The sequence below is a fragment of the Paracoccus gahaiensis genome, assembly GCF_005048225.1.
Classification (GTDB): Bacteria; Pseudomonadota; Alphaproteobacteria; order Rhodobacterales; family Rhodobacteraceae; genus Paracoccus; species Paracoccus gahaiensis.
In genome coordinates this window covers 332,628-388,067 of the sequence record NZ_SUNI01000001.1, presented here as the reverse complement: position 1 = coordinate 388,067, position 55,440 = coordinate 332,628, and the positions used below count along the sequence as shown (strand labels likewise).

Genomic DNA, 55,440 nt, shown 5'->3' with positions numbered 1-55,440 from the left:
ATGCTGGAAGAGCGGCTGGCGCCGGCCTGCGGCAGCTACATCCTGCGCGAAAGCCGTAAAGGCCGTGACTTGCCGGCGCTGGCCCGGCAGGTGGCGGGCGAGGATTTCGATCTGGTCATCGCGGCGGGCGGCGACGGCACGCAATCGGCGGTGGCCGATGCGCTGACGGGCAGCGAGACCATCATGGGCGTGTTGCCGGGCGGCACCTTCAACTATTTCGCCCGGGATCTGGGGGTGGGCGAGATCGTCGAGGACGCGCTGGACACGATCCTGGATGCGCGGGTCGAAGCCGTCGATGTGGGCAATGTCAACGGTCTCATCTTTCTCAACAATCTCAGCTTCGGCGCCTATCCGCAGATCCTGAAGACCCGCGAGGGGATCTACAAGCGTTGGGGCCGGTCGCGGTTGGCGGCCTATTGGTCGGTGCTGGTGGCGCTGCGGCGGCTGCGCAATCCGATGCAGCTGGTGGCCCGGGTGGAGGGCGAATCCCGCCGCTATACCAGCGCCTTGGTCTTCGTCGCGCGCAGCGCCTATCAGCTGGACAGCTTCGGGCTGGAAGGTGCGGCCGAGATCCGGCGCGGCGAGTTCGCGGTGCTGATCGCCAAGGCGAAGCGACCGCTGCCGCTGATGCGCTCGGCCCTGCGGATGGCCGTGGGGCGCAGCGCCAAGGACGACGATTTCGACCTGATCCTGACCGACGAGCTGCAGATCGAGACGCCCAAGCGCCGCCAGCTTGTCGCCCATGATGGGGAAAAGACCACGCTGGACAGTCCCTTCCGCCTGCAGGTGCGCCATGAGGGCCTGCGCGTCCTGCTGCCGCGCGACGGCGTCAGCAAGACCGCCCGCGACGAGGCCTGACCCCGTGACGCGCATCCTGCATCTGACCGACCTGCATTTCGGTTTTCACCGCGAGGCGCTGGAGGCACCGCTGCTGGAGCGGATCGCCGCGCTGCAGCCCGATCTGGTGGCCGTGGGCGGCGATCTGACCCATCGCGGCTTGCCGGCGCAGCTGGCGCGGGCCCGGACCTTTCTGGACCGGATCGAGGCGCCGCTGATCTGCCTGCCCGGAAATCACGATGTTCCGCTGTGGAACCTGCTGGCGCGGACCTTCTGGCCCTTCCGGGCCTATCGCAAGGCCTTCGGCCCCTCGCTGACGCCACGCGCTCACGCGGGCGATGTGCGGGTGATGGCCATCAACAGCGCCGATCCCTATTCCTGGCAGCGCGGCAAGATCCGCGCCGGAGAGGTCGGCCGCGTCATCGCCCATGTCGATCCTCTGGGCACCAACATCGCCGTGCTGCACCATCCGCTGCAGCAGCTGCCCCGGGTGGACAAGGCCTTGGCGCGGCAGGCGACCCGGGCTCTGCGCCGGATGGAGGCGGCGGGGGTGAACATCGTGCTGTCGGGGCATCTGCACCGCTGGGCGGTGGACGACCTGCTGGCCACGGGGCACGCGCCCCGGGTGCTGCAGATCCAGACGGGCACCGCGCTCTGCGCCCGCATCACCGACATCCAGAACGAATTCGCGCTGCTGGAGATCGAGGGCACCGAGCTGCGCTTGGAACGCCACATGGCGCCGATGGGCGGCAAGGGCTTTGATGCGCCGCAGATTGCAGGCTATAGTCGCGCCTCGGGCGTGTGGCGGCGCGTTTAGCCGTTGAATTTTGCCCCGATCGCGGGTAAGGGAACCGCAGTCAAACGGGCGACATGGCCAGAACAGGCCGCTTTCCACCGGGTCGGGCACCATGCCGCGACCCTTTGGCGTTGCCCCAAAGGCACCATAAAGACCGGCGGAGCCAACCGTCAGGCCGGAAAACAGACACAAAGGAAACTGCATACGCATGTGCGCTAAAGCGACTATGGAGGAGTTCGAGGCCCTTCTGAATGAAAGCCTCGAAATTGACACCCCCGATGAGGGCAGCGTTGTCAAAGGCCGTGTGATCGCCATCGAGGCGGGCCAGGCCATCATCGACGTCGGCTACAAGATGGAAGGCCGCGTCGATCTGAAGGAATTCGCAAATCCGGGCGAAGAATCGACCATCAAGGTCGGTGACGAGGTCGAGGTCTATCTGGACCGCGTCGAGAACGCCCGTGGTGAAGCATCGATCAGCCGTGAGAAGGCCCGCCGCGAGGAAGCCTGGGATCGTCTGGAGCGCGCCTATGGCGACGAAGAGCGTGTCGAAGGCGCCATCTTCGGTCGCGTCAAGGGCGGCTTCACGGTCGATCTGGGCGGCGCTGTCGCGTTCCTGCCCGGTAGCCAGGTCGACGTGCGCCCCGTGCGCGATGCCGGCCCGCTGATGGGTCTGAAGCAGCCCTTCCAGATCCTGAAAATGGACCGTCGCCGCGGCAATATCGTCGTGTCGCGTCGCGCCATCCTGGAAGAGAGCCGCGCCGAGCAGCGCGCCGAAGTCATCGCCAACCTGACCGAAGGCCAGTCGATCGACGGCGTCGTGAAGAACATCACCGAATACGGTGCGTTCGTGGATTTGGGCGGCGTCGACGGCCTGCTGCATGTCACCGACATGGCCTGGCGCCGGGTCAACCACCCCTCCGAGATCCTGGCGATCGGCGAGACCGTCAAGGTTCAGGTCATCAAGATCAACAAGGACAGCCACCGCATCAGCCTGGGCATGAAGCAGCTTCAGGCCGATCCGTGGGATACGGTCGCGGACAAGTTCCCGATCGAATCGGTCCATCAGGGTCGCGTCACCAACATCACCGACTATGGCGCCTTCGTGGAGCTGGAAGCCGGTGTCGAGGGTCTGGTCCATGTCAGCGAAATGAGCTGGACCAAAAAGAACGTGCATCCGGGCAAGATCGTCTCGACCTCGCAGGAAGTCGAAGTGATGGTGTTGGAGATCGACGAGGCCAAGCGCCGCGTGTCGCTGGGTCTGAAGCAGACCATGCGCAACCCGTGGGAAGTCTTCGCCGAGACGCATCCGACCGGCACCGTCATCGAGGGCGAGGTCAAGAACATCACCGAATTCGGTCTGTTCGTGGGTCTGGACGGCGACATCGACGGCATGGTTCACCTGTCGGACATCTCTTGGGATGCCCGGGGCGAGGATGCGATCCAGGACTTCCGCAAGGGCGACACCGTCAAGGCGGTCGTGCAGGACGTGGATGTCGAGAAAGAGCGTATCAGCCTGTCGATCAAGTCGCTCGAGAACGAGCACATGGCCGAAGCCGTTGACGGTGTGAAGCGTGGCTCGATCGTGACCGCCGAGGTCACCGCGATCGAGGAAGGCGGGATCGAGGTCGAGTTCAACAGCGTGAAGTCGTTCATCCGCCGTTCGGATCTGGCCCGCGACCGTGCCGACCAGCGTCCCGAGCGCTTCACCGTCGGCGACAAGGTCGATGCCCGCGTGACCAACGTGGACACCAAGACCCGCCGTCTGGGCCTGTCCATCAAGGCCCGCGAGATCGCCGAGGAAAAAGAAGCGATCGACACCTATGGCAGCTCGGATTCGGGCGCGTCGCTGGGTGACATCCTGGGTGCGGCTCTGAACCGCAACGGCTGATCGGGTCCTCCCGTCCGGCTTGGCCCGCCCCGGTGCATCCGGGGCGGGCTTTTTCATGCCTGCGGCGCGGGCTGGGGCGGGGTCGCGCTTGCACGCCGCGCTCAAAGCTGGCAACGCTATGAAACCAGTGACTTCTGTCCGGCGTTACCGGTTCACAAGGACGGTGCCACGCTGTCCGCGCGCCACGGCGCTTTCCGTTCTCGTGGCAGGAAGACCCGTCCATTTGGGGGATAGCATGATCCGGTCAGAACTGATCCAGAAGATTTCCGATGAAAATCCCCACCTGTTCCGACGCGATGTCGAGCGGATCGTGAACACGGTCTTCGAGGAGGTCATCGACGCGATGGCGCGCGGTGACCGGGTGGAGTTGCGCGGCTTCGGCGCCTTCTCGGTCAAGAAGCGCGATTCGCGCACGGGGCGGAACCCGCGCACCGGCGAGTCGGTCGAGGTCGATGAAAAGCATGTGCCGTTCTTCAAGACCGGCAAGCTGCTGCGCGACCGCTTGAACGGCGATGCCTGAGCGGCGTAGAACAGGGTGGCCGCTGCGCCATCCGCAACTCGAGGAATTCTCATGCGCTTCATCCGTCTGATCTTTGTCGCGCTGCTGGCGCTTGTGCTGGTCGGCGTGGCCTTGGCCAACCGCGAGATCGTGACCCTGTCGGCCTTTCCGGCGAATTTCGGCCAGTATCTGGGCGGTACCTGGACGATCGCGCTGCCGCTGTTCCTGGTGATCTTCGTGGCCTTCGCCCTGGGAATGTTGGCAGGGCTAGTCTGGGAGTGGATGCGCGAGGCGCATTTCCGGCGCGAGGCCAAGCTGCGCAGCGCCGAGGTCACCCGGCTGGAGGGCGAGGTCGGTCATCTGCGCGACCGCCATGCCGCGCCGCGCGACGAGGTGCTGGCGATCCTGGACGAGCCCGCCAACAAGCCGCGGCCCGGTGTCAACCGCTCCAGCCTGCCCGTGGCGCGCTGAGGCGTGGCCGAGGTCAAGATCTGCGGGCTGCGCGAGCCTGCCCATGTGACGGCCGCTGTCGCGGCCGGAGCGCGTTATCTGGGCTTCGTGTTCTTTCCGAAGTCTCCGCGTGCAGTGAGTGGTTCCGAGGCGGCCGCGCTGACGACCGATCTGCCGGTGGGGGTGGCCAAGGTGGGGTTGTTCGTGGATCCCTCGGATGCGTTGCTGACCAAGGTGTTGGATGCGGTGGCGCTGGATATCGTGCAGCTGCACGGCCATGAAAGCCCCGCGCGGGTGGCCGAGGTCAAGGCGCTGACCGGTCTGCCGGTGATGAAGGCGGTGGGGATCTCGGGGCCCGAGGATCTGGTCCTGCTGACCGAATATGGCGTGGCGGCCGATCTGCTGCTGGTGGATGCGAAGCCGCCGAAGGGGGCCGATCTGCCGGGAGGCAACGGGCTGGCCTTCGACTGGCGGCTGCTGGTCGGGCGGCGCTGGCTTCGGCCCTGGATGCTGGCCGGGGGCCTGACGGCGGACAATGTGGCCGAGGCCGTGCGGTTGACGGGCGCACCGGCGGTGGATGTCAGCTCGGGCGTGGAATCGGCGCCTGGGGTCAAGGATTCGGCGCGGATCGGGGCCTTCTGCAGGGCGGCGCGGGGGTGAGTCGCACCCCGTGTTGCGCGGCGCGCGCAGGGAGTGTTGCATGGATCAAGGCGTTGTCTTCACAGTGTTTTCCTGCGCTGTTCTGCAACTCTGGGTTTATGGATTGACTTTGCGAACGCTCTGACGTAGAACTTGGACATGCTGGAAGAGATGGGCAAGCGGCCGGGGGAAACCCTTGGTCGCTTTTTCGTTTCTGGGCTCGTGCGGACAGGACACGAGGCGGGGCAGAGTGCATGAACGATATGGAAATGGGCAAGGTCGGGACAACCGAAGGACCTTTCGTGGCCGGGACTCAGCCTGCGAAGGCGGCGTTCCGCATCCCCGAGATTGCCGAGGGCGAGGACGAGATCGACGTCCTGCGCTGGCTATTCTGGGATTACGTCAGGGATCTGCGGGGCCATCAGGCCGAGCTCGAGGCGCTGACATCGGGGGAACTTGACCCCTCCAAGCTGAAAAAGGCCATCGAGACGGCGAAGACGGTCCGCGAGGCCGTGCAGCTGCTGATGGCGGAAAGGATCAAGGTTGACAAACTTCGCAAGGATATCGCGGGCGGGGTCGGAGGAGGCAGCCTCGACCTTGACGCCGCACGAGACGAGATCGGGCGCCGCCTGGCTTGCCTGCGCCGAGCCTCGGGAGGTTGAGGACTTTCTGGGCGGGCTGTCCGAGAACGCGCTGACCAGCCTGCCCTGGCTGTTCGAGTTCTGGGCCCTGCCGCATCAGCTGCCGCCCGAGGGGGACTGGAAGTCCTGGGTGATCATGGGCGGGCGCGGGGCGGGCAAGACCCGCGCCGGGTCCGAATGGGTGCGCCGCATGGTCGAGGGGCCGACCCCCGACGCGCCGGGGCGGTGCCATCGGGTGGCGCTGGTGGGCGAGACTTTCGATCAGGTGCGCGAGGTGATGGTGTTCGGCGAAAGCGGCATCCTGGCCTGTTCGCCCCCCGACCGGCGCCCGGATTGGGAGGCGGGGCGCAAGCGGCTGGTCTGGGCCAATGGCGCGACCGCCACGGTCTATTCGGCGCATGAGCCCGAGGCGTTGCGCGGCCCCCAGTTCGATGCGGCCTGGGTGGACGAGCTGGCCAAGTGGAAGAAGGCCGAGGATGTCTGGGACATGCTGCAATTCGCGTTGCGCTTGGGCGAGCATCCCCAGCAGGTGGTGACGACCACGCCGCGCAATGTGGGCGTGCTGAAGCGCATCCTGGGCAATGCCAGCACGGTGGTGACCCATGCGCCCACCGATGCCAACCGCGCCTATCTGGCCGAGAGCTTTCTGGCCGAGGTCGAGAGCCGCTATGGGGGCACCCGGATGGGGCGGCAGGAGCTGGAGGGCGTGCTGCTGGACGATGTGGAGGGTGCGCTGTGGACCACGGCGATGCTGGAGGCCGCGCGCGTCGACGCGGTGCCGAAGCTGGACCGGATCGTGGTGGCGGTCGATCCTTCGGTGACGGGTAGCCGGGCCAGCGACGAATGCGGGATCGTGGTTGCGGGCGTCGTCGCGCAGGGTGAGCCTGCAGACTGGCGGGCCTATGTGCTGGAGGATGCCAGCGTGCGGGGCGGTCCGGTGGATTGGGCGCGCGCCGCGATCGCCGGCATGGACCGGCACGGGGCCGAGAAGCTGGTGGCCGAGGTGAACCAGGGCGGCGATCTGGTCGAGAGCGTGGTGCGCCAGATCGACGCCCTGGTGCCCTTCAAGGCGCTGCGGGCGTCGCGCGGCAAGGGCCTGCGGGCCGAGCCGGTGGCGGCGCTCTACGAGCAGGGGCGCGTGAAGCATCTGCGCGGCGCCCTGGGCGCGCTGGAGGACCAGATGTGCCAGATGACTGTGCGCGGCTTCGAGGGGCGCGGCAGCCCGGACCGGCTGGATGCGCTGGTCTGGGCGATCCACGAGCTGATGATCGAGCCCGCGACGGGCTGGCGGCGACCGCAGATGCGGCGCCTGTGAGCAGCCGGGGGGCAGTCTGCCCCCCGGACCCCCCTGAGGATATTTGGGCCAAGATGAAGGTGCCGTCCCTTTGGGGCGGCCCTTTCGCATGGCGCTGAGATGGAGGCGAGCATGGTGTTTCGATTGTTTTCGCGGGAGGCGGCCGGGGCGCCGGAGCGGGCCGTGCCCGAGAGGAAGGCCAGCGCCGTGGGCCGCGTGGTGGCCTTTGCCAGCGGCCTGGGGCGCGGCGGGGCCGTCTGGTCGGCGCGCGACACGGGCAGTCTGACGCGCGGCGGCTTCGTGGGCAATCCGGTGGGCTTTCGCTGCGTGAAGCTGATCGCCGAGGCGGCGGCTGCCGTGCCTCTGGTCTGCGCGGACCGGGTCAGCCGCTATGAGGTACATCCGGTGCTGGACCTGCTGCGCCGGCCCAATCCGGGGCAGGGCCGGGCCGAGCTGTTCGAGGCGCTGTTCGGGCAGATCCTGCTGTCGGGCAACGGCTATCTTGAAGCGGTGGGGGCCGGGGCCTCGGGCCTGCCGGAGGAGCTGCATGTGCTGCGCTCGGACCGGATGAGCGTGGTGCCGGGGACGGATGGCTGGCCGGTGGGCTACGAGTATGCTGTCGGGGGGCGCAAGCATCGCTTCGACATGACGGGCAGCCCCGATCCGGTCTGCCATGTGAAGGCCTTCCATCCGCAGGACGACCATTACGGGTTGTCGCCCATGCAGGCGGCCGCCGTGGCGCTGGATGTGCATAACAGCGCCAGTGCCTGGTCCAAGGCGCTTCTGGACAATGCGGCGCGTCCCTCTGGCGCGATCGTCTACAAGGGGGTGGACGGGCAGGGGGTGCTGAGCCCCGAGCAATATGACCGGCTGGTGGGCGAGATCGAGATGAACCATCAGGGCGCGCGCAATGCGGGGCGTCCGATGCTGCTGGAGGGGGGGCTGGACTGGCGCCCCATGGGGTTCAGCCCCGCCGACATGGAGTTCCACGAGACCAAGCTGTCGGCGGCGCGCGAGATCGCCCTGGCCTTCGGGGTGCCGCCCATGCTGATGGGCATCCCCGGCGATGCGACCTATGCCAATTACGCCGAGGCGCACCGGGCCTTCTATCGGCTGACGGTGCTGCCTCTGGTGGCGCGGGTCACGGCCTCGGTCGCGTGGTGGCTGTCCGAGCATCTGGGGGCGGAGGTGGAACTGCGGCCCGATCCGGACCAGATCCCGGCCTTGGCCGAGGAGCGCAACCAGCAATGGGCGCGGATCAGCGCGGCGGCGTTCCTGACCGATGCCGAGAAGCGCGCCCTGCTGGGTCTGCCGCCCCTGGAGGGGGCGTGAGGCATGGAGGGGTCGCGTTTCGTCAAGGACGGGCCGTGGCACGATCCGCGCCTGGAGGCGCAGGAGCGCATCACCGCGCTGCAATTCGGTCAGGTCGAGCGTCGGCTGGAGCGGATCGAGGCGATGATCGAGGGGCTGGAGCGGCGCTTGTGGATGACCGTCTACGGGGTCGTGGCGGTGATCCTGACGCAGGCCGTGCAGGGAATTCTGGACTATGCGCCGAAGGGGGGCTGAGGGATGATCGCAGGACTTGAGGTGAAATTCGCGGGCGGGGCGCCGGTGCTGACCGGCGACCGGGTGATCGAGGGCTATGCCAGCCGCTTCGGGCTGACCGACCAGGGGGGCGATGCGGTCCTGCCCGGGGCCTTCGCCGCGTCGCTGGCGCGGTTGGCGGCCAAGGGCTGCAAGGTGCGGATGCTGTGGCAGCACGATCCCACCCGGCCCATCGGAGTCTGGGACGAGGTCCGCGAGGACGCGACCGGCCTGTGGGTCAAGGGGCGCCTTCTGCCCGAGGTGGCGCAGGCCCGCGAGGCTGCGGCGCTGATCGAGGCGGGGGCCATCGACGGGCTGTCCATCGGCTATCGCACGATCCGGGCCGAGCGGGATGCCAAGGGCCGCCGGGCGCTGGCCGAGGTCGAACTGTGGGAGGTGTCGCTGGTGACCTTTCCGATGCTGCCCGAGGCCAAGGTCGGGCGCAAGGAGACCGAGGATCTGCGCGAGATGGCGGCCCTGTTCGCGCAGGCCGCCCGGGCTCTGCGGGGCGCATGAGGTTTCGGGCCGGGCGGGCTTTGCCGCGCGGCCCCTTCACGGGTTCGGACCCGCCGTGCCCCAAGGGGCAGAGGCGGTCCGGCAACAGGGGCGCGGCCCCGTTCATCGCGATGAGGAGACGACCATGACCGAGGTGAAGGCCGCGGCCGGCGGCGACATGCCTGCCGACCTGAAGGGGGCCATGATGGGGTTCGTGAGCGAACTCAAGGGCTTTCGAGACGATATCCAGACCAAGCTCAATGCACAGGAAGAGCGCATGACCATGATCGACCGCAAGACCGCCCTTCGGGGCCGCGCCCCTCTGTCCGCCACCGCCGAGGTGGGCGTCCCGCATCAGAAGGCCTTCGACGCCTATCTGCGCAGCGGCGACGATGACGGCCTTCGCGGGCTGGTCCTGGAGGAGAAGGCCATGACTGTCGCCAGCGACGGCGGCTTCCTGGCGGCGCCCCGGGTGGCGGAGGCGGTGCAGAACGTGCTGCATTCCGGCGCCTCGCTGCGCCGCCTGGCCAATGTGGTGACCATCGAGAGCGCCGTCTATGAGGTGCTGGTCGAGAAGGGCGAGATGGGCGCCGGCTGGGCCACCGAGGCCGCCGCGACCGAAAGCGCCAACGCGGGCATCGAGCGCATCAGCATCCCCGTCCACGAGCTGTCGGCCATGCCCAAGGCCAGCCAGCGCCTGCTGGACGACGCCGCCTTCGACGTGGAGAGCTGGCTGGCCGAGCGGATCGCCGACAAGTTCGCGCGCTCCGAGGCCGAGGCCTTCATCAAGGGCGACGGCGTGGCCAAGCCGCGCGGCATCCTGTCCTATCCGACCGCGCTGAACACGGCCGCCACGGCCAGCCAGATCGGCTTCGTCCTTGCCGGGGGCCTGGGCGAGTTCCCGGCCGCCGCGCCGGCCGATTGCCTGATCGACCTGGTCTATGCGCTGGGGGCGGAATACCGGACCAATGCCAGCTTCGTGATGAACTCGAAGACGGCGGCGCGGGTGCGCAAGATGAAGGACGCCGATGGCCGCTTCCTGTGGACCGATGCGCTGAGCGCGGGGCAGGTGCCGCAGCTGTTGGGCTATGGCGTGCTGATCAGCGAGGACATGCCCGATGTCTCGAACAACGCACTGGCGATCGCCTTCGGGGATTTCCGCGCCGCCTATACCATCGTCGAACGTCCCGACCTGCGGGTGCTGCGCGATCCCTTCAGCGCCAAGCCGCATGTCCTGTTCTACGCCACCAAGCGGGTCGGCGGCGGCGTCACGGATTTCCGGGCGGTCAAGCTGCTGAAGTTCTCCTGATCCCTTCGGGGATCGGGTGAGGGGAAGGGGACGCGTCAGCTGCCGGTCGTTCCGGTCTAGCAACTGTCCGCGCGCGCTGATGGCCGGCGTGGGAGCGCGTTCCCTTCCTTTCTCAAGGCGCGGGAAGGCAGGCCGGCCCCCGGGGCGCGGGGGCCGGCCCCGGTAGACATGCGGACGGATGGCACGGGAGGTTCGCGAGATGATGCTGATAGAGGAAACGGCGCCTGCGGCGGAGGCGCTGCCGGTGGCCGCCCTGCGCGGGCATTTGCGGCTGGCCCAGGGCTTCGAGGGGCCGGAGGACGCTGCCGAGACCGCCGCGCTGGCGGGCTTTCTGCGCGCGGCGATCGCCGCGATCGAGGGGCGCACGGGCAAGGTGCTGCTGAAGCGGCGCTTTCGCATGCAGCTGGACGACTGGCGCGACCGGCTGGGACAGGCCCTGCCGCTGGCGCCGGTCCATGCGGTCGAGCGGATCGAGATCGACGACGGCGCGGGCACCGTGACCGTGCTGCCCCCCGAGGGCTGGCGGCTGGTGCCCGATCTGCAGCGCCCGGTCATCCTGCCCACGGGCGTGGTCCTGCCCCATGTGCCGCGCCGGGGATCGGTGACGGTGACCTTCCTGGCAGGCTTTGGCGACGACTGGGGCGAGGTGCCGCCCGATCTGGCGCAGGCGGTCATCCTGCTGGCGGCGCGCTATTACGACGACCGCAGCCGGGACGAGCGCCATCACGCGCTGCCTTTCGGGGTCAGCTCGCTGATCGAGCGCTGGCGCGCGGTGCGCACCCTGGCCGGGCGCGGCACCCGGGAGTGGCGCTGATGGCCCTGCCGGATCTGACCACGCGGCTGGGGCTGGAGACCTCGGAGCGCATCGCCGACGGGCTGGGCGGGCACGCCACCGTCTGGCGGCATCTGGGCTGGCTCTGGGCGCGGATGGACGCCCGTTCGGGGCGCGAGCGGGGCACCGGGGCGGGCCTGATCAGCGTCGTGCAATGGCGCATCACCCTGCGGGCCGCCCCGGTGGGCGATCCGCGCCGGCCGCGCCCGGGCCAGCGGTTCCGCCTTGGCCCCCGGCTGTTCCTGATCGAGGCGGTCGCGGAACAGGACGGATCGGGGCGGTTCCTGGACTGCTTTTCGCGCGAGGAGGACCTGACATGAGCTATGGGGCGGGGGTCGCCTTGCAGGCGGCCGTCTATCAGCATCTGCGCGCCGATGCCGCGCTGGCGGATCTGGTCGGCGACGCGATCTATGACGCGATGCCGGTCGAGGCGCCGAGCGGGGTCTTCGTGTCCCTGGGCCCCGAGGAGGCGCGCGATGCCAGCGACGCCACGGCCCGCGGGTCGCGGCATGATTTCGTGATCTCGGTCATGGCGGGCAGCGACAGCGGCGCGGGCTTCGGCGCGGTCAAGGCGGCGGCGGTGGCCGTGGCCGACGCGCTGGAGGCGGGCGGGCTGGTCCTGTCGCGGGGCCGGCTGGCCGGGATGTGGTTCCTGCGTGCCTCGGCACGCCGGGTGAAAAGCGGTGCGGCGCGGCAGGTCGACCTGACCTTTCGCGCGCGCATCGATCTGACGTGAGAGGACAGGACAATGGCGGTACAGAGCGGACGCGATCTGCTGATCAAGATGGACATGTCCGGCGACGGCACGTTCGAGACCCTGGCGGGACTGCGCGCGACGCGCCTGTCCTTCAACGCCGAGACGGTCGATGTGACCAGTCTGGAAAGCGAGGGCGGCTGGCGCGAGCTGCTGGGCGGGGCGGGCATCCGCAGCGCGCAGATCGCGGGCTCGGGCGTGTTTCGCGACGCGGACAGCGACGGGCGCGCGCGGCAGGCCTTCTTTGACGGCGAGGTTCCGCGCTTTCAGGTGATCATCCCCGATTTCGGGCGCGTCGAGGGGCCATTCCAGATCACCGGGCTGGACTATGCCGGCAGCCATGACGGCGAGGCCACCTACGAGATGGCGCTGGCCTCGGCCGGGGCGCTGAGCTTCGTGGCGCTGTGATGGCCAATGCGCTGCGCGGCGAGGTCGCCGTGGTACTGGACGGCCAGCCCCATGTCGCCCGGCTGACCCTGGGCGCGCTGGCCGAGCTGGAGGGCCAGCTGCAGATAGACGGGCTGGCCGGGCTGGTGGCCCGGCTGGACGAGGGGCGGTTTTCCAGCGCCGAGATCCTGGCGGTCGTGGTGGCGGGCTTGCGCGGCGCGGGCTGGACCGGCAGCGCGCAGGATCTGCGGGCGGTGCAGATCGAGGGCGGGCCGCTGGAGGCCGCCCGGATCGCGGCCCGGCTGCTGGCGCTGGCCTTCCGGGCGCCGGAATGAGCGGGCGCGGCGGATCCGGGGGCGCGGGTCTGGATTGGGCCGGGCTGATGCGTGCCGGGCTGCGCGACCTGCGGCTGCATCCCGACCAGTTCTGGGCGCTGACGCCCGCCGAACTGGCGCTGATGCTGGGGCTGGGCCCGGCAAGCCTGCCCCGCATGACGCGCGACCGGTTGGCGGGGCTGGCGGCCCGATATCCCGATGCGCCCGGACCCTCGGGCGCGCGGAGGAGCGAACCGAAGGGACAGGACGATGGCGATGGGTGAGGGGGCCGGATCCATGCTGGACCGGCTGGACGACGATCTGGGCGGCACCGCCCGCGAGACGCGCGAGTTCCAGGCCGAACTGGGGCGGCTGCGGCAATCGATGACGCTGACCTCGCGCGAGGTGGGCACGCTGAGTTCGGGCCTGGAACGGGGGCTGGGTCGGGCGATCGATGGGCTGGTGCTGGACGGCGGCACCCTGTCGGAGGCGCTGACGAAGATCGGGCGGTCGCTGGCCGACACGGTCTATGGCATCGCGATGAAGCCGGTCGAGGGGGCCCTGGCGGGCACCCTTGCCAGCGGCCTGGGCGGGCTGGTGGGGGGCAGCCTGACGCCCTTTGCCAAGGGCGGCGCCTTTGCGCAGGGGCGTCAGATCGGCGGCATCGTCTCGGGGCCCACCGCCTTTCCGATGCGAGGCGGGCAGGGCCTGATGGGCGAGGCCGGGCCCGAGGCGATCCTGCCCCTGCGCCGGGGCGCGGATGGCAGGCTGGGCGTGGCCGCCGCCGGAGGGGGCGGGTCGGTCAACGTCACCTTCAACATCCAGACTCCCGATGTGGCGGGCTTCCGGCGCAGCCAGGGGCAGATCGCCGCCCAGATGTCGCGCGTTCTGGCGCGCGGCGACCGCAACAGCTGAAAGGGGGCACGAGATGGCCTTTCACGATGTCAGATTTCCCGCCAGCCTGTCCTTTGGCGCCATCGGCGGCCCCGAGCGGCGGACCGAGATCGTCACCCTGGCCAGCGGCTTCGAGGAGCGCAACTCGCCTTGGAGCCATGCCCTGCGCCGCTTCGATGCGGGGATGGGGTTGCGCTCGCTGGACGACCTGTCGGCGGTGATCGCCTTCTTCGAGGCGCGGGCCGGGCAGCTGCACGCCTTTCGCTGGAAGGACTGGTCCGATCACAAGAGCTGCCTGCCTTCGGTCGCGCCCCAGTTCACCGACCAGATCATCGCGGTGGGCGACGGGCAGCGGCGCAGCTTTGCGCTGAGCAAGGCGTACCGGTCGGGGGCCACGGTCTATCACCGGCCCATCGTCAAGCCGGTGGCAGGCACCGTCCATGCCGGGATCGGCGGCAACGAGGTCTTTGTCGAGCTGAACTATACCGTCGATTACGGGGCCGGGCTGATCCTGTTCCATGAGGCCCCCGAGGTCGGGGCCGAGATCACCGCGGGCTTCGAGTTCGACGTGCCGGTGCGCTTCGACACGGACCGGATCGCGGTGTCGGTCAGCTCGTTCCAGGCGGGGCAGGTGCCCAGCATCCCGGTGGTGGAGGTGCGGGCATGAGCGTGACGACGATAGCCCGCGCCTGGTCCCTGCGACGCGGCGACGGGCTGGTGCTGGGCCTGACCGATCACGACGCACCGCTGGCCTTCGGGGGCATCGCGTTCCGCCCCGACCGGGGCCTGACGGCCCGGGCGCTGGTGCAGGGCACCGGCCTGTCGGTCGACAATTCCGAGGCCATTGGTGCGCTGAGCGACGATGCCATCACCGAACGCGACCTGATGGCGGGTCGGTGGGACGGGGCCGAGCTGCGCCTGTGGGAGGTCGACTGGACCGATGTCGCGCAGCGGCGGCTGGTCTTTCGCGGCTCCCTGGGCGAGGTCTCGCGCAGCAACGGCGCCTTCCGGGCGGAACTGCGGGGCTTGGCCGATCTGCTGAACGCGCCGCAGGGCCGGGTCTATCACCCGCGCTGTTCGGCGCGCTTGGGCGACGGGGCCTGCCAGGTCGATCTGGACGCGCCGGGCCTGTCGGTGGAGCGATCAGTCGAGGGGCTGGAGGAGGGGCGGATCTTCAGCTTTTCCGACTTTCCCGCCTTCGATGCCAACTGGTTCGAGCATGGCCGGCTGGAGGTTCAGAGCGGGGCCGCCGAGGGGCTGCATGCGGCGATCAAGAACGACAGCGCCCGTCCCGGTGGCCGGCGCGTGATCGAGCTGTGGTCGGCGCTTGGCCTTCTGCCGGCGCCGGGCGATCAGCTGCGCCTGACGGCGGGCTGCGACAAGGCGGCCCGGACCTGCCGGCTGAAATTCGGCAATTTCGCCAATTTCCGGGGCTTTCCGCATCTGCCTCCCGAGGATTGGCTGCTGGCGCCGCAGGTGACGCGTCATGGATGAGCGGGTCGTCGCGGTGGCCCGCGGCTGGCTGGGCACGCCCTATGTGCATCAGGCCAGCGCCCGGGGCAGCGGCGCGGATTGCCTGGGCCTGATCCGCGGCGTCTGGCGCGAGATCCACGGGGCCGAGCCCGAGGCGCCCCCCGCCTATACCGCCGATTGGGCCGAATGCGGCGGCGCCGAGGTGCTGCTGGGCGCGGCGATGCGGCATCTGCGGCCCGTGGCCCAGGATGCGGCCTGGGGGCCGGGTCAGGTGCTGCTGTTCCGCATGCGGCCCGGTGCGATCGCAAAGCATCTGGGTATCCTGTCCCAGGTCGGCGACGAGGCGCGATTTCTGCATGCCTATACCTCTCATGGGGTCATCGAAAGTCCGCTGACCCCGCCCTGGCGATCCCGGATCGTGGCGCGGTTCCGGTTTCCCTGAGCATTTCGAACAAAGGAGGCCCTGATGGCCACGATTGTCCTGTCTGCCGTGGGGGCCTCGCTTGGGGCGGGCTTCGGCGGTGCCGTGCTGGGCCTGTCGGGCGCCGTGCTGGGACGCGCGGCAGGCGCGCTGGTCGGTCGGGCCATCGACCAGCGCCTGCTGGGCGGCGGGGCGCGGGCGGTCGAGACCGGGCGCATCGACCGGCTGCGCATCCAGACCGCCGGCGAGGGCATGGCGGTGCCGCGCATCTGGGGCCAGATGCGGGTGCCGGGCCACGTGATCTGGGCCTCGCCCCTGGAGGAGATCACCCGCACCGAGGATGCGGGCGGCGGCAAGGGCGCGCCGCGCACGCAGGTCACGCAGATCAGCTATCGCCTGTCGCTGGCCCTGGCCCTGGCCGAGGGGCCGGTCCTGTCGGTCGGCCGGATCTGGGCGGATGGCGAGGAGGTCGCGCAGCGGGATCTGAACCTGCGCATCTACCTGGGCGAGGAGGCGCAGATGCCCGACCCGGTCATCGCCGCGCTGGAGGGCGACGCGGCGCCCAGCTATCGCGGCATCGCCTATGTGGTGCTGGAGAACCTGAGCCTGGAGCCCTGGGGCAACCGGCTGCCGCAGCTGAGCTTCGAGGTGACCTGCCCGGCCCGCGACGGCAGCGGGCTGTCGCGCGACGTGCGGGCGGTGGCGCTGATCCCCGGGACCGGCGAATATGCCCTGGCCACGACCGCAGTGACCGAAAGCGGCGATCTGGGCGAAAGCCGCAGCTTCAACACCAATACGCCGATGGGCGGCACGGATTTCGCCGCCTCGCTGGACGTGCTGGGGCGCGAGCTGCCCGGGGTCGGCTCGGTCGCGATGGTCGTGTCCTGGTTCGGCAGCGACCTGCGGATCGGCCAGTGCGAGGTCCGCCCCAAGGTCGAGTTCCGCGAGGTCGACGGCGCCGAGATGCCGTGGCGCGCGGGCGGCATCACCCGTGCCGGGGCCGTCGAGGTCGCCCGGCAGGAGGGACGCCCGATCTATGGCGGCACCCCCTCGGACCAGTCGGTGATCGAGGGCCTGCGGGCGCTGGCGTCCTCGGGGCGGAGGGCGATCTTCTATCCGTTCATCCTGATGGAGCAGATGGCGGGCAACGGGCTGCCCGATCCCTATGGGGCCGAGGAACAGCCGGCGCTGCCCTGGCGTGGGCGCATCACCACCAGCGTGGCGCCGGGGCGCCCGGGGACGACGGATGGGACGGAGGCGGCGGTCCAGCAGGTCGCGGCGTTCTTCGGCACCGCCGAGCCCGGGCATTTCATCCGCAGCGGCGACCAGGTCAGCTATGCCGGGCCCGAGGAATGGTCCTATCGCCGCTTCATCCTGCATTACGCGCATCTCTGCGCGGCGGCAGGCGGCTGCGACGCCTTCCTGATCGGGTCCGAGATGGTCGCGATGACCCGGATCCGGGGGCCGCAGAACAGCTATCCGGCCGTGGCCGCCCTGCGCCAGCTGGCGGAGGATGTGCGGTCGATCCTGGGGCCGGGGGTCAAGATCGGCTATGCCGCCGACTGGTCGGAATATTTCGGGCATCATCCGGGCGAGGGGCAGCTGTTCTTCCACCTCGACCCGCTCTGGGCGGACCCGAACATCGATTTCATCGGCATCGACAATTACATGCCGCTGTCGGACTGGCGTGACGGCGACGACCATCTGGACGCGTCCTGGGGGCGGATCGACAATATCGATTATCTACGCGCCAATGTGGCGGGGGGCGAGGGGTTCGACTGGTTCTATGCCAGCGAGGCCGACCGCGATGCGCAGATCCGCACGCCGATCACCGACGGGACCTATGACGAGGCCTGGGTCTGGCGCTACAAGGATCTGAAAAGCTGGTGGCAGAACCTGCATTACGACCGCCCCGGCGGCGTGCGGCAGGCGCAGGCAACCGCATGGGTGCCCGAATCCAAGCCGATCTGGTTCACCGAGTTCGGCTGTGCAGCGCTGGACAAGGCGACCAACCAGCCCAACAAGTTCCTGGACGCGCTGTCCTCGGAAAGCATGCTGCCTTATTATTCGAACGGCACGCGCAATGACGGGCTGCAGGCCGCCTATGTCAAGGCGGTGATGGCGCATTGGCGCGATCCGGACAACAACCCGGTCAGTGCGCAGGGTCTGCGGATGTTGGATCTGGACCGCGCGCATGTCTGGTGCTGGGATGCGCGGCCCTACCCGGCCTTTCCGGGGCGCGAGGATCTGTGGTCGGACGGCCCGGCCTGGGAGCGCGGGCATTGGCTGAACGGACGGGCGGGCGCGGTGACATTGCGTGCGGTGGTCGGCGACATCTGCCGGGCGGCGGGGCTTGAGCGTGTGGACGTGTCGGGCTTGTCCGGGGTGGTCCGCGGCTATGCGCTGCAGGGGTCCGAATCGGCCCGGGCGGCGCTGCAGCCGCTGATGCTGGCTCATGGCTTCGATGCGGTCGAGCGGGACGGCATGCTGCGCTTTGTCATGCGCGACGGGCTGGCCCTGGCCGAGATCGGGCCCGAGGATCTGGCGCTGGCCGACGAGGTCACCGGCTTCGAGACGGTGCGGCAGGTCGAGGCCACGCAGCCGGGCCAGCTGCGGCTGAGCCATGTGGCGGCAGGCGGCGATTACGGGGTGGCCACCGCCGAGGCGAGCTTGGCCGATGCCGACCGCCGCGCCGTGTCCGAGAGCGAGTTCGCGATGGTGCTGACGCGCGCCGAGGGTCGTGCCATCGCCGATCGCTGGATCGCCGAGGCCGAGCTGGCCCGGGACACGGCGCGCTTCGCCCTGCCGCCCTCGCGCGCCGATCTGGGGCCGGGCGATGTGATCACCAGCCGGATGCCGGGGCAGGACAGCCGCCGCTGGCGCATCGACCGGGTCGAGCGGGCGGGCGCCATCACCATCGACGCGGTACGGGTCGATCCCGGCCTCTACACCCCGCGGCTGAGCTTTCAGGAGCAGGGCGGGATGCGCCGCTATGCGCCACCGATGCCGGTCTTCCCGGTGATGCTGGACCTGCCGCTGCTGCGCGGCGACGAGGTGCCGCACGCCCCTTGGCTGGCGGTCGCGGCCCATCCCTGGCCGGGCTCGGTCGCGGCCTATGGCTCGGCCGAACCCGAGGGCGGGTTCGAGCTGAACACCCTGTTGCAGCGCCGGGCGCTGATCGGGCGGACGCTGACCCCGCTGGCCCGCGCCCGGCCCGGGGTGATCGACCGGGGTGCGCCCCTGCGGCTGCGGCTGGTCGGCGATCCGCTGCGATCCGTGACCGAGCGCGCGCTGCTGTCGGGCGCCAATGCGCTGGCCATCGGCGATGGCAGCCTGGAGGGCTGGGAGGTGATGCAGTTCGCCCGCGCCGATCTGGTGGCCCCCAATCTCTGGGAGATCAGCCACCGCCTGCGCGGTCAGGCGGGGACGGATGGGGTCATGCCGCCCGTCTGGCCCGCGGGCAGTCTGGTCGTGCTGCTGGATGCCGCGCCCCGGCAGCTGGACCTGCCGCCCTCGGCCCGGGGGCGGGAGCGGTTCTGGCGCGTCGGCCCGGCACTGCGCGCGCCCGACGATGCCAGCTATCGCAGCCTGACGACCGTGGCCCAGGGGATCGGGCTGCGGCCCTATGCACCCTGCCATCTGCGGATGGAGGGGCGCCAGGTCACCTGGGTGCGGCGCAGCCGGATCGAGGGGGATGGCTGGGAGGGTCCCGACATTCCCCTGGGCGAGGAGAGCGAACGCTATCTGCTGCGCCTGATCCGCGACGGCGCGACTCTTGCCGAGGTGCAGACCTCGAGCCCCGACTGGAGCGTGCCCGAACCCCTCTGGGCGTCGCTGCCGCCCGGCCCGATCACGGTCGCCGTGGCCCAATTGTCGCAGACCTTCGGGCGCGGCCCCTTTGCAAGGAGAGATTTCGATGTCCGGTGAAACGACGCGCCTGCAGATGGCGCTTCTGGCCCCCGCGCAGGCCCAGAAGCATGTCACCGTCAACGAGGCACTGATGCGGCTGGACGGCATGGTGAACCTGGTGCTGCAGAGCGTCTCGGTGGCGGTTCCGCCCGAGGCGGTCTTGGACGGCCAGTGCTGGGGCGTGCCGGCCTCGGGCCAGGGCGTGTGGTCCGGGCAGGGGGGGCGGATCGCGGTGGGGGCGAATGGGGGATGGGTCTTTCTGCCGCCCGCGTCGGGCATGCGGGCCTTCGTGGCCGATCGCGGGCTGCAGGCGATCCACGACGGCACGGACTGGGCCGTGGGTGCCCTGAGCCTGGGTGCGGGCGGATCGGGGCTGATGGCCGGGATGACCGAGGGCGAGGTGATCCTGGGCGGCGGCGCCAGCGTCACGACCGATGTGTTCATCCCGGCGGGGGCACTGGTCATCGGCGCGGTGGGCCGGGTGGCCAGCGGCCTGACCGGCACGCTGGCCAGCTGGCGGCTTGGCACCACGGGGGCGCTGAACCGCTTCGGTCAGGGTCTGGGCAAGGAGGAGGGGTCCTGGGCGCGGGGCCTGTTGGGCAGTCCGACGGCCTATTACCAGACCGAGCCGCTGATCGTGACCGCCGAAGGCGGCACGATGACCGGCGGGCGCATCCGCCTGGCGGTGCATTGGCTGGAGATGCGGCTGCCGACCTAGCGCTGCGGATCGTTTTGGGCCCGCCCGTCTTTAACCGCATCGTCATGTGGTTTATGTAAGGGAACCAAAGGATCGGGTGGGCTTCAGGATGAACATGCAACATGTCGACAAGACCCCGCTGGCGCTGGATCGCGACGCGATCTGGTCGCAGTTGCGCGACGAGGCCTCCGCCGCCGTCGCGGGCGAGCCACTGCTGGGCGCGCTGATCCATGCGGGCCTGCTGCATCACCAGAGCCTGGAGGCCGCGCTGGCCTATCGCTTCTCGCTGAAGCTGGCCTCGGGCGAGATGAGCGAGCAGATCCTGCGCGAGATCGCCGATCAGGCCTATGCCACCACCGCGCAGATGGGCGATGCGGCGCGGGCCGATCTGATGGCCGTCTATGACCGCGACCCGGCCACGCATAGGTTGCTGCAGCCGGTGCTGTTCTTCAAGGGCTTCCAGGCGCTGCAGGCCTATCGCATGGCGCATTGGCTGTGGCAGCAGGGGCGCCGCGACATGGCCTATTTCGTGCAGATGCGCTGCTCGGAATGCTTTGGCGTGGACATCCACCCGGCGGCGAAGATCGGCACCGGGGTGATGATCGACCATGCCCATTCCATCGTCATCGGCGAGACGGCGACGGTCGGCAACGACGTGTCGATGCTGCATTCGGTGACGCTTGGCGGCACCGGCAAGGAGGATGGCGACCGTCATCCCAAGATCGGCGACGGGGTGCTGATCGGCGCGGGAGCGAAGGTGCTGGGCAACATCCATGTCGGCCACCACTCGCGGATCGCGGCAGGATCCGTGGTGCTGCATGACGTGCCGTCCTGCAAGACCGTCGCGGGCGTGCCCGCGCGCGTGATCGGGGATGCGGGTTGTCTCGAGCCGTCCTACAGCATGAACCAGCTGCTGGGGATCGAGGATTACACCTAGATCCAGCGCGCGGCATCGCTGCCGGTCAGTTCGGGCAGGCTGATGCGGTCCCGCGCCAGCCGCTCGTCCAGCGCCAGCGCCAGCCGGGGCGCCACCGACAGGCCCTGATAGATCATCGCCGAATAGACCTGCACCGCGCTTGCCCCGGCAGCAAGCTTGTCCCAGACATCCTGCGGATCCGAGATGCCGCCCACGCCGATCAGCGGAATGCTGCCCTGCGTCTCGCGGTGCAGCAGCGCCAGCACGCGGGTCGACCGCTTGAAAAGCGGGCGGCCGGAGAGGCCGCCGGTCTCGGCCGCATGCGGTCCGGTGATGCCGTCGCGCGACAGGGTCGTGTTGGTGGCGATGATGCCGTCGAGGCGCGCGTTGCGGGCGACGGCGGCGATCTGGGCGATCTCGGGATCGGTCAGGTCCGGGGCGATCTTGACGAAGACCGGCACGCGGACGGGCAGGCTGTCGCGCGCCGCCAGCACCCGGTCCAGAAGGGCTGCCAGCGCGTCAGCGCCCTGCAGGTCGCGCAGCTTCTCGGTATTGGGCGAGGAGACGTTGACGGTCACGAAATCCGCCGAGGCCCCCGCGCGGATCAGGACCTGCGCGAAATCTTCGGCCCGGTCCGTGCTGTCCTTGTTGGCGCCAAGGTTCAGCCCGACCGGGATACCCTTGGGCCGGGCGGCCAGGCGGGGGCCCACTGCCTCGGCGCCCTCGTTGTTGAAGCCGAAGCGGTTGATGATCGCCTGATCCCCGGTCAGCCGGAACAGGCGCGGCTTGGGGTTGCCGGGCTGGGGGCGCGGGGTGGCGGCGCCGACTTCCAGGAACCCGAAGCCCGCGCGCATCAAGGGCGCGATGACGCGGCCGTTCTTGTCATAGCCCGCCGCCAGCCCGATCGGATTGGGCAGATCCAGCCCCGCCAGCGACAGCCGCAGCCGGTCCGAGGTGACCGGCGCCCCATGCAGCGGCGCCAGCCCACGTTCCAGCGCGCGGATCGACAGGTCATGCGCGCGTTCGGGGTCCAGGCGGTGCAGCGCCCTGAGGCCGAGGCTTTCCAACAGGCTCATGTCAGGTCCCCGATCTGGTGGCGGCCATCCTGCAGCGGCAGGGGCCGCGACCACAGGACGTCCGACATCGCCAGCGCACGGTAGAGATGCGGGAACAGCGCCCCGCCGCGCGACGGCTCCCACCGCAGGTCCGCACCCATCCGCTCGGCGGCGCAGGCGAGAAGGACCAGCCCCTCGGCCTTCGCGAAATGCCGCTCCAGCGTCACGGGCAGCTGTTCGGCTGTCGAGAGATGGACATAGCCGTCGGCCAGATCGACGGGGGCCCCGGCGGTCTGCCCGTCGCGTTGCATCTGCGCCCATTCGGGCGCGCGGAGAACCTTGTAGATCTGCATGGGGGCATTTGCCGCGCCTTCGGGCATCGGGTCAAGGCGTCATCGTGATGTCATGCGCGACCCCTAGGACAGGGCCATGACGGTTTGACCCGGTGGCGCGGCTGCGCCAAGCTGCGTCATCCGACCGACAGGCCATCTCAGGGAATCACGCATGACACGACGCCTTCTTGCCGCCGCCTCGGTCCTTGCGCTGTGCGCGGGCACCGCGCAGGCGGAGACCGTTCTGCACATCCTTCACACCAACGATGTGCACAGCCGGATCGAGCCGATCAACGCCTATGACAGCACCTGCAGCGAGGAGGAGCTGGCCGCCGACGAGTGCTTCGGCGGGGTGGCCCGGATCGCCACCAAGATCAACGAGCTGCGCGACCAGATCACCGCCGAGGGCGGCAACGTGATCGTGCTGGATGCGGGCGACCAGTATCAGGGAACGCTGTTCTACACGACCTACAAGGGCGAGGAGGTCGTCGAGTTCATGTCGGCCATCGGCTATGACGCGATGGCGGTGGGCAACCACGAATTCGACGACGGTCCCGACGGGCTGGCCGTGCTGACCGACGGGGTCGAGTTTCCGATCCTGTCCAGCAACCTCGATGTCTCGCAGTCCAATGTGCTGGCCGACAAGGTTGCCAAGCACACGGTGCTGGAGGTCGGTGACACGCGGATCGGCATCGTCTCGGCCCTGGCGATGGACACGCCCGAGACCTCGTCGCCCGGCCCATCGGTGATCTTCCAGGACGATGCCGACAGCCTTGCCGCCGCCGCCGCCGAGCTGGCCGATCAGGGTGTCGACAAGGTCATCGCGCTGACCCATGTGGGCTATGTGCGCGATCTGGAGCTGGCCGCCGAAGTGGCGGGCATCGACGCGATCATCGGCGGGCATTCCCACACGCTGCTGGGCGACATGGAGGGGGCGGTCGATGCCTATCCGACCATGGTGGCCGGGCCTGACGGCACCGAGGTGCCGGTGGCGCAGGCCTATGCCTATGGCAAGTATCTGGGTCACCTGACGCTGACCTTCGACGATGCGGGCGTGCTGGTCAGCGCCGAGGGGCAGCCGGTGCTGCTGGACGCCTCGGTGGCCGAGGACGAGGGGATCGCCGCGCGGGTGGCCGAGATGGCCCAGCCCATCGCTGCGTTGCGCGAGGAGGTCGTGGCCAGCACGACGGCGCCCATCGAGGGCGCGCGCGAGGTCTGCCGGGCGCAGGAATGCGAGATGGGCAACCTGGTGGCAGATGCCATGGTCGACCGCGTGGCCGATCAGGGCGTCACCATCGCCATCCAGAACGGCGGGGGCCTGCGCGCCTCGATCGACGAAGGCGACGTGACGATGGGCGAGGTCTATACGGTCCTGCCGTTCCAGAACACGCTGGCCACCTTCGAGCTGACCGGGGCCGACATCATCGCCGCGCTGGAGAACGGCGCCAGCCAGTACGAGGAACAGGCGGGGCGTTTCGCCCAGGTCGCAGGGTTGAAGTACACGGTCGATCCCGCTGCCGAAGCCGGGGCCCGCATCAGCGAGGTGATGGTTCAGGCCGAGGGCGAATGGGTGGCCATCGACGAGGCGGCGACCTATGGCGTGGCCACCAACAACTACATGCGCGGCGGCGGCGACGGATACGCGGTCTTTGCCAGCAACGGGCAGAATGCCTATGATTTTGGGCCCGACCTGGCCGAGGTCCTGGCCGACTATCTGGGCGCGCAGGAGGGGGGATACACTCCCTATACCGACGGCCGCATCACGGTGAAGTAGGCGCTGTCCCGGTTTTGCAGATGACGCCGCCCAGCTTGTTGGCATGGGCGGCGCGATCGGCTAAGCGGTTGACATGCGGACGGGCTTTCCCCTCGCGCGGCCTGGCCAGCGCATCGGTCTTCTGGGAGGGTCCTTCGATCCCGCCCACTCGGGGCATGTCCAGATCAGCAAGGCGGCGTTGCGGCGGCTGCATCTGGACCGGGTCTGGTGGCTGGTGTCGCCGGGCAATCCGCTGAAGGCGCGCGGGCCAGCGCCTCTGGACCTGAGGCTACAGGCGGCCCGCGACCTGATCCACGATCCCCGCATCGTCGTCACCGATCTGGAGGCCAGGATGGGCCTGCGCATGACCGCCGACACGCTGGCCGCGCTGGCCCGTCTTTATCCCGGGGTGCGCTTCGTCTGGCTGATGGGGTCGGACAACATGGCGCAGTTCCATCACTGGGACCGCTGGCGGCAGATCGCGGGGCAGGTGCCCATCGCGGTGCTGGCCCGCCCCGGAACCCGGCTCTCGGCCCGCCAGTCGGTCGCCGCCGGTGTCCTGCGCGCCGCCCGCCTTCCCGAGACCCGCGCGGGCGAGCTGGCCCTGCGGGCGGCGCCGGCCTGGGTGCTGCTGAACCTGCCGATGTCCCCCCTGTCCTCGACCAGCCTTCGCGGGGCAGGGGCATGAGCCTCGGTCGCCGCGCCTTCCTGGCAGCCCTGGGCGCGACGCTGGTGCCTTCGGTGCCAGGCGCGCAGGGGCAGGACCTGCGCCCGCGCCCCAAGCCCGCCCCCGATCCCCGCGACATCCTGCGCCGCGCCGCCCTGCCGGGGCAGGTGACCTATGCCCTGACCGATGGCACCGAGCCGCTGGCCCTGGCCAAGGCGGCACTCCCTCAGGCGCCGGCCAGCACGATGAAGGCGATCACCGCGCTCTATGCGCTGGACCGGCTTGGCCCGGATCGCCGTTTTGCCACCGAGGTGATCCTGTCGGGCGACATGCTGATCCTGGCGGGGGGCGGCGATCCGGTGCTGAGCACCGACGATCTGGCGGATCTGGCCGACCGGCTGGTGGCCACGGGGCAGCCCGCGCCCGCGCGCTTCGGGGTTTGGGGCGGCGCGCTGCCGCAACTGCCCGAGATCGCCCCCGAGCAGGACGACCACCTGGCCTACAATCCTGCCCTCTCGGGCCTGATGCTGAACTTCAACCGGGTGCATCTGGGCTGGACCCGCAGCACCGCCGAGCCGCGCATCCGGGCCGAGGCCCGCGCCGCCCGCCATTCCCCCCAGGCCTGGACGATCACCGCACGGCTCGGCGACCATCCCGGGCTGTTCACCTATCGCCAGGACGCGGCGCAGGAGCATTGGACCATCGCGCGCGGCGCCCTGGCCGTGCCGGGCAGCCGCTGGATGCCGGTGCGCCTGCCGGAACTGTACGCGGCGGATGTCTTCCAGACCCTCTGCCGGGCGCGGGGTCTGGCGCTGCCCGCCGCCCAGGTGATCGACCGGCTGCCGCAGGGCGAGGTGCTGGCGCGCCATGACAGCCCCCCGGTGGTGGCGCTGGTCCGCGACATGCTGCGCTATTCGACCAACCTGACGGCCGAGGCGCTTGGCCTGCAGGCCAGCGGGGCGGCAGACCCGGGCGCCTCGGCCGAGGCGATGCGGCTCTGGCTGGCGGAACTGGGGCAGGGGATGCGGCTGGCCGATCATTCGGGCCTGTCGCAGGGCAGCCGGATCAGCCCCTTCGCGATGACCCGCATCCTGGCCGGGCCGGGGCGCGATCTGCTGCTGGCGCCGCTGATGCGCGCCGACACGGTCGAGCCGCACCCTTCGGACCGCTTCACCGTCGCGGCCAAGACCGGCACGCTGAATTTCGTCTCGAATCTGGCGGGCTATGTCACCGGCCCGTCCGGGGGGCAGGGCGTCTTCGCGATCTTCTGCGCGGATCCCGACCGGCGGCAGGCGGCCATCGGGCAGGAGATGCCCCCGGGCGTCGCGCCCTGGACCCGGCAGGCCAAGGCATTGCAGGGCGATCTGGTGCGCGCCTTCGCGGGGCGGCTGGACGGCTAGACGGTGACGTGGCGCACGCGCGAGGACAGCTCGATCGCGGCGGCATGCAGGCGGCTGATGTTCAGCTGGTCGCGGATCTCGGCCAGCATCATCACCTCGCCCTCGTAAAGCCGCCCGTCGGCCGCGCCCACGTCGCAGGCCAGCGCATAGGCGGTCTCGTACAGCTTCTCGGGCAGCGCGTCGCGGATCAGGCCGAACAGCGCGTCCACACCGTCCTCCTCCTCGAACAGGGTCATCACCGTCTGGCTGATCGCGCGGATTCGGTCGTCGTCATAGGCGGCGAAGACCGGCGCATGATCGACCATGCGCTGGATCGCCACCAGTTCGGACGTGCGGACCGTGTTGTCGGAGGCAGAGACCGCCACCATCACCGCGACCAGCGCGTCGCAGGGGGACAGGGAAGGCAGGTCGATGGTCATGATGGGCCTCGCATGGGTTCGGCGTCAGAATATTGACGATATGCGACGCTTTCAATAAGCCATGCGGACCTCAACAGGAGATCTGCTCATGACCACCCTGCGCGATGCCGCGATGACATCGAAGGCTTGGCCGTTCGAGGAAGCGCGCCGGGTGCTGAAACGGTACGAGAAGAAGGCCCCCGACAAGGGCCATGTCCTGTTCGAGACCGGCTACGGCCCCTCGGGCCTGCCCCATATCGGCACCTTCGGCGAGGTCGCGCGCACCACCATGATCCGCCGCGCGTTCGAGCTGATCAGCGACATCCCCACGCGGCTGATCTGCTTCTCGGACGACATGGACGGGATGCGCAAGGTTCCCGAGAACGTGCCCCAGCAGGACATGATGCAGGCCCATCTGCAACTGCCGCTGACCGCCGTGCCCGACCCCTTCGGCACGCATGACAGCTTCGGCGACCACAACAACGCCATGCTGCGCCGCTTCCTGGACACATTCGGCTTCGACTACGAATTCGTCAGCGCCACCGAATACTATGCCTCGGGCAGGTTCGACGAGACGCTGCTGCGCGCCGCCGAGAAATACGATCAGATCATGGAGGTGATGCTGGCCAGCCTGCGCGAGGAACGCCAGCAGACCTATTCCTGCTTCCTGCCGATCAGCCCGAAGACGGGCCGGGTGCTGTACGTCCCCATCACCCATGTCGATGCCAAGGCCGGCACCATCACCTTCGTCGAGGACGGCCAGGAAACCACGCTTCCGGTCACCGGCGGTCAGGTCAAGCTGCAATGGAAGCCCGATTTCGGCGCCAGATGGGCCGCGCTCGACGTCGACTTCGAGATGTACGGCAAGGATCACAGCACCAACACGCCCATCTATGACGGCATCTGCAAAATCCTCGGCGGTCGCCCGCCCGAGCATTTCACCTACGAGCTGTTCCTCGATCAGCACGGGCAGAAGATCAGCAAGTCCAAGGGCAACGGGCTGTCGATCGACGAATGGCTGACCTATGCGGCGACCGAAAGCCTGTCCTATTTCATGTATCAGAAGCCGAAATCCGCCAAGCGCATGTATTTCGACGTGATCCCCAAGGCGGTGGACGAATACCATCAGCAGCTGCGCGCCTGGCCCGACCAGACCCCAGACCAGCAGCTGTCCAACCCGGTCTGGCACATCCATGGCGGCAAGGTTCCGGCCTCCGACATGGTCGTCTCGTTCCAGATGCTGCTCAATCTGGCCGCCGTCGCGGGCCAGACCGGCAAGGAGGGTCTTTGGGGCTTCATCCGCCGCTATGCGCCCGACGCCTCGCCCCAGACCCATCCCGATCTGGACGCGGCGGCAGGCTTCGCGCTGCGCTACTTCACCGATTTCGTGGCGCCCACCCGGACCTTCCGCGCGCCCACCGACGTCGAGCGCCGCGCGATGGAGGATCTGGCCGCACGCCTGTCCGCGTGGGACCAGCCCGCCGACCCCGAGGCGCTGCAGTCCATGGTCTTCGCCATCGGCAAGGAGCACGGGTTCGAGCCGCTGCGCGACTGGTTCGCGGCGCTCTATCAGGTCCTGCTGGGCGCCGATCAGGGCCCGCGCTTCGGCGGCTTCATCGCGCTCTACGGCATCGACGAGACCCGCGCCCTGATCGAGACCGCGCTGTCGGGCCAACTGGCCGGCACCCCCGCCTGACGCCCAAAACGGACGGCGCCTTCCCCTTCATCTTGGCGGAAATATCCTCGGGGGGTCCGGGGGGCTGACAGCCCCCCGGCCGGCGCCGCCGTTGCGCGACCGGATCGTGCAACGCGCGCGGCCTTCAGCCGGCATTAACCTTTCTTCCCCATTCCTTGTCCCATCGGAACGGGCCGCGGGTCCGGTCCTCAGGGGGATCAGGAAGGGATAGCCGATGAACATAGCGATCACGAACGGGCTTTTGCTGATGCCGCCCGCCTTCAGGGCGGGCCTGGGCGCCTGGTCGCGCACGGACGGCCGGTCGGGCAGCCCGACCTGGGACCAGGCGGCCAATGCCGCGCTGGTACCCGCCGATCAGGATTTCGGGCCCTGCCTGGAAATCGCCAAGCAGCAGACCACCACCAGCATCCGCTTCATGGGCGAGACGCCGATGATTCCCGGCGTCTACCTGCGCATCTCGGCGCGGGTCAAGGCGGTGGCGGGCGCGCTGGCCGGGGTGCGGATCGCGGGCTGGGCGGGCAACGCCTCGCGCAATCCCGTGTCCGGGCTGGTCACCACCGGCCCCACGGTCGCGCTGCAATCCTATGGCGCGGTGGTCGAGGTCAGCGCCATCGTCGGCATAGGCAAGCGCCCGGGCGTCGACATGCCCTGGGGCACGGCCCCCACCTACGGGCATTTCGGGCTGGATCTGGTCGGCGCCAATGGCGGCGCCTTCCGCATCGAATCGATCCGGATCGAGGACATCACGGCGGCCTTCGTGCCCTCGCTTCTGGACTGGGTCGATGTGCGCGATTACGGCGCGGTGGGCGACGGGGTCACCAATGACCGCGCGGCCTTCCTGGCCGCCGACCGGGCCAGCCGGGGCGGTGCGGTGCTGGTGCCCGAGGGGACGTTCTTTATCTCGGGCGATCTGTCGATCGAAAGCCGCATCCGCTTCCGGGGCCGCATCGTCACCCCTGCCGCGACCCGGGTCTCGCTGCTGCGCAGCTTCGACTTTCCGACCTATGCCGATGCCTTTGGGGACGAGACGCTTGGCCTGCAGAAGGCGATCCAGGCGCTGCTGGGCTATACCGACCACATCTCGCTGGACCTCTGCGGGCGCCGTGTCGATCTGGAGGCGCCGCTGATCGTGACCGAACTGGCGCCCACGACCGATGGCTTCTCGAACCGGCGGGTGATCCAGAACGGCTCGATCCAGGCCAAGCCGGGCCCGGCCTGGGAGATCGGGCGCGCCACCAGCGTGGGCACCTACAGCCCCGCGCAGCCCCTGCTGCTGACGGCGGTGGCCAATGTCGCCGCCATCGAGGTGGGCAGCCGCATCAGCGGCAACGGGGTCGGCCGCGAGGTCTATGTGCGCGAGCGCGACGTGGCGCAGAAGACCCTGACCCTGTCGCAGCCCTTCTACGGCGGCGCCGGCACCCGGACCTATTCCTTCGAGCGCTTCCGCTATCTGATCGACTTCTCGGGGATGCGCGAGGTCAGCCGCCTCAATTTCGCCAAGATCGATTTCAGCAGCGGCCGCGTGGCCAGCGGCGTGATGCTGGCGCCCAAGGGCGAGATGATCCAGTTCACCGACTGCTACTTCACCCGTCCCGTCAATCGCGGCATCACCTCGATCGGGCGGGGCTGTCAGGATCTGCTGGTCGACAACTGCCAGTTCCTGTCCGACGACATGGACCTGCCCGCCCAGCAGCGCACCACCATCGCCATCAACACCAATGCCAATGACATCAAGATCCGCAACAACCGCTTCGTGCGGTTCGCGCATTTCCTGGTGGCCAATGGCGGCGGGCACATCATCAGCGGCAACCACTGGTTCCAGGGCGACGGGTCGGGCGAGGGGCTGCGCTATGCCGGGCTGGTGCTGACCCAGCCCAATGTGCAGACCACGGTGAACGGCAATTACATCGACAATGCCTCGATCGAATGGACGAACGAGCACAGCGCGGTTCCCACCTTCACCGGATCTGAGTTCAGCTTTGGCGGGCTGACCCTGACCGGCAACACCTTCCTGTGTTCCAACACCGCGCCCTGGTTCACCTGGATCACCGTCAAGCCCTACGGCTCCGGCCATTTCATCCAGGGGCTGAACGTGGTGGGCAATGTCTTCAAGGCGCTCTTCGGCAACATCACCCGGATCGACCGGGTCGACAGTTCGATCGCGAATCTTAACTATGGCGCCATGCGCAACCTGCAATTCGAGGCGAACACCTTCAACGGCGTGAACACTTATGTGGCCAACCCGCTGATGGTGCAGCTCACCCAGAACAGCAGTTCGGCGACCTGGACGACGCCCGCGCTGACCGGGCTGCCCTTCCAGGCCTGGGCCCGATCGGTGCAGTCCGTGGTGACCGAGACGCCGCTTCTGAGCGCCTCGGGGGCGCGCGTCGATGCCAGCCCCACCGTCACCCCCGAGATCGGGAGCGCAAAGCGCCAGATCCGCCTGACCTGGGCGCAGCCGCTGCGCGGGCGGGTCAGCCTCTATGCCCGGATGGACCGACCGAACTAGGCGCGGCGCCTCCGACCTTGGCAGGGACGGATCCGAGGGCCCGCCGGTCATCCCGGCGGGCCTTGACGGCTTTGTGAAGACTTTACCGTTCACTTGTAAGTCTGGTCAATTTATTGACAAGAATTCCCTTTATAAAAAACATGTTAACTTTTTGTCCCGACTGTGATTAACATCCTTCCCAACGCAGCCCGGCGCGCGGTTCTGGTCAACCGAACCCGCCCCGGGCCTGGCGCATGGCCGAGACGGAGGGGGATGTCATGAGTACCGAAACCATTCAGAAACACGCGATTCCGGCAGGGACCCGCAAGGCCCATGTCGGACCGGGGGAATATGCCCCCCTGTATGACGAATCGATCCGCGATCCCGAGGGGTTCTGGGGCCGCGAGGGGCACCGGCTGGACTGGATCACGCCCTTCACCAAGGTGAAGAACACGAATTTCACCCTGGGTCAGGTCAGCATCAAGTGGTTCGAGGATGGCGTGCTGAACGCCTCGGTCAACTGCATCGACCGCCATCTGGCCACGCGCGCGAACCATACCGCGATCATCTTCGAGCCCGACGATCCGCAGACCCCCGCCCAGCACATCACCTATGCGCAGCTGTCGGAGAACGTGAACCGCTTCGCCAACGTCCTGCTGAGTCAGGGCGTGATGCGCGGCGACCGGGTGGTGATCTATCTGCCGATGATCCCCGAGGCCGCCTATGCGATGCTGGCCTGCGCGCGGATCGGCGCGATCCATTCCATCGTCTTCGCGGGCTTCTCGCCCGATGCGCTGGCCAACCGGATCAACGATTGCGGCGCCAAGGTGCTGATCACCGCCGACACCGCCCCGCGCGGCGGCCGCCGGACGGCGCTGAAATCCAATGCCGACGCGGCGCTGCTGCATTGCTCGGACAAGGTGCGCTGCCTGGTAGTCAAGCATACCGGCGACCAGACCACCTGGATCGAGGGCCGCGACGTCGACGTGAAGGCGCAGATGGCGCAGGTCGCGCCCGACTGCCCGCCGCGCCCGATGGGGGCCGAGGATCCGCTGTTCATCCTCTATACCTCGGGATCGACCGGCAAGCCGAAGGGGGTCGTGCACACGACCGGCGGCTATCTGGTCTATGCCGCGATGACGCATCAGATGGTCTTCGACTATCACGAGGGCGACGTCTTCTGGTGCACCGCCGATGTGGGCTGGGTCACCGGGCACAGCTATATCGTCTATGGCCCGCTGGCCAACGGCGCCACGACCGTGATGTTCGAGGGCGTGCCGACCTTCCCCGATGCGGGCCGCTTCTGGGAGGTCTGCGCCAAGCACAAGGTCACCCAGTTCTACACCGCCCCCACCGCGATCCGCAGCCTGATGGCCAAGGGCACCGACCCGGTCCAGGCGCATGACCTGTCCTCGCTGCGCATCCTCGGCACGGTCGGCGAACCGATCAACCCCGAGGCGTGGAACTGGTACAACGAGCATGTCGGCAAGGGCCGCTGCCCGATCGTCGACACCTGGTGGCAGACCGAGACCGGCGGCCACCTGATCACGCCGCTGCCGGGCGCGACCGAGACCAAGCCCGGATCGGCCACCGTGCCCTTCTTCGGGGTCACCCCGGTCATCCTGGACGCCGCCACCGCCGAGGTGCAGCAGGGCGATCCGGCCGAGGGCGTGCTGTGCATCGCCGACAGCTGGCCCGGTCAGATGCGCACCCTGTGGGAGGATCACCCCCGCTTCGAGGAGGCGTATTTCCAGCAATATCCGGGATACTACTTCACCGGCGACGGCTGCCGCCGCGACGAGGACGGCTATTACTGGATCACCGGCCGCGTCGATGACGTCATCAATGTCAGCGGCCACCGCATGGGCACCGCCGAGGTCGAATCGGCCCTGGTCGCCCATGAGAAGGTCGCCGAGGCCGCCGTCGTGGGCTATCCCCACGCCATGAAGGGGCAGGGCATCTATGCCTATGTCACCCTGATGAACGGCGTCGATCCCAGTGACGATCTGCGCAAGGACCTGGAGAAATGGGTCCGCACCGAGATCGGCCCGATCGCCAAGCCCGACCTGATCCAGTGGGCGCCGGGCCTGCCCAAGACGCGCTCGGGCAAGATCATGCGCCGCATCCTGCGCAAGATCGCGGAAAACGACCACGGCACCCTGGGCGACATCTCGACCCTGGCCGAGCCCGAGGTCGTGGACGAACTGATCGCCAACCGCATGAACCGCGGCTGACGCTTGGCCGGGGCCCGGCCTTCTTCGGGGCCCCCGCAATGTCGCCCGACCCTCCGCCGGGGCGGGCGCGGACCACCACAAGGCGGATCGACCAGATGTCTGAACAGGGAGGGACCCAAGGACATGAGTGACAGACAATCTTCGAATGCCTATTGGCAGGCAAATCTTCGCATCATCTACGTGAGCATCGCGATCTGGGCGCTGGTGTCCTATGGCTTCGGCATCATCCTGCGGCCGCTGATTTCGTCGATCCCGGTGGGCGGGACGGATCTGGGCTTCTGGTTCGCCCAGCAGGGATCGATCCTGTGCTTCATCGTGCTGATCTTCTTCTACGCTTGGCGCATGAACAAGCTGGATGCCGAACACGGCGTGGACGAGTGAGGACCCAGTCATGAGCCAATTCACCCTGAACCTTCTGTTCATCGGCGCGTCCTTCGCGCTGTATATCGGCATCGCCATCTATTGCCGCGCCAAGTCCACCGCCGAGTTCTATGCTGCCAACCGCGGCGTCAGCCCGGTCATGAACGGCATGGCGACGGCGGCAGACTGGATGTCGGCGGCCTCCTTCATCTCGATGGCCGGCCTCATCGCCTTTACGGGCTATGACAACTCGACCTATCTGATGGGCTGGACGGGCGGCTACGTGCTGCTGGCCCTGCTGCTGGCGCCCTATCTGCGCAAGTTCGGCAAGTTCACCGTGCCGGAATTCATCGGCGACCGCTTCTATTCGCCGACCGCGCGCATCATCGGCGTGATCTGCCTGCTGATCGTCTCGATCACCTATGTGATCGGCCAGATGACCGGCGTGGGCGTGACCTTCTCGCGCTATCTGGAGGTGTCGAACTCGACCGGCCTGTGGATCGGTGCGGCGCTGGTGTTCTGCTATGCCGTTCTTGGCGGCATGAAGGGCATCACCTACACGCAGGTCGCGCAATATGTCGTGCTGATCATCGCCTATACCATCCCGGCGATCTTCATCTCGCTGCAGCTGACCGGCAACTTCCTGCCCCAGCTAGGCCTGTTCGGCACGCATGAGGCCTCGGGCATGGCCTTCCTGTCCAAGCTGGACATGCTGGTCACCGACCTGGGCTTCCGCGAATACACCGCGCATCACAACTCGACCCTGGACATGGTGCTGTTCACCATGGCGCTGATGATCGGCACCGCGGGCCTTCCGCATGTCATCATCCGCTTCTTCACCGTGCCCAAGGTCTCGGATGCGCGCAAGTCGGCAGGCTGGGCGCTGGTCTTCATCGCGCTGCTGTATACGGTCGCCCCGGCTGTCGGCTCGATGGCCCGCTTCAACCTGACCGCCACCATGTGGCCGGGCGCGCTGACCGGCGACACCTACAGCCAGCCCGCCGTCTCGCTGGACGCCATCGAGACCTCGCCCGATCTGGCATGGATGCGGACCTGGCAGGCCACCGGCCTGCTGAACTGGGAAGACAAGAACGGCGACGGCCTGATCCAGTACTACAACGACGCCGCCACCGCAGGCCCCGTGGTCGACATGGCGGCATCGCAGGCCCTGGCCGGGAACGAGCTGACCACCGTGAACAACGACATCATGGTGCTGGCCAACCCCGAAATCGCCAACCTGCCGGGCTGGGTCATCGCCATCGTCGCCGCCGGCGGCCTGGCCGCGGCCCTCTCCACCGCGGCGGGTCTGCTGCTGGCCATCTCGGGCGCCGTGTCCCACGACCTGATCAAGGGCACGCTGATGCCCAATATCAGCGAAAAGGGCGAGCTGAACGCCGCCCGAATCTCGATGGCGGCCTCGATCCTGGTGGCCACGATCCTGGGTCTGAATCCGCCGGGCTTTGCGGCGCAGACCGTGGCCCTGGCCTTCGGGCTGGCCGCCAGCTCGATCTTCCCGGTGCTGATGATGGGCATCTTCTCCAAGCGGGTCGGCAAGGAAGGCGCCATCGCGGGCATGATCGCGGGGATGCTGACGACCATCCTCTACATCTTCGCCTACAAGGGGTTCTTCTTCGTCGCCGGGACCAATATCCTGCCCGACACCCCCGATGCCTGGCTGTTCGGCATCTCGCCGGCCTCCTTCGGCACCATCGGCGCGATGATCAACTTTGCCGTGGCCTTCGGCGTCTCGGCGATCAGCCAGCGTCCTCCGGCCCATGTGCAGGAGCTGGTCGAATCGATCCGCGTCCCGCGCGGTGCCGGCGACGCCGTCGCGCACTGACCATCACCGCCGCGTCCCCCCCATCCCGGGGGGCGCGGCATCCTCCGACCCTCGAAAGATTTCCCCCGGATGTCCGATCGCACTGCAGAGTTCATCTCCACCGTGCATCCCTATGACTGCCTGAAGCGGGACGAGCTGGCGCGGGTCGCCGGTTCCTTCAGCCGCAGGCGCTTTGCCGCCGGCGATCCGGTCTATGACTTCGGCGACCGGCTGCCCGGCCTCTACCTGATCGAGACCGGCCATGTGGCGGTCACCGACCGCAACGGCGACAGCGTCTCGCAGCTGGGGCCGCGCAATTCCTTCGGCGAGCGCGGGCTTCTGCGCGACGGGGTCGCGGTGACCTCGGCCCGGGCGCTGGACGAGGCCCAGATCCTGATGCTGCCCCGGGCCGAGGTGATCCGCCTGATCTCGGAACACCGCGCCATCGCGCGCTTCTTCGACCGGGGCCGGGGGCCGGTGGATCGCGGCAGCGACGTGGCGCGGCTGAAGGTGGGCGAGCTGCTGTCGGGCAAGCCGGTCAGCTGCCCGCCCGAGACGCCGATCATCACCGCCGCCCAGATGATGCGCGAGGCCCGCATCAGCAGCCTCGGCGTGACCGAGGGCGGGCGCCTGATCGGTCTGGTCACCATCCGCGACATGTCCAACCGTGTCGTCGCCGAAGGGCGCGACATGCGCCAGCCGGTAAGCCAGGTGATGACGCCCGACCCGGTGACGCTGGCGCCGACCGCGCTTGGCTATGACGTGCTGAACATCATGCTGGAGCGCAAGATCAGCCACCTGCCGGTGGTCGAGGATGGCCGCTTCACCGGCATGATCAGCCAGACCGACCTGACCCGGGTGCAGGCGATCTCGGCGGCCGGGCTGATCCGCGAGGTGGCGCTGGCGCGCGACACCGAAGGCATGGCGCGCGTGACCGCCCGCATCCCCGAGCTGTTGCTGCAACTGGTCCAGGCGCGCCAGCGCCACGAGATCGTCACCCGGATGATCACCGACATCGCCGATGCGGTCACCCGCCGGCTGCTGGATCTGGCCGTGGCCGATCTGGGGCCGGCCCCCGCGCTGTGGCTGTGGGCGGCCTGTGGCAGCCAGGGCCGGCAGGAACAGACCGGCGTCAGCGATCAGGACAACTGCCTGATTCTGGAACCCGGCGCCGATCCCGCCCATCCGTGGTTCCGCGACCTGGCGGCGCGCGTCTGCGACGGGCTGGATGCCTGCGGCTATGTGCATTGCCCGGGCGACATGATGGCCAGCAACCCGCGCTGGCGCCAGCCGGCCCCGGTCTGGCGGGGCTATTTCCGCGACTGGATCGCCCATCCCAGCCCCGAAGCGCAGATGCTGGCCTCGGTCATGTTCGACCTGCGCGCCATCGGCGGCGAGGGCGCGCTGCTGGACAGCCTGCAGCGCGAGACGCTGGAGGCGGCGTCGAAGAACTCGATCTTCGTGGCGCATATGATCGCCAATTCGCTCAAGCACCGCCCGCCCCTGGGGCTGATCGGCGGCTTCGCCACGATCCGCTCGGGCGAGCATCGCCATCATATCGACATGAAGCACAATGGCGTCGTGCCGGTCACCGATCTGGGCCGCTGCTATGCGCTGCAGGGCCGCATCGGATCGGTCAACACCCGCGCCCGGCTGGAGGATGCCGAGGCGCGGGGCGTCATCTCGGGGACGGGTGCGCGGGACCTGATCGCGGCCTATGACATGATCCAGACCGTGCGTCTGGAAAACCAGGCGCATCTGGTGCGCGCGGGGCGCAAGCCCGACAATTACCTCTCGCCGGCGGATCTGTCGGATTTCGAACGCAGTCATCTGCGCGACGCCTTCGTGGTGGTGCGCGGCATGCAATCGGCGGTGGGACATGGCAAGGGGATGCTGGGATGACGGGGATGGGTGCGGATCTGCTGGGGGTGATCGCGGTCGCGGTCGGCGCGGCGGCGGTGCTGTATGCGGGGATGCATGCGGCGCGCAAGGCGGGGCTGAACCCGCCACCCTGGCTGCTGACCGGAGGGATCGGGCTGGCGATGGTCGCCTATTCGGTGTGGAACGACTATGCGTGGTACGGTCGCGCCGTGGCGACCCTTCCGCAGGGCTCCGAGGTGCTGGTCGTCGGCCGCGACAGCCAGCCCTGGGCGCCCTGGACCTATCTGGCCCCGGTCGAGGTGCGCTTTGCCGCCGTCGATCCCGCCCAGATCACCGGGGCCGAGGGCGGCACCCGCAGCGCGCCGATCATGCTGGTCGAGCGGCGCGGCCAGACCATCATCGTCCCGCAGGATTTCGACTGCGCGGGCGACCGCATCCGGCCCGCGCGCGGCGACTGGACGCCTGCGGGCGACGATGCCGCCTTCGCCGCCGTCTGCCCGAAGGAGCCCACCGATGGCTGACATCCTGATCGTCGAGGACGAGGACAACATCGCCACCGCGCTGGATTTCCTGCTGACCCGCGACGGCCACCGCCACGACCGCATCGCCACCGGCAAGGGCGCGGTGGACCGCATCCGGCAGATGCATCCCGATCTGGTGCTGCTGGACGTGATGCTGCCCGAGGTCTCGGGCTATCAGATCGTGCAGGACGTGCGGGCCGATCCGGCCTTGGCGGATGTGCGGGTGCTGATGATGACGGCGCGCGGCTCGGTGGTGGAGCGTCGCAAGGGCCTGGCCCTTGGTGCCGACGGCTTCATCGCCAAGCCCTTCGAACTGGCCGAGCTGCGCGCCGAGATGGCGCGGCTGCTGGCGCCGGGTCCCGCCGCGCCATGACGGCCCCGGCCCCGGATGCCGGACTGCCCGCACCGGGCGGGGCGGTCCGCGGCTCGCTGCGGGTGCGCATCCTGCTGATGTTTCTGGGCTCGCTTGGCGCGGCGCTGGCGCTGGCGGGGCTGGCGCTGTGGCGCGCGGGGTCGGGCGGGACGGATGCCGCGATCCAGGGCGCGCTGCTGGCGGGCTTCGGGCTGACCGGCATCGTGACCGGGCTGTGGTACCTGTTCGACCAGAACATCGCCCGGCCCATCGAGGCGCTGGCCGGCGCGCTGCGCACTGGGCGGGTGCCCGATCTGGCGCAGTCCCGCTATCTGGCCGATCTGGGCCCCGCCGCGCGGGATGCGGCACTGGCCCGGCAGCGCTCGGATGAGGCGCTGGACGCTGCGCTTGAGGCCCATGCAGCGGAACTGGCGCGCGAGAAGGCCAGCCTCGAATCGATCCTGGCCGATTTCGGGTCGGGCGCGGTCATGGCCGATGCACGGGGGCGGGTGGTTTTCTACAACGCCAGCGCGGCGCGGCTGTTGCCGGGGCTGGCGCTGGACGGGATGCTGGACCGCCTGCTGACCCCCGGCGCGCTGCGCGCCGCACGGGTGCGGCTGGCGGCGGGGGCAGGGGCGACCGACCTGACCTGCCTGACGGCAGCGGGGTTGCGCCTGTCGGGACGGCTGCGCCCCATCGACAGCATGGGCGAGGGGGGCCTGCTTCTGATTCTGCGCGACGCCGCCGTGGACCGCCCCGCGCCGCGCGCCACGCTGGAGGCGCTGCGCCGCCATGCCGCGACGCTTGTGCCGATGCTGGACGCGCTGGACGGCCCGATCCCGCCCGCGCTGGCGCTGGCGATCCGGGCCGAGGGGCAGGGCCTGGCTTCGACCACCCGCACCCTGTCGCAGATCCTGGCCAGCGACGCGCCGGCCCAGATGGCGGGCCTGGACGAGCTGGCCGCCGGGCTGACCCCCGCCGGTCCCCTGCCGCGCCTGGCCTTCCGCGCCGAGGCGGCGGGGCTGAACGCACTGCTGCTGGCGCTGGACGCGCGGCTGCGCGATCTGGGCCATGCGCCGGTGCTGGCCATCCATCCCGATCAGGCCGATCAGATGCGGCTGGCGCTGGAATGGTCCGGCGCCCCCGTGCCCATCGACCTGCTGGAGGCCTGGCTGACCGATGCCCCCGATCCCGGCCAGCCCGACCTGACGGGCACCGAGATCCTCGCCCGCCACGGCACCGGCATCTGGCCCGAGGCGTCGGGCCCCGCCGCCGCGCTGGTCATGCCGCTGCCCCTGGCCGAGGGGACCGTTGACGGGTCCGGCGTGACCTATGATTTCGCGCTGGCGGCGCGGGGCGTGGCCTCGTCGCGGCTGGCGGACCTGACCTGCGTGGTCTTCGACACCGAGACAACGGGATTGAACGACCACGATGCCATCGTGCAGATCGCCGGGCTGCGGCTGGCACGGGGCCGGCTGACGGGGGAACGCTTCGACACGCTGGTCAATCCCGGCCGCCCGATCCCTCCCGGCTCGACCGCGATCCACCACATCACCGACGCGATGGTCGCGGATGCCCCCGACCTGACGGCGGCGCTGACGGCCTTCCGGCATTTCTGCGACGACAGCGTGCTGATCGCCCATAACGCGCCCTTCGACATGGGCTTCCTGCGCCGGGCCCGTGCGCAGACGGGCGCGCATTTCGACAACCGGGTGCTGGACACGGTCGCCCTGTCCGCGATGGTCTGGGGGCAGTCGGCGGTCCATACGCTGGATGCGCTGACGGAACGGCTTGGCATCGAGATCCCGCCCGAGGCCCGCCACACCGCGATGGGCGACACCGTCGCCACGGCCGAGGCCTTCCTCAAGCTGATCCCGGCGCTGGAGGCCAAGGGCATCACCCGCTTCGAGGAGGCCTGGGCCGAGGCCCGGCGCCATCGTAGCCTGATCGCCGACGCGAACCTGCCCGACTAGAGCGCGATCTGCGGCTGGTCGGGATCGGTCAGGTCGGGATCGGCGCCGTCCGGGCCGGCCTCGGGGTCGGGGCGCAGCGTCTCGCCCAGAGGAGGCGGAGGCGGGGCGTCCTCGCGGCGCCGGATCAGGATGTCGCCATTGGGCAGACGCTCGGGCGCCTGATAGTTGCGGATGTCGTCGACCTGCGTCGCCAGATCTCGCAGCGCCGGCCCCATCCGGCGAAGCGCCCCGGCCAGATCGCCGGTCGGATCATTGGTCGGGCCCTCAGCGTCTGGCGCAGGCTCCTTGCCAAAGAACTGCCCGAAGAGGCCGTCGAGGCTGCGATCGAACAGGCCGGGCTCCTCGGGAGCGGGCGCGGGGCCGTCCTGCGCCTGCGCGGGACCGAAGGTCAGCGCCAGAGCGAGGGCAAGGGGGGCGATTGCATGTCTCATGCCCCGAAGATGGGCAGAAACGAGGGGCGCTGCAAGGCTCAGGCGGCGCCCATCTGCGGGGCCGGGCGATCGCGCGTGCGATAGCTGTCCCAAGCCTCGTTCAGGCGGCGTGTGCGGGCCTCGGCCAGACGGATCGCCTCGGGCGGCAACCCGCGTCCGATGGCCTTGTCGGGGTGATTCTCCTGCAGAAGCTGACGCCAGCGGCGCTTGACCTCGGGCAGCGGCGTGTCGGGAGCCACGCCCAGCACCTCGCAGGGGGGGCAGCCCGCACCGCTGTCATGGCGGCGCCGGATCGCGTCGATCTGGGCGGGGGCCAGGCCGAAGATGCGTCCGACCTCATCGAGAAAGGCGATCTCGGTCTCGTGCAGGGGACCGTCGGCGACGGCGATGACGAACAGCCCCTCGATCACGTCCAGCAGCACCGGATCGCCGGGGGTGAACATCGAGGCCATCTTGCGCGCCCAGGCATCGAAGCCCGCCACATCCTGCCGCGCCAGATCGAAGACCCGGGCGGCGTTCTTCTCCTCGGACCGGGGAATGATGAAGACGCGGCGAAAGGCCGCCACCTCGGACCGGGCGACGGTGCCGTCGGCCTTGGCCAGCTTGGCGCCAAGCGCGATCACCGCGATCGTGAAGGCGACCGAGCGTTCGGGCGGCGTCGCGGGGTGGTTCGTCCACAGGAAGGCCACGACACGGTCGGCCATCCGCTGCCAGAAGCTGCGGGGCGGCGGAAGGGTCGGGCAGGGGCCCGTGCAGGCCGAGGGGGTCGCGCAACAATCCATGCAGCCAGTCTAGCCGCTGATCACGCCCGGCGATAGGGGCGGGGTGTCGCGCGTCACGCTCAGATCGCGGCCCATCAGCACAAGATCATGATACTGCCCGAATTTCCATCCCGCTCCCGGAATGCGACCCCATTGGGCATATCCCATCGCCGCGTGAAAGGCGATCGAGCCCAGGTTGGATCCGGTGATCCCGCCGATCAGCAGGCGATGGCCCCGCGCGCGGGCGTGATCCTCCAGCCCGCACAGCAGGGAACGGCCCAGGCCCAGGCCGCGCTGGCCGGGCGCCAGATAGATCGTGTGTTCCTGGCTGTGCGCATAGCCCGCCCCGCCGCGAAACTGGGTATAGGTGCCGAAACCGGCGATCCGGTCCGTCTCGGCCACCAGAAAGGCGTGACCGCCCGCCTGCCGATCGGCGATCAGGGCGGCGATCTCGGGCTCGGACCGCTCGGTCGGCCAGAAGGTGATGGCGGTGTCGCGCACGATGGGGTTCCAGATCGCGGCGATCTGCGGCACATCCGCCAAGGTGGCCGCGCGCAGGATCACAGGGTGACCTCGGTTCCGTCGCGCGTCAGGGTCAGCGTCATGGGCGTGCCCGCCCCGGTCAGCATCAGGCGGCGGTCGGACAGGTCCAGCCGGTCCAGTGGCAGGGTCAGGCGGGCCAGCCGCAGCCCGTGATCGGGCAGGCGGTCGGACGGATGCGGGCCCGTGCCCCAATCGATCCGCATGGGCTGGGCGCCGTCGCGCGGCATCTGCCCGGCCAAGGGCAGGGTGATGCGCCAGGACAGATCGCCCCGGCTGGCGGTGGCGATCTGGGTACCCGGCGGGGCGGTCAGGGGATCCTCGCGCGCCACCCAGCCCGCCACGCAGGGCGCGGCGTCAAAGCTGTCCAGCCCGAACCAGCGCGGGCGGTCGGGACTGTCCGGGTCCGGGGCGATCAGTTCCAGATATTCGCCGGGACCAAGCGACAGCAGCATGTTGTGGGTGCCCAGGCCCGGATGCCGCCCGCCCGGCTGCAAGGCCAGGCCAAGCCGTGCCTGCAGCCAGTCCGCGCCTTCGTCCAGGCTGCGGGCGGCGATCGCCACATGGTCGAAGGTCAGGCTCACCCGCGATGCGCCCCCGCGGCCAGGGCGCGGACGAAGTCCAGGATCTCGGGGACCGGGCGGCCCTCGCCGATCAGCTTGACGATGGCGCTGCCCACCACGCAGCCATCCGCAACCGAGGCGATGGCCTGGGCCGCCTCGGGGGTCGAGATGCCGAAGCCCACCACGACCGGCAGGTTCGCCGCCGCCCGGATGCGCGCGACCTCGGGGGCGACATCGGCGGCATTGGCGGCGGCGGCGCCGGTGATGCCGGTGACGCTGACGTAATAGACGAAGCCGGTGGTGTTCTTGACCACGGCGGGCAGGCGGCGGTCATCGGTGGTGGGCGTCGCCAGCCGGATGAAGTTCAGCCCGGCGGCGGTGGCGGGCACGCACAGCTCGGCATCCTCCTCGGGGGGCAGGTCGACGACGATCAGCCCGTCGACGCCCGCCTCGACCGCATCGGTCAGGAACTGCGTGACGCCACCGGGCCGCGCATAGATCGGGTTGTAGTATCCCATCAGCACGACCGGCGTGGTCGTGTCCTCGCGCCGGAAGGCGCGCAGCATGTCCAGCGTGCGGCTGACGCTGCCACCCTGCGCAAGCGCCCGTTGGCCCGCCGCCTGGATCGTGGCGCCATCCGCCATCGGATCGGTGAAGGGCATGCCCAGCTCGATGATGTCGACGCCCGCCTCGGGCAGGCCGCGCATGATCTGCAGAGCGGTGGCGTCATCGGGGTCCGAGGCCATCATATAGGCCACGAAGGCCTTCTTGCCCTCGGCCTTCAGCGCCGCAAACCTGTCGTCGATTCTGGTCATGTCCGTCCCCGTCCTCTTTGGTGCCAGCACTAGCCCGCATGGGGACGGGGTGCAATCGGGCCCACCGCTGGACTTGGCCGCGCGGGGCGCGTAACAGCAGCCCGGAAATCGTTTTGAAAAGGGTGCAGTCATGGGCTTTCGCATGGGGATCGTCGGGCTGCCGAATGTCGGCAAGTCCACGCTGTTCAACGCACTGACACGGACCGCCGCGGCACAGGCCGCGAACTTTCCCTTCTGCACGATCGAGCCGAATGTGGGCGAGGTCGCCGTTCCCGATGCGCGGCTGGACACGCTGGCGCAGATCGCGGGCAGCAAGCAGATCATCCCGACGCGGATCACCTTCGTGGACATCGCCGGTCTGGTGAAGGGCGCCAGCAAGGGCGAGGGTCTGGGCAACCAGTTCCTGGCCACGATCCGCGAGGTCGATGCCATCGCCCATGTGCTGCGCTGCTTCGAGGATGGCGACATCACCCATGTCGAGGGCCGCGTCGACGCCCTGGCCGATGCCGAGGTGATCGAGACCGAGCTGATGATCTCGGACATGGAATCGATCGAGCGGCGGCTGGCCAATCTGGCGCGCAAGCTGAAGGGCGGCGACAAGGATGCCGCCGACCAGCAGCGGCTGCTGCAACAGGCGCTGGCCGCGCTGAACGAGGGCCGCCCGGCGCGCACGATCACCGTGTCCGACGACGACCGCCGGGCCTGGGACATGCTGCAGCTGCTGACCGCCAAGCCGGTGCTGTTCGTGTGCAACGTGGCCGAGGACGAGGCCGCCCACGGCAACGCGATGTCCGAGAAGGTCCGCGAGATGGCCGAGGCGCAGGGCGCGGGCCATGTGGTGATCTCGGCCCGGATCGAGGAAGAGATCAGCCAGCTGGACGCCGAGGAGGCGCAGATGTTCCTGGGCGAGATGGGGCTGGAGGAGCCGGGCCTGGACCGGCTGATTCGCGCCGGATACCAGCTGCTGGGCCTGCAGACCTATTTCACCGTGGGTCCCAAGGAGGCGCGCGCCTGGACCATCACGCGCGGCACGCTGGCCCCGCAGGCGGCGGGCGTAATCCATGGCGATTTCGAGAAGGGCTTCATCCGGTCGGAAACCATCGCCTATGACGATTACGTTGCCGGCAAGGGCGAGGCCGGGGCCCGCGAGGCGGGCAAGCTGCGCGTCGAGGGCAAGACCTACGAGGTCAAGGACGGCGACGTGCTGCATTTCCTGTTCAGCGGCTGAGGGAGGCCGGACGGCTGCCCTCGGGAAACCCCGGGCGCGCCTGACGTCATCTCGTCCAACCCCGGACCGGTCGCCGCCGGTTCCGGGGTTTTTGCGTTGCGCGCCGCCCCTTCGGACATGACAACGCCCCGCCCCTTTTCAGGGACGGGGCGCGAGTCCGAGACGTCGGGGATCAGTTCCCGACGACGGTGCAGGGGCGCGAGCGGCTGTGCATGCGCTCGCAGGCCAGTTCGGCATGTCCCTTGGATAGGTTGCCGAATCGCGGCTCGAATCCCCGGTTGGTATTGGCCACCTGACGGCTGGCCCGCCCGAAGAGGTTGCCGTCCTGCAGCGCCAGACCCAGCAGCAGCCGGTCCGCCTCGGCCTGCGAGGTGGTCAGGCCAAGCGAGACCCCCCAGTTGCGGCCGCTGTCGGTCGGGCGGCGCACGACCTCCAGCGCCTCGGGGCTGCCCAGATCGCCTTCGCCCATCGCGGCCAGAATCACCGTCTCGGACCGGGGCCGGGGGGCGTTCGAGCTGTCCAGCGACAGGCTGCCCGGGGCCGCCTGCGGCTGCGGGGCGGCAGGCTCGGGCGCTGCGGCGACCTGCCGAGGTTCGGTCACGGCGGCGGTGCTCGCGCTGCGGCGGGGCGAGGGCGCGGGGCGGTTCGAGGCCGCCAGCACCGGGGCCGCAAGGCTGGCCGAGGCTGCCGGCGCCGCATCCGAGGCCACCGCCGTGGCGATCGCCTCTTCGATGGCGGCGGGGCTTGCGGGCGCCGCCGCGCCGGGCCGGGCACGGGGACGCAGGCTGTTGGCCAGCGCGATTCCCGGGGCGGCCGGGGCAGGGGCCGTGGCGCCTGCACGGCGCAGCGCCTCGGTCAGATCCACCGCCGAGGGCGCGGCGGCAGCCACGGCCGCGACAGAAGGCTGGGCCGCCGGGCGGGTCGAGGGCGGCGGCGAGGCCTGCAGCACCATGCGCTGCGGTTCGGGCTGCGTCGCCGCCGGGCTGGCTGCAACCTGGGCGCGACGGGTCGTCGACTGGACCAGCATGCGCGGACGCTGCGGCTTGACCTCGCGGACGCGGTCGGGGATGCGGGGGAAGCTGTTGTCCAGCAGTTCCGCCATCACCTGATTGCGCTGCGCGGTCGAGGTGCCGCCGAAGACCGTGGCGATCAGCCGCTTGTTGCCGCGCTGCGCCGAGGCGGTCAGGTTGAAGCCCGCCGCCCGGGTGTAGCCGGTCTTGATCCCGTCCGCGCCCGGATAGTCGTCCAGGAAGCGACGGTTGGTCGCAGTCACCTGCGCGATGCCCGCATCCGCCGTGCGGCGCGAGAACAGGTTGTAATACTGGGGGAAATCATAGAACAGGTGACGGCCCAGGATGCTCATGTCATGGGCGGTCGAGTAATGCCCCTCCTGCGTCAGCCCGTGGGCGTTGCGGAACTGGGTGTTGTTCATGCCCAGGGCGCGGGCCATCTGGGTCATCTGCTGGGTGAAGGCCTGCTCGGATCCCGCCAGCCCCTCGCCCAGGGCGGTGGCGGCGTCGTTGCCCGACTTGATCGCGGCGGCGCGGATCAGATAGCGCAGCTCGATCTTCTGGCCCGCGCGCAGGCCCAGCTTGGAGGGCGGCTCGTTGGCGGCCTTGCTGGAGATGGTGAAGCGCGAATCCAGCCGGACCTGCCCCCGCTCGATGGCCGAGAAGGCCATGTAGAGCGTCATCATCTTGGTGAGCGACGCGGGATGCAGCCGGGTGTCGGCGTTCTGGCGATAGATGGGCTGTCCTGTCCGGGCATCCATCACATAGGCCGCGAAGGGCGCCGCTGCTGCCGGAAGGGACAGCAGAAGGGTGGCCAGCACGGCCTGACGCAGCACCCGGAAGACTTGGGGAAATCTGTTCACTGTCACTGTCTCTCTGCCTCAAGCGGGCACGTCGTTTGTCGCACGCCCGTCGTTAATCACATGAGAATAGCACGGGAGTTTTTTCCTTGGAACCGTGCATTCCATCTAAATTCATCTTCCGCGCGAACCGGGGTGATCCGCGCGGGGGGCTTTCATCCGGGCCGCTTTGCGCTATATTTCACCCCAGGGGCCGGCACCGGCCGCCCCGCCGCCCGCAGCATTCAGGAACGACCCCCGCCGATGACGCACTGGATGACCGCTCCCGACATGCCCGACGACCAGTCCGATCTGGCCGTCAAGCCGCGCAGCAAGTCGCAACGCCCGCCGATGTACAAGGTCCTGCTGCTGAACGACGACTTCACGCCGATGGAGTTCGTCGTCCATGTGCTGGAACGCCTGTTCAACATGACCCATGCCCAAGCCATCGAGATCATGCTGACCGTGCATCGCCGGGGCGTGGCGGTGGTGGGCGTCTTCTCCCACGAGGTGGCCGAAACGAAGGTCGCCCAGGTGATGGAACTGGCCCGGCGCCAGCAGCATCCCCTGCAATGCACCATGGAAAAAGAGTAACCCTGTGACCCAATCACGACTGGACCTGGCCTTTCCGGATGGCCATCCCGGGGGCGAGGTCCTGTTCATCGGCGCGACCGCCGCCGAGGATCTGTCCCCGCTGGACCCGCAGCACCTGACCATCGTGCAGGGCCATGTCGCCGAGCATGACGGCCTGGCCGCGCGCGGCCTTCGCGTCAGCCCGGCGGTCGATGGCACTTTCGACACCGCCATCGTCCGCCTGCCGCGCGCCAAGGAGGCCGCCCGGGCCCGCTTGGCGCTGGCCGCCGCCCATCTGGCCCCCGGCGCGCCCCTCTGGGTGGATGGGCAGAAGACCGACGGCGCCGATGCGCTCCTCAAGGAACTGCGCGCGCTGGCCCCGGTGACCGAGGTGATCAGCAAGGCCCATGGCAAGATCTTCCGCCTGACCCTGCCGCCGGAAGGCCTGCCCGAGGCGTGGCAGGCCCGCGCCCGCGAGGTCGTGCCCGGCTTCACGACCCTGCCCGGCGTCTTCTCGGCCGATCATGTCGATCCGGGCTCGCGGATGCTGGTCGATCACCTGCCGCCCAAGCTGCCCACGCGGATCGTCGATCTGGGCGCGGGCTGGGGCTGGCTGTCGGCACAGGCCCTGGCCCGCGCCGGCGTCACCGAGCTGCATCTGGTCGAGGCCGACCACGCGGCGCTGACTTCGGCGCGGCAGAACGTCACGGATCCGCGCGCCCGCTTCCACTGGGCCGATGCCCGCGACTTCGCGCTGAAGGAGCCGGTGAACGGCGTGATCATGAACCCGCCCTTCCATGCGGGGCGCGAGGCCGATCCGCGCCTCGGCGCCGCCTTCATCGCCACGGCGGCGCGGCTGCTGACCGGGGCGGGCAAGCTGTGGATGGTCGCCAATCGCCACCTGCCCTACGAGCAGGTGCTGGCCCAGCATTTCGGCCAGGTCCACGAGATCGCCGGCGACACCCGCTTCAAGGTGATCGAGGCCAGCGCCGCCGGCAAGGGCAGCGCCACGACCCGCAAGGCCGCGCGGCGATGACCCTCTCGATCCAGGGCAAGACCGCCATCGTGACCGGGGCGGCGCGCGGCGTGGGCCTGGCCATCGCCCGGCATCTGGCCGAGCGCGGCGCTTCGGTGATGTTCGCCGATGGCGACGAGGCGGCGCTGAATTCGGTCGTCTCGGATTACGAGGATGGCCAGACGCAGGTACGCCGCTTCGTGGGCAACATGTCCGAAAAGCTGGCCATGGCGAACCTGCTCTCGGCCACGCTGGACGCCTTCGACCGGGTCGACATCCTGGTCAATGCGCATCGCTTCGTGCGGGGCAGCGATCCCCTGGACACCGACATGGACGCGCTCGAGGAGATGCTGCGCCAGAACATGCTGGCCGGGCTGCGCCTGTCGCAGATGGTCGCCAAGCGGATGATCCGCCAGGCCGAGGGCGAGGGCACCGCCAGCCAGACCGGCGCGATCGTCAACATCTCGACCCTGGCGGCGCGGCGCCCGGTGCCCTCGATGCTGGGCTATTCCATCGCCTGCGCTGCACAGGAACAGGCCACGCGCGGCTTGGCCCTGGCGCTGGCTCCGCACCGCATCCGCGTCAACGGCGTCAGCTTCAGCAGCGTCATGTCGCACGAGTTGCAATGTGCGCTGAAGGACAATCCCGACACCCGCGCCCTGATCATCGCCGGCACGCCCCTGGGCCGCATCGCCGCCGCCGACGAGCTGGCCGAGACGGTGCATTATCTCTGCAGCGACGGCGCCCGCTTCGTGACCGGCCAGATCATCACCGTCGATGGCGGCCGCAGCCTGGCCGACCCGGTCACCGCCCAGATCCTCTGACGCCAGCTTTCATCTTGGCCGAAATATCCCGGGGGGCATCGCGGCACGCGATGGGGGGCAGCGCCCCCCTGCGGCGCCCCCAGACCGCGCTACGCCTCCTCGGGAAAGGCCTCCCGGCAGGCCGACACGGCAGCCCGCGCGCCCCCCGACAGCGCCGCCTGCCGCGCCTCCAGCCCGTCGCGCTTGCGCGTCTCCGCGGCCGGGTCGATCGGCACCCGGTACCGTTCGCTGTCCACATAGTCGCGCCAGCAGCCATAGGTCGTGACGTGCTGCTGCCCGTCCCGGTCGCGATAGACCCGGCGGCACTGCTCGAAGCGGGTGCGGACCACCTGCCGCTCCTGCCAGGAATAGCCGCGGGCCAGGTTCCCCTCGACCTCGGCCAGAAGCGCGCTGATCGTCCGGTATTCGCTGGTATTGCGGTCGATGCAGCGTTCCTGCGGGGTGCCGCAGGCGGCCAGCGCCAAGGGCAGGGCAAGGCTCAGGGCAAGGGCGGTGTTGCGGCGCATGACGGCTCTCTTTAAGGGGTCGGGCGATGCTAGCGCCGACGCAAGCAGGTTTGCAAATCACGAATGAGGCGGATCACCGATGACCGATGCCATGGACGACCAACGCCACGACGCCGCCGACTGGTTCCACACCCTGCGCGACCGCATCGTGGCGGCCTTCGAGGCGCTGGAGGACCGCGCCGCGGGCCCCACCGCCCCGGGCCGGTTCGAGGTCACCCCCACCACCCGCGAGAATGACGGTGGCGGCGGGCTGATGTCGGTGATGCGCGGCGGCCGGGTCTTCGAGAAGGTCGGCGTGAACTGGTCGCAGGTCCATGGCACGCTGGCGCCCCGCGCGCAGGCGGCGATGGCCGCGCGCGGCGTCGCGGGCATGGACAGCGATCCGCGCTTCTGGGCCTCGGGCATCAGCCTGGTCGCGCATATGCAGAACCCGCATGCCCCGGCGGTCCACATGAACACCCGCATGTTCTGGACGCCCGGCGCCTGGTGGTTCGGCGGCGGCACCGACCTGAACCCCTGCCTCGAATACCCCGAGGACACCGCGCATTTCCACGACACCCTGCGGGAGGCCTGCGCGCCCCACGGCGCCGATTACTACGACCGCTTCAAGGCCTGGGCGGACGAGTATTTCTTCATCCCCCATCGCGGCCGGGCGCGGGGCGTGGGCGGGATCTTCTACGACGACCTGAACACCGACGACTGGCAGGCCGATTTCGCCTTCACCCGCGCCGTGGGCGAGGCCTTCCTGCCCGCCTTCCTGCCTTTGGCCGAGGCGCGCATGGCAGACCCCTTCACCGAGGCCGACCGCGACACGCAGCTGATCCACCGGGGCCTCTATGCCGAATACAACCTCGTCTACGACCGGGGCACCAAGTTCGGGCTGGAGACCGGCCACAACGCAGATGCGGTCCTGATGAGCCTGCCGCCCCTGGCGAAGTGGGTGTGAGCCTGATGAAGCGTCCATGGGAGCGTCTCGACGAATTAAGCGACGCAGAAGCTCTCGAGGCTATCTTTGAATATTGCTGGTTGCACCTTGCTCAGATCATGGAGCAAAAGCGAGCTTATGCTGGTCTGTATGGCGACGTCAGACGTGTCGAGATTATGAATGCTGCGTCGGGTGCTTTGTCGAGAGTTATTCAAGACGCATTATTTGACTCAATTGTCCTCGGACTTTGCCGTTTGTTGGATCCGGCAAAGTCCGGGCGCACGAAGTTCGTGAATTTATCGTTCGACCTCATGATTTCAAAGCTTCCGGCGTCAGAAATAAGCCTGCATTGTCAGGAACGCCGGGAGGATCTTTGCAATCGGGCTTATTCTCTCAGACAACGTCGCGACAAGCACTTGGCACATACCGATCTAGCGTCGCTGAAGCAGGAAGCGCGGGTCGGTTGGGTGAGCCTTACCGAGATTGAGAGCACCTTGAGCGAAATGGGTGATTTGCTCAAGGATATCTACTCAATCCAGTTTGGCATTCACTTGGACGTCTGGCCGCCAAATGATCATCCCGAACTGCCATTTCTTCGATCGCTGTTCTATGGAAAAACTGCCCTCGATGAGCGGATAGAAGCTTTCTTCAAAGACTATATGTCCGCTCCATCAAGCCGAACAAACCGCTTGCCGCATCTGGATTCGATATATCCAGATTTTTTGTGCCGTCCGTTCTCTAAACTGGATTAAACATCTAGCTCTTCCACGAAGCGTGCGTTTTCTTGGATGTATTCGTAGCGCAACTCGGGCTTCTTGCCCATCAGGCGCTCGACCAGGTCGCCGGTCTCGCCGCCCTCGTCATCGTCGATGCTGACCCGGATCAGCTTGCGCGTCTTGGGGTTCATCGTCGTGTCCTTGAGGTCCTTGGCGTCCATCTCGCCCAGGCCCTTGAAGCGCTGCACGTCGATCTTGCCGCGCCCGCCCAGGCCCTTTTCCATCATCCGCTCCTTCTCGACATCGTCCGAGACATAGATGCGGTGCGCCCCCTGCGTCAGGCGGTAGAGCGGCGGGCAGGCCAGGTACAGATGACCCTTGTCGATCATCGGGCGCATCTGGGTGAAGAAGAACGTCATCAGCAGGGACGCGATATGCGCCCCGTCCACATCGGCATCGGTCATGATGATGATCTTGTCATAGCGCAGGTCGTCGACATTGAAGCGCGTGCCCATGCTGACGCCAAGCGCCTGGCAGAGATCGTTGATCTCCTGGTTGGCGCCCATCTTCGAGGAGGCCGCGCCCAGCACGTTCAGGATCTTGCCGCGCAAAGGCAGCAGCGCCTGGTTGGTGCGGTCGCGGGCCATCTTGGCGCTGCCCCCGGCCGAATCGCCCTCGACGATGAACAGCTCGGTCCCCTCGCGGTTGGTGGCGCTGCAATCGACCAGCTTGCCGGGCAGGCGCAGCTTCTTGGTGGCGGTCTTGCGGGCGGTCTCCTTTTCCTGGCGGCGCTTGAGGCGTTCCTCGGCGCGCAGGATCAGGAAGTCCAGGATCGCGCCCGCCGATTTCGTGTCGGCGGCCAGCCAGTTGTCGAAATGGTCGCGCACCGCGCCCTCGACCAGGCGCGCGGCTTCGGTCGTGGCCAGCCGGTCCTTGGTCTGGCCCACGAATTCGGGCTCGCGGATGAAGCAGCTGACCAGCGCGCAGCCGCCCACGCCCAGATCCTCGCGGGTGATCTGCGCGGCCTTCTTGTTGTTCACCCGCTCGCCATAGGCGCGCACGCCCTTGAGGATGGCGGTCCAGAAGCCCAGCTCATGCGTGCCGCCCTCGGGGGTGGGGACGGTGTTGCAATAGGACTGGATGAAGCCGTCGCGGGCGGGGGTCCAGGTGATCGCCCAATCGACCTTGCCCGGCACGCCGAACTTCTCGCGGAAATCGACGCCGCCCGCGAAGGGGCGGTCGGAATAGGTGCTGGCGCCGGCCAGGACCTCGGCCAGATAATCGGCCAGACCGCCGGGAAAGCGGAACGTGGCCTCGCGCGGGGTCTCGCCATCGTCGATCTCGGACTTCCAGCGGATCTCGACGCCCGAGAACAGGTAGGCCTTGGACTTGACCATCTTGATCAGCCGCGCGGGCTTGAAGCGGTGATGGCCGAAGATCTCCTCGTCGGCATGGAAGGTCACGGTGGTGCCGCGCCGGTTCGGCGCCGCGCCGATCCTGGCCACCGGCCCCTGCGGGATGCCGCGCGAGAAGCGCTGTTCATAGAGTTCCTTGTTGCGCGCGACCTGCACGACCATCAGATCCGACAGCGCATTGACCACAGATGCGCCGACCCCGTGCAAGCCGCCCGAGGTCTGGTAGGTGTCGCCCGAGAACTTGCCCCCCGCATGCAGGGTGCACAGGATCACCTCCAGCGCGGACTTGCCGGGGAACTTGGGATGCGGGTCGATGGGGATGCCGCGCCCGTTGTCGCGCACGACGACGCTGTAATCGGCCAGCAACTCGACCTCGATGCGGCTGGCATGGCCGGCCACCGCCTCGTCCATCGAGTTGTCCAGGATCTCGGCCACCAGATGGTGCAGCGCGCGTTCGTCGGTGCCGCCGATATACATGCCGGGGCGCTTGCGGACGGGCTCCAGCCCCTCCAGCACCTCGATCGAGGAGGCGGAATAGGCGTCGCTGGCGGCGTTGCCGGAAAGAAGGTCGTCGGCCATCGGGGGTCGCTCGCTGATAAGGATCGCGGCGCTTATCTCATGGGGCGGGGGCGGGCGGCAAGGGGTTGTGGCCCCCGGGCCCCCAGCCCCCATGGGTGGCGCCCGATCCTTGGGCGCCTAGGCGGGCTCGGCCAGACGCGCGGCCCACATCGCCTGAAAGGCCGGGCGATCCTGGCAGGCCGACAGCCAGGCGCGGATCGCGGGGAAGGGCTCCATCAGCGGGCCGTAGCCCTGGGCATAGCGCACGATCTCGGCCATGTTCAGGTCGGCCACGGTGAACCGCCCGCCGATCAGATAGGCATGGGTGGCCAGATGATCCTCCAGCACCTTCAGGGGCCGGACCAGACGTTCGGCGGCCTCGGCCACCAGCCCCGCATCCTCGGGCTCGGACAGGGTGCGGTCGTGCAGATAGAGGATGGTCAGCGCGTCCGGCTCGATCGCGGTCGCGCCATAGAGCGACCACTGCCCCATCAGCGCATCCTCGGCATAGTCCTGCGGGCCGGTGGGGCCGCCATGCTTGCGCGCCAGATGCAGCGTGCAGGCCAGCGATTCCGACAGGACCAGCCCCTCGTCCTCGATCACCGGGATCGCGCCCGCCGGCGACAGCGCCAGGAAATCGGGGCTTCGGGTGTTGAGGGGCGCGTCCTCGGCCTCGGCATCCGCCAGCCGGTAGGCCTGGATCACCGGCACCTGCCGGAAGGGCAGGTCCAGCTCGTGACACAGCCAGATGACGCGCGAGGCGCGGGAACGGGTGACGCCGTGAAGGATCAGCATGGGGATTTCCTTGTTTTGTGCAGCCTGCGGCGCGGGGGCGCGATGCGCAACCCCTCAGCGCAGGCGCCTAACGCAGGCCCGCGCGAGCGGCGGCGCGGTCGATGGCGTCGACGATGGCCTGGGGATCGCCGTGCTGGGGCATGTGGCCCTGTCCGGGCAGGATCGTCAGCGCCGCATCGGGCAGGGCGCGGGCCAGCGGCTCGGCATGGACGAAGGCGGGCACGATGGTGTCCTGGTCGCCATGCAGGATCTCGACCGGCAGGGTCAGCTGCGGATAAAGCGGGGCCATCACCCGCAGATAGGGCCGCAGCCCGCTGATCTGGGCGGCATTGGCGCGGTAGTTCTCGCGCCGCACGGCCAGCCCCACGCCGATATAGTCGGCATAGCCCGGGGGCAGGGGCTGGGGCGCGAAGATCCCCGCCATGATCGCGTCGCCCAAGGCCAGGGGCGCCAGCGCGGTCAGCAGGGGCGGCCCCACCCGGTCGCCCAAGGGCGTGCCGATGAAGGCGTACCAGCCGGTCAGATCGCCCGGCCAAGGCATCGTCGCGCCCGAGACGATCACCAGCGCCGCCGTGTCCGAGGGCGCGCGCGCGGCCCAGGCCAGCGCCACCGCGCCGCCATAGCTGTGGCCAAGCACGATGGGATCGCGCACGCCCAGCTGGTCGGCGGCGGCGCGCAGCAGTTCCGCCTGTGCGATGGGATTGGCGGTCTGCGCGCCGATGGGGTCGGACCAGCCGAGGCCGGGCCGGTCGAAGGCGATGACGCGGTAGCGGTCCTTCAGCCGGTCCACCAGATCGAAGGTGAAATCGCGGCTGTTGCCGCTGGCGCCGTGCAGCAGGATCAGGTCGGGGCCCGTGCCCTCGACATGGGCATGGATGGTGGTGCTGCCCACCTCCAGCAGATGGCCGGTGGGCGGGAACTGCGCCTCGAACCCGGCCTCGCGCGCGCCGGCGCGGGCATCGACCGCCCGCCCGCACCCCGCCAGTCCCATCCCCAGCACGGCAAGGCCCAAGGCCAGCCTCATCCGTCGTCCCAAGCCCATCGTGTCATCCTGAAGTTGCGGCGCCGGGCGCAACCGCGCCCGGGCCTTTGGGTTCCGCGCCTGCGACCTCTGGCGCGGCGGTGATTTGCAAGCCCGCAGCGCCGGGGGTAACTGGACGGGCCGAGATTGCCAAGGTGCCGCCCCCATGCCCGCGATGACCCTGCCCGCCAAGTTCCTGACCGCCGCCCTGCTGACGGCGCTGCCCTGCGCGGCGCTGGCCCATCCGCATGTCTTCATCGATGCCGGGCTGGCGCTGGACTATGACCCGGGCGGGGCGCTGACGCAGGTGACCGTCGAATGGGCCTATGACGATTTCTATTCGCTGCTGATCATCGAGGATCTGGGCCTCGACCCCGATGGCGACGGGGTGCTGACGCCCGATGAGCAGGCGGCCCTGCAGGGCTTCGATGCCGATTGGGAGGAAGGGTTCGACGGGCGCCTCTATCTGGATGTCGACGGAGCCCCCGTCGCGCTGGAGGCGCCTCGCCATCTGCCGACGCGCTACGAGGACGGGCGGCTGATCTCGTCCCATGTCCGGCCGCTGGCCCAGCCTCTGGACGGTGCGCAGCCCCTGCGGCTCAGGGTCTACGATCCGGAATATTACGTGCAGTTCGCCATTCCCGCGCCGCCGGTGATCCGGGGCGCGGATTGCGCGGTGGATCAGCGCGTGGGCGATCCCTTCGCCGCCGCCGATGCCTATGCCCGCGCGGTGGCCGAGGGTCTGGACGAGGCAGAGGGCGCGATGACCCCCGAGATGCTGGTCGTCGATATCGGCGCGGCGGGCGCGGACGAGATCCATCTGCGCTGCGGGGACGCACCATGAGCAGGGGGTTGTGGCGGGTGCTGGCGCTGGTCGGGCTCGGGGCCGGGCTGATCCTGATGGCCCTGTGGCTGTCGGGCGGGCTGACCGGGCTGGAGCGGTGGGC

58 protein-coding genes (2 of these 58 running past the window's edge) are annotated in these 55,440 nt (G+C 69.0%); 45 read left to right on the top strand and 13 right to left on the bottom strand.

Translation table 11 applies throughout. The features are described 5' to 3' along the window. The 25 genes from FA743_RS01930 to cysE form a co-directional block, all read left to right on the top strand. Positions 1-858 carry the 3' portion of a diacylglycerol/lipid kinase family protein gene (locus tag FA743_RS01930; protein WP_136884180.1) on the top strand. Its footprint begins 99 nt before the window's first position, so the window shows 858 of its 957 coding nt (coding positions 100-957); its start codon lies off the left edge, out of view; it ends in the stop codon at positions 856-858. Positions 859-862: 4 nt separating this feature from the next. Next, positions 863-1,654, top strand: a complete 792-nt coding sequence (locus FA743_RS01925) for a metallophosphoesterase family protein (RefSeq protein ID WP_136884179.1) — start codon at positions 863-865, stop codon at positions 1,652-1,654. Between the two features lie 187 nt (positions 1,655-1,841). Next, positions 1,842-3,521 (top strand): 30S ribosomal protein S1, encoded by a 1,680-nt coding sequence (gene rpsA / locus FA743_RS01920; protein WP_136884178.1) that lies wholly within the window; start codon positions 1,842-1,844, stop codon positions 3,519-3,521. A 235-nt stretch (positions 3,522-3,756) separates the two neighbouring features. Further along, positions 3,757-4,041: an integration host factor subunit beta gene (gene ihfB / locus FA743_RS01915; RefSeq protein WP_135312684.1), complete on the top strand. Its 285-nt coding sequence runs from the start codon at positions 3,757-3,759 to the stop codon at positions 4,039-4,041. Positions 4,042-4,092: 51 nt separating this feature from the next. Then, positions 4,093-4,491 (top strand): lipopolysaccharide assembly protein LapA domain-containing protein, encoded by a 399-nt coding sequence (locus tag FA743_RS01910; RefSeq protein ID WP_136884177.1) that lies wholly within the window; start codon positions 4,093-4,095, stop codon positions 4,489-4,491. A gap of 3 nt (positions 4,492-4,494) precedes the next feature. Continuing rightward, positions 4,495-5,130, top strand: a complete 636-nt coding sequence (locus tag FA743_RS01905; protein WP_136884176.1) for a phosphoribosylanthranilate isomerase — start codon at positions 4,495-4,497, stop codon at positions 5,128-5,130. 233 nt (positions 5,131-5,363) lie between these two features. Then, complete coding sequence (locus FA743_RS01900) at positions 5,364-5,771, top strand: permease (protein ID WP_136884175.1); 408 nt, start codon at positions 5,364-5,366, stop codon at positions 5,769-5,771. Next, on the top strand, positions 5,707-7,065 hold the full coding sequence (locus FA743_RS01895; RefSeq protein WP_169308737.1) for a DNA-packaging protein: 1,359 nt from the start codon (positions 5,707-5,709) through the stop codon (positions 7,063-7,065). Before FA743_RS01900 ends, FA743_RS01895 begins: the two co-directional genes overlap by 65 nt. Positions 7,066-7,176: 111 nt before the next feature. Further along, positions 7,177-8,376 carry a phage portal protein gene (locus FA743_RS01890; RefSeq protein WP_136884174.1) on the top strand — a complete coding sequence of 400 codons (1,200 nt, stop codon included), beginning with the start codon at positions 7,177-7,179 and terminating at the stop codon, positions 8,374-8,376. 3 nt (positions 8,377-8,379) lie between these two features. Further along, positions 8,380-8,610 carry a GTA head formation protein, RCAP_rcc01685 family gene (locus FA743_RS01885; protein ID WP_136884173.1) on the top strand — a complete coding sequence of 77 codons (231 nt, stop codon included), beginning with the start codon at positions 8,380-8,382 and terminating at the stop codon, positions 8,608-8,610. A 3-nt stretch (positions 8,611-8,613) separates the two neighbouring features. Continuing rightward, a complete protein-coding gene (locus FA743_RS01880; RefSeq protein ID WP_136884172.1) occupies positions 8,614-9,144 on the top strand; it encodes an HK97 family phage prohead protease in 531 nt (176 codons plus the stop codon). Between the two features lie 124 nt (positions 9,145-9,268). Continuing rightward, a complete protein-coding gene (locus FA743_RS01875; RefSeq protein WP_136884171.1) occupies positions 9,269-10,432 on the top strand; it encodes a phage major capsid protein in 1,164 nt (387 codons plus the stop codon). Positions 10,433-10,631: 199 nt separating this feature from the next. After that, a complete protein-coding gene (locus FA743_RS01870) occupies positions 10,632-11,246 on the top strand; it encodes a head-tail connector protein (protein WP_136884170.1) in 615 nt (204 codons plus the stop codon). Next, positions 11,246-11,584 (top strand): head-tail adaptor protein, encoded by a 339-nt coding sequence (locus FA743_RS01865; protein ID WP_136884169.1) that lies wholly within the window; start codon positions 11,246-11,248, stop codon positions 11,582-11,584. The genes FA743_RS01870 and FA743_RS01865 overlap by 1 nt, the downstream gene beginning before the upstream one ends. Further along, the gene (locus FA743_RS01860) at positions 11,581-12,000 is read left to right on the top strand and encodes a DUF3168 domain-containing protein (protein WP_135817069.1); all 420 of its coding nucleotides are present in this window, start codon (positions 11,581-11,583) and stop codon (positions 11,998-12,000) included. The genes FA743_RS01865 and FA743_RS01860 overlap by 4 nt, the downstream gene beginning before the upstream one ends. Positions 12,001-12,012: 12 nt before the next feature. Next, positions 12,013-12,426 (top strand): phage major tail protein, TP901-1 family, encoded by a 414-nt coding sequence (locus FA743_RS01855; RefSeq protein WP_136884168.1) that lies wholly within the window; start codon positions 12,013-12,015, stop codon positions 12,424-12,426. Continuing rightward, positions 12,426-12,740, top strand: coding sequence for a gene transfer agent family protein (locus FA743_RS01850; protein WP_136884167.1), 315 nt, complete (start codon positions 12,426-12,428; stop codon positions 12,738-12,740). The genes FA743_RS01855 and FA743_RS01850 overlap by 1 nt, the downstream gene beginning before the upstream one ends. Then, the gene (locus tag FA743_RS01845; protein WP_136884166.1) at positions 12,737-13,003 is read left to right on the top strand and encodes a rcc01693 family protein; all 267 of its coding nucleotides are present in this window, start codon (positions 12,737-12,739) and stop codon (positions 13,001-13,003) included. Before FA743_RS01850 ends, FA743_RS01845 begins: the two co-directional genes overlap by 4 nt. Next, complete coding sequence (locus tag FA743_RS01840) at positions 12,990-13,634, top strand: phage tail tape measure protein (protein ID WP_425467152.1); 645 nt, start codon at positions 12,990-12,992, stop codon at positions 13,632-13,634. Before FA743_RS01845 ends, FA743_RS01840 begins: the two co-directional genes overlap by 14 nt. A gap of 13 nt (positions 13,635-13,647) precedes the next feature. Beyond that, positions 13,648-14,280: a DUF2460 domain-containing protein gene (locus FA743_RS01835; RefSeq protein ID WP_136884165.1), complete on the top strand. Its 633-nt coding sequence runs from the start codon at positions 13,648-13,650 to the stop codon at positions 14,278-14,280. Next, a complete protein-coding gene (locus FA743_RS01830; RefSeq protein WP_136884164.1) occupies positions 14,277-15,107 on the top strand; it encodes a DUF2163 domain-containing protein in 831 nt (276 codons plus the stop codon). The genes FA743_RS01835 and FA743_RS01830 overlap by 4 nt, the downstream gene beginning before the upstream one ends. Then, complete coding sequence (locus FA743_RS01825) at positions 15,100-15,528, top strand: NlpC/P60 family protein (protein ID WP_136884163.1); 429 nt, start codon at positions 15,100-15,102, stop codon at positions 15,526-15,528. The genes FA743_RS01830 and FA743_RS01825 overlap by 8 nt, the downstream gene beginning before the upstream one ends. Before the next feature lie 24 nt (positions 15,529-15,552). After that, positions 15,553-19,434: a baseplate multidomain protein megatron gene (locus FA743_RS01820; RefSeq protein ID WP_136884162.1), complete on the top strand. Its 3,882-nt coding sequence runs from the start codon at positions 15,553-15,555 to the stop codon at positions 19,432-19,434. Continuing rightward, the gene (locus FA743_RS01815; RefSeq protein WP_136884161.1) at positions 19,424-20,134 is read left to right on the top strand and encodes a DUF2793 domain-containing protein; all 711 of its coding nucleotides are present in this window, start codon (positions 19,424-19,426) and stop codon (positions 20,132-20,134) included. The genes FA743_RS01820 and FA743_RS01815 overlap by 11 nt, the downstream gene beginning before the upstream one ends. Positions 20,135-20,222: 88 nt before the next feature. Further along, complete coding sequence (gene cysE / locus FA743_RS01810) at positions 20,223-21,050, top strand: serine O-acetyltransferase (RefSeq protein ID WP_136884160.1); 828 nt, start codon at positions 20,223-20,225, stop codon at positions 21,048-21,050. Here the strand turns inward: cysE and FA743_RS01805 are convergent. Both FA743_RS01805 and FA743_RS01800 read right to left on the bottom strand, forming a co-directional pair. Beyond that, a complete protein-coding gene (locus tag FA743_RS01805) occupies positions 21,047-22,105 on the bottom strand; it encodes a quinone-dependent dihydroorotate dehydrogenase (protein WP_136884159.1) in 1,059 nt (352 codons plus the stop codon). The genes cysE and FA743_RS01805 overlap by 4 nt on opposite strands. Next, positions 22,102-22,437, bottom strand: coding sequence for a DUF952 domain-containing protein (locus FA743_RS01800; RefSeq protein WP_136884158.1), 336 nt, complete (start codon positions 22,435-22,437; stop codon positions 22,102-22,104). The genes FA743_RS01805 and FA743_RS01800 overlap by 4 nt, the downstream gene beginning before the upstream one ends. A 151-nt stretch (positions 22,438-22,588) precedes the next feature. Here FA743_RS01800 and FA743_RS01795 point away from each other — a divergent pair, with 151 nt between their 5' ends. The 3 genes from FA743_RS01795 to FA743_RS01785 all read left to right on the top strand — a co-directional run bounded on the left by FA743_RS01795 (position 22,589) and on the right by FA743_RS01785 (position 26,236). Continuing rightward, positions 22,589-24,190, top strand: a complete 1,602-nt coding sequence (locus tag FA743_RS01795; protein WP_136884157.1) for a bifunctional metallophosphatase/5'-nucleotidase — start codon at positions 22,589-22,591, stop codon at positions 24,188-24,190. A 73-nt stretch (positions 24,191-24,263) separates the two neighbouring features. After that, on the top strand, positions 24,264-24,857 hold the full coding sequence (locus FA743_RS01790) for a nicotinate-nucleotide adenylyltransferase (protein WP_136884156.1): 594 nt from the start codon (positions 24,264-24,266) through the stop codon (positions 24,855-24,857). Next, entirely contained in the window at positions 24,854-26,236 is a 1,383-nt protein-coding gene (locus FA743_RS01785) for a D-alanyl-D-alanine carboxypeptidase (RefSeq protein ID WP_136884155.1), read from the top strand. Before FA743_RS01790 ends, FA743_RS01785 begins: the two co-directional genes overlap by 4 nt. Here FA743_RS01785 and FA743_RS01780 read toward each other — a convergent pair. Continuing rightward, positions 26,233-26,655, bottom strand: a complete 423-nt coding sequence (locus tag FA743_RS01780; protein WP_136884154.1) for a tellurite resistance TerB family protein — start codon at positions 26,653-26,655, stop codon at positions 26,233-26,235. The genes FA743_RS01785 and FA743_RS01780 overlap by 4 nt on opposite strands. A gap of 88 nt (positions 26,656-26,743) precedes the next feature. Here FA743_RS01780 and FA743_RS01775 point away from each other — a divergent pair, with 88 nt between their 5' ends. The 9 genes from FA743_RS01775 to FA743_RS01735 all read left to right on the top strand — a co-directional run bounded on the left by FA743_RS01775 (position 26,744) and on the right by FA743_RS01735 (position 39,958). Next, entirely contained in the window at positions 26,744-28,330 is a 1,587-nt protein-coding gene (locus tag FA743_RS01775; protein ID WP_136884153.1) for a lysine--tRNA ligase, read from the top strand. 214 nt (positions 28,331-28,544) lie between these two features. Further along, positions 28,545-30,839, top strand: a complete 2,295-nt coding sequence (locus tag FA743_RS01770; RefSeq protein WP_136884152.1) for a glycosyl hydrolase family 28-related protein — start codon at positions 28,545-28,547, stop codon at positions 30,837-30,839. 257 nt (positions 30,840-31,096) lie between these two features. After that, positions 31,097-33,052, top strand: a complete 1,956-nt coding sequence (acs, locus tag FA743_RS01765; RefSeq protein ID WP_136884151.1) for an acetate--CoA ligase — start codon at positions 31,097-31,099, stop codon at positions 33,050-33,052. A 123-nt stretch (positions 33,053-33,175) separates the two neighbouring features. Further along, positions 33,176-33,433 carry a DUF4212 domain-containing protein gene (locus FA743_RS01760; RefSeq protein WP_136884150.1) on the top strand — a complete coding sequence of 86 codons (258 nt, stop codon included), beginning with the start codon at positions 33,176-33,178 and terminating at the stop codon, positions 33,431-33,433. Positions 33,434-33,443: 10 nt separating this feature from the next. Next, complete coding sequence (locus FA743_RS01755; protein WP_136884149.1) at positions 33,444-35,252, top strand: sodium:solute symporter family protein; 1,809 nt, start codon at positions 33,444-33,446, stop codon at positions 35,250-35,252. Between the two features lie 69 nt (positions 35,253-35,321). After that, a complete protein-coding gene (locus FA743_RS01750; RefSeq protein WP_136884148.1) occupies positions 35,322-37,133 on the top strand; it encodes a DUF294 nucleotidyltransferase-like domain-containing protein in 1,812 nt (603 codons plus the stop codon). Continuing rightward, the gene (locus FA743_RS01745) at positions 37,130-37,633 is read left to right on the top strand and encodes a hypothetical protein (protein ID WP_136884147.1); all 504 of its coding nucleotides are present in this window, start codon (positions 37,130-37,132) and stop codon (positions 37,631-37,633) included. The genes FA743_RS01750 and FA743_RS01745 overlap by 4 nt, the downstream gene beginning before the upstream one ends. Further along, the gene (locus tag FA743_RS01740) at positions 37,626-38,006 is read left to right on the top strand and encodes a response regulator transcription factor (RefSeq protein ID WP_136884146.1); all 381 of its coding nucleotides are present in this window, start codon (positions 37,626-37,628) and stop codon (positions 38,004-38,006) included. The genes FA743_RS01745 and FA743_RS01740 overlap by 8 nt, the downstream gene beginning before the upstream one ends. Then, positions 38,003-39,958, top strand: a complete 1,956-nt coding sequence (locus FA743_RS01735; RefSeq protein WP_136884145.1) for a 3'-5' exonuclease — start codon at positions 38,003-38,005, stop codon at positions 39,956-39,958. Before FA743_RS01740 ends, FA743_RS01735 begins: the two co-directional genes overlap by 4 nt. On the opposite strand, the gene FA743_RS01730 is transcribed toward FA743_RS01735, so the two are convergent. The 5 genes from FA743_RS01730 to trpA all read right to left on the bottom strand — a co-directional run bounded on the left by FA743_RS01730 (position 39,955) and on the right by trpA (position 43,068). Continuing rightward, positions 39,955-40,389, bottom strand: coding sequence for an AAA+ family ATPase (locus FA743_RS01730; RefSeq protein ID WP_136884144.1), 435 nt, complete (start codon positions 40,387-40,389; stop codon positions 39,955-39,957). The two genes, FA743_RS01735 and FA743_RS01730, sit on opposite strands and share 4 nt — an antisense overlap. A gap of 38 nt (positions 40,390-40,427) precedes the next feature. Further along, positions 40,428-41,093: a molecular chaperone DjiA gene (locus FA743_RS01725; protein WP_246054784.1), complete on the bottom strand. Its 666-nt coding sequence runs from the start codon at positions 41,091-41,093 to the stop codon at positions 40,428-40,430. Between the two features lie 87 nt (positions 41,094-41,180). After that, a complete protein-coding gene (locus FA743_RS01720; RefSeq protein WP_246054782.1) occupies positions 41,181-41,714 on the bottom strand; it encodes a GNAT family N-acetyltransferase in 534 nt (177 codons plus the stop codon). Continuing rightward, positions 41,711-42,274 carry a VOC family protein gene (locus FA743_RS01715; RefSeq protein ID WP_169308735.1) on the bottom strand — a complete coding sequence of 188 codons (564 nt, stop codon included), beginning with the start codon at positions 42,272-42,274 and terminating at the stop codon, positions 41,711-41,713. The genes FA743_RS01720 and FA743_RS01715 overlap by 4 nt, the downstream gene beginning before the upstream one ends. Beyond that, positions 42,271-43,068, bottom strand: a complete 798-nt coding sequence (trpA, locus tag FA743_RS01710) for a tryptophan synthase subunit alpha (protein ID WP_136884141.1) — start codon at positions 43,066-43,068, stop codon at positions 42,271-42,273. The genes FA743_RS01715 and trpA overlap by 4 nt, the downstream gene beginning before the upstream one ends. 130 nt (positions 43,069-43,198) lie before the next feature. Here trpA and ychF point away from each other — a divergent pair, with 130 nt between their 5' ends. After that, positions 43,199-44,296 (top strand): redox-regulated ATPase YchF, encoded by a 1,098-nt coding sequence (gene ychF / locus FA743_RS01705; protein WP_136884140.1) that lies wholly within the window; start codon positions 43,199-43,201, stop codon positions 44,294-44,296. Positions 44,297-44,468: 172 nt separating this feature from the next. Here ychF and FA743_RS01700 read toward each other — a convergent pair whose 3' ends face one another. Continuing rightward, complete coding sequence (locus FA743_RS01700; RefSeq protein WP_246054780.1) at positions 44,469-46,169, bottom strand: D-alanyl-D-alanine carboxypeptidase family protein; 1,701 nt, start codon at positions 46,167-46,169, stop codon at positions 44,469-44,471. A gap of 252 nt (positions 46,170-46,421) precedes the next feature. Between FA743_RS01700 and clpS the strand changes: the two genes are divergently transcribed. From clpS to FA743_RS01685, 3 genes are read left to right on the top strand one after another with little or no spacing between them, the layout of a single operon-like run. Continuing rightward, the gene (clpS, locus tag FA743_RS01695; RefSeq protein ID WP_136884139.1) at positions 46,422-46,739 is read left to right on the top strand and encodes an ATP-dependent Clp protease adapter ClpS; all 318 of its coding nucleotides are present in this window, start codon (positions 46,422-46,424) and stop codon (positions 46,737-46,739) included. Between the two features lie 4 nt (positions 46,740-46,743). Next, complete coding sequence (locus FA743_RS01690) at positions 46,744-47,754, top strand: class I SAM-dependent methyltransferase (RefSeq protein ID WP_136884138.1); 1,011 nt, start codon at positions 46,744-46,746, stop codon at positions 47,752-47,754. Next, positions 47,751-48,557 (top strand): SDR family NAD(P)-dependent oxidoreductase, encoded by an 807-nt coding sequence (locus FA743_RS01685; protein WP_136884137.1) that lies wholly within the window; start codon positions 47,751-47,753, stop codon positions 48,555-48,557. The genes FA743_RS01690 and FA743_RS01685 overlap by 4 nt, the downstream gene beginning before the upstream one ends. 89 nt (positions 48,558-48,646) lie before the next feature. Here the strand turns inward: FA743_RS01685 and FA743_RS01680 are convergent, their stop codons facing one another. Continuing rightward, the gene (locus FA743_RS01680) at positions 48,647-49,063 is read right to left on the bottom strand and encodes a hypothetical protein (RefSeq protein ID WP_136884136.1); all 417 of its coding nucleotides are present in this window, start codon (positions 49,061-49,063) and stop codon (positions 48,647-48,649) included. 79 nt (positions 49,064-49,142) lie between these two features. Here FA743_RS01680 and hemF point away from each other — a divergent pair, with 79 nt between their 5' ends. Beyond that, positions 49,143-50,009, top strand: a complete 867-nt coding sequence (hemF, locus tag FA743_RS01675) for an oxygen-dependent coproporphyrinogen oxidase (protein WP_136884135.1) — start codon at positions 49,143-49,145, stop codon at positions 50,007-50,009. Between the two features lie 5 nt (positions 50,010-50,014). Next, positions 50,015-50,740 carry an AbiU2 domain-containing protein gene (locus FA743_RS01670; RefSeq protein ID WP_246054807.1) on the top strand — a complete coding sequence of 242 codons (726 nt, stop codon included), beginning with the start codon at positions 50,015-50,017 and terminating at the stop codon, positions 50,738-50,740. Here the strand turns inward: FA743_RS01670 and parE are convergent. The 3 genes from parE to FA743_RS01655 form a co-directional block, all read right to left on the bottom strand. After that, positions 50,737-52,698, bottom strand: coding sequence for a DNA topoisomerase IV subunit B (gene parE, locus FA743_RS01665; RefSeq protein ID WP_136884133.1), 1,962 nt, complete (start codon positions 52,696-52,698; stop codon positions 50,737-50,739). The two genes, FA743_RS01670 and parE, sit on opposite strands and share 4 nt — an antisense overlap. A gap of 117 nt (positions 52,699-52,815) precedes the next feature. After that, positions 52,816-53,472, bottom strand: coding sequence for a glutathione S-transferase family protein (locus FA743_RS01660; protein WP_136884132.1), 657 nt, complete (start codon positions 53,470-53,472; stop codon positions 52,816-52,818). A gap of 67 nt (positions 53,473-53,539) precedes the next feature. Continuing rightward, positions 53,540-54,514: an alpha/beta fold hydrolase gene (locus FA743_RS01655; RefSeq protein ID WP_246054778.1), complete on the bottom strand. Its 975-nt coding sequence runs from the start codon at positions 54,512-54,514 to the stop codon at positions 53,540-53,542. A gap of 145 nt (positions 54,515-54,659) precedes the next feature. On the opposite strand from FA743_RS01655, the gene FA743_RS01650 reads away from it, so the two are divergent. After that, positions 54,660-55,337 (top strand): DUF1007 family protein, encoded by a 678-nt coding sequence (locus FA743_RS01650; RefSeq protein WP_136884131.1) that lies wholly within the window; start codon positions 54,660-54,662, stop codon positions 55,335-55,337. Further along, a protein-coding gene (locus FA743_RS01645) for a nickel/cobalt transporter (protein ID WP_136884130.1) crosses the window boundary here: on the top strand, positions 55,334-55,440 show its beginning. The gene runs 847 nt beyond the window's last position; 107 of the gene's 954 nt are visible here — the first part of the coding sequence; its start codon is at positions 55,334-55,336; the stop codon falls past the right edge of the window. The genes FA743_RS01650 and FA743_RS01645 overlap by 4 nt, the downstream gene beginning before the upstream one ends.

Coding starts and splice junctions, on each gene's coding strand:
- rpsA (WP_136884178.1), top strand. CDS start 1,842: ATGTGCGCTAAAGCGACTATGGAGGAGTTCGAGGCCCTTCTGAATGAA.
- ihfB (WP_135312684.1), top strand. CDS start 3,757: ATGATCCGGTCAGAACTGATCCAGAAGATTTCCGATGAAAATCCCCAC.
- FA743_RS01910 (WP_136884177.1), top strand. CDS start 4,093: ATGCGCTTCATCCGTCTGATCTTTGTCGCGCTGCTGGCGCTTGTGCTG.
- FA743_RS01900 (WP_136884175.1), top strand. CDS start 5,364: ATGAACGATATGGAAATGGGCAAGGTCGGGACAACCGAAGGACCTTTC.
- FA743_RS01890 (WP_136884174.1), top strand. CDS start 7,177: ATGGTGTTTCGATTGTTTTCGCGGGAGGCGGCCGGGGCGCCGGAGCGG.
- FA743_RS01885 (WP_136884173.1), top strand. CDS start 8,380: ATGGAGGGGTCGCGTTTCGTCAAGGACGGGCCGTGGCACGATCCGCGC.
- FA743_RS01880 (WP_136884172.1), top strand. CDS start 8,614: ATGATCGCAGGACTTGAGGTGAAATTCGCGGGCGGGGCGCCGGTGCTG.
- FA743_RS01875 (WP_136884171.1), top strand. CDS start 9,269: ATGACCGAGGTGAAGGCCGCGGCCGGCGGCGACATGCCTGCCGACCTG.
- FA743_RS01870 (WP_136884170.1), top strand. CDS start 10,632: ATGATGCTGATAGAGGAAACGGCGCCTGCGGCGGAGGCGCTGCCGGTG.
- FA743_RS01865 (WP_136884169.1), top strand. CDS start 11,246: ATGGCCCTGCCGGATCTGACCACGCGGCTGGGGCTGGAGACCTCGGAG.
- FA743_RS01860 (WP_135817069.1), top strand. CDS start 11,581: ATGAGCTATGGGGCGGGGGTCGCCTTGCAGGCGGCCGTCTATCAGCAT.
- FA743_RS01855 (WP_136884168.1), top strand. CDS start 12,013: ATGGCGGTACAGAGCGGACGCGATCTGCTGATCAAGATGGACATGTCC.
- FA743_RS01850 (WP_136884167.1), top strand. CDS start 12,426: ATGGCCAATGCGCTGCGCGGCGAGGTCGCCGTGGTACTGGACGGCCAG.
- FA743_RS01845 (WP_136884166.1), top strand. CDS start 12,737: ATGAGCGGGCGCGGCGGATCCGGGGGCGCGGGTCTGGATTGGGCCGGG.
- FA743_RS01840 (WP_425467152.1), top strand. CDS start 12,990: ATGGCGATGGGTGAGGGGGCCGGATCCATGCTGGACCGGCTGGACGAC.
- FA743_RS01835 (WP_136884165.1), top strand. CDS start 13,648: ATGGCCTTTCACGATGTCAGATTTCCCGCCAGCCTGTCCTTTGGCGCC.
- FA743_RS01830 (WP_136884164.1), top strand. CDS start 14,277: ATGAGCGTGACGACGATAGCCCGCGCCTGGTCCCTGCGACGCGGCGAC.
- FA743_RS01825 (WP_136884163.1), top strand. CDS start 15,100: ATGGATGAGCGGGTCGTCGCGGTGGCCCGCGGCTGGCTGGGCACGCCC.
- FA743_RS01820 (WP_136884162.1), top strand. CDS start 15,553: ATGGCCACGATTGTCCTGTCTGCCGTGGGGGCCTCGCTTGGGGCGGGC.
- FA743_RS01815 (WP_136884161.1), top strand. CDS start 19,424: ATGTCCGGTGAAACGACGCGCCTGCAGATGGCGCTTCTGGCCCCCGCG.
- cysE (WP_136884160.1), top strand. CDS start 20,223: ATGAACATGCAACATGTCGACAAGACCCCGCTGGCGCTGGATCGCGAC.
- FA743_RS01805 (WP_136884159.1), bottom strand. CDS start 22,105: ATGAGCCTGTTGGAAAGCCTCGGCCTCAGGGCGCTGCACCGCCTGGAC.
- FA743_RS01800 (WP_136884158.1), bottom strand. CDS start 22,437: ATGCAGATCTACAAGGTTCTCCGCGCGCCCGAATGGGCGCAGATGCAA.
- FA743_RS01795 (WP_136884157.1), top strand. CDS start 22,589: ATGACACGACGCCTTCTTGCCGCCGCCTCGGTCCTTGCGCTGTGCGCG.
- FA743_RS01790 (WP_136884156.1), top strand. CDS start 24,264: ATGCGGACGGGCTTTCCCCTCGCGCGGCCTGGCCAGCGCATCGGTCTT.
- FA743_RS01785 (WP_136884155.1), top strand. CDS start 24,854: ATGAGCCTCGGTCGCCGCGCCTTCCTGGCAGCCCTGGGCGCGACGCTG.
- FA743_RS01780 (WP_136884154.1), bottom strand. CDS start 26,655: ATGACCATCGACCTGCCTTCCCTGTCCCCCTGCGACGCGCTGGTCGCG.
- FA743_RS01775 (WP_136884153.1), top strand. CDS start 26,744: ATGACCACCCTGCGCGATGCCGCGATGACATCGAAGGCTTGGCCGTTC.
- FA743_RS01770 (WP_136884152.1), top strand. CDS start 28,545: ATGAACATAGCGATCACGAACGGGCTTTTGCTGATGCCGCCCGCCTTC.
- acs (WP_136884151.1), top strand. CDS start 31,097: ATGAGTACCGAAACCATTCAGAAACACGCGATTCCGGCAGGGACCCGC.
- FA743_RS01760 (WP_136884150.1), top strand. CDS start 33,176: ATGAGTGACAGACAATCTTCGAATGCCTATTGGCAGGCAAATCTTCGC.
- FA743_RS01755 (WP_136884149.1), top strand. CDS start 33,444: ATGAGCCAATTCACCCTGAACCTTCTGTTCATCGGCGCGTCCTTCGCG.
- FA743_RS01750 (WP_136884148.1), top strand. CDS start 35,322: ATGTCCGATCGCACTGCAGAGTTCATCTCCACCGTGCATCCCTATGAC.
- FA743_RS01745 (WP_136884147.1), top strand. CDS start 37,130: ATGACGGGGATGGGTGCGGATCTGCTGGGGGTGATCGCGGTCGCGGTC.
- FA743_RS01740 (WP_136884146.1), top strand. CDS start 37,626: ATGGCTGACATCCTGATCGTCGAGGACGAGGACAACATCGCCACCGCG.
- FA743_RS01735 (WP_136884145.1), top strand. CDS start 38,003: ATGACGGCCCCGGCCCCGGATGCCGGACTGCCCGCACCGGGCGGGGCG.
- FA743_RS01730 (WP_136884144.1), bottom strand. CDS start 40,389: ATGAGACATGCAATCGCCCCCCTTGCCCTCGCTCTGGCGCTGACCTTC.
- FA743_RS01725 (WP_246054784.1), bottom strand. CDS start 41,093: ATGGCCGACCGTGTCGTGGCCTTCCTGTGGACGAACCACCCCGCGACG.
- trpA (WP_136884141.1), bottom strand. CDS start 43,068: ATGACCAGAATCGACGACAGGTTTGCGGCGCTGAAGGCCGAGGGCAAG.
- ychF (WP_136884140.1), top strand. CDS start 43,199: ATGGGCTTTCGCATGGGGATCGTCGGGCTGCCGAATGTCGGCAAGTCC.
- clpS (WP_136884139.1), top strand. CDS start 46,422: ATGACCGCTCCCGACATGCCCGACGACCAGTCCGATCTGGCCGTCAAG.
- FA743_RS01685 (WP_136884137.1), top strand. CDS start 47,751: ATGACCCTCTCGATCCAGGGCAAGACCGCCATCGTGACCGGGGCGGCG.
- FA743_RS01680 (WP_136884136.1), bottom strand. CDS start 49,063: ATGCGCCGCAACACCGCCCTTGCCCTGAGCCTTGCCCTGCCCTTGGCG.
- hemF (WP_136884135.1), top strand. CDS start 49,143: ATGACCGATGCCATGGACGACCAACGCCACGACGCCGCCGACTGGTTC.
- FA743_RS01670 (WP_246054807.1), top strand. CDS start 50,015: ATGAAGCGTCCATGGGAGCGTCTCGACGAATTAAGCGACGCAGAAGCT.
- parE (WP_136884133.1), bottom strand. CDS start 52,698: ATGGCCGACGACCTTCTTTCCGGCAACGCCGCCAGCGACGCCTATTCC.
- FA743_RS01660 (WP_136884132.1), bottom strand. CDS start 53,472: ATGCTGATCCTTCACGGCGTCACCCGTTCCCGCGCCTCGCGCGTCATC.
- FA743_RS01655 (WP_246054778.1), bottom strand. CDS start 54,514: ATGGGCTTGGGACGACGGATGAGGCTGGCCTTGGGCCTTGCCGTGCTG.
- FA743_RS01650 (WP_136884131.1), top strand. CDS start 54,660: ATGCCCGCGATGACCCTGCCCGCCAAGTTCCTGACCGCCGCCCTGCTG.